The sequence below is a fragment of the Caballeronia temeraria genome (genome assembly GCF_001544795.2).
Lineage (GTDB): Bacteria > Pseudomonadota > Gammaproteobacteria > Burkholderiales > Burkholderiaceae > Caballeronia > Caballeronia temeraria.
The window spans coordinates 55459-113129 of the sequence record NZ_FCOI02000013.1; the positions used below are offsets into that span (position 1 = coordinate 55459).

Below are 57671 nucleotides of genomic sequence, written 5' to 3' on the forward strand. Positions count from 1 at the left end.
CCGGTTGCGAAGCCCGCCAGCGCCGATGGCTGGAGCACCTTCTGACGCCGTTTCAGGCGTTCACGTCGACGATCACGCGTCCCTTCACTTCGCCGCGCAGCAAACGCGCGGGGAGCTCGGGCGCATCGGCGAGCGGGATGGCCGTCGCGACGCTTTCGATGGTCGCGACCGGCACTTCATCGGCGATTGCCTGCCACGCCGCGATGCGCCGCTCGCGCGGCACGTAGACGCTGTCCACGCCCAGAAGGGCGATGCCGCGCAGGATGAACGGCGCGACCGTCGCCGGGAAATCCATGCCTTGCGCGAGGCCGCACGCGGCGACCGCGCCGCCGTAGCGCAGGCTCGCGCAGACGTTCGCGAGCGTGTGGCTGCCGACGCAATCGACCGCCGCCGCCCAGCGCTCTTTCTGCAACGGCTTGCCCGGCTCGGAGAGCGTCGCGCGCTCGACGATATCCGCCGCGCCCAGCTCGCGCAGCCGCGCGGCTTCCTCGGGCCGGCCGGTCGACGCAATCACGCGATAGCCGCGCTTCGCCAGAATCGCCACCGCGAAGCTGCCGACGCCGCCGTTCGCGCCCGTCACGAGGACGTCGCCGTCTTTCGGTCCGATGCCGTGCTTTTCCAGCGCCTGCGCGCAGAGCATCGCGGTGTAGCCCGCGGTGCCGACGGCCATCGCCTGGCGCGTCGTGATCTGCGCGGGCAGCGCGATCAGATGGTCGCCCGGCACGCGCGCTTTCTGCGCGAGCCCGCCCCAGTGCGTTTCGCCGGCGCCCCAGCCGTTCATCACGACCTTGTCGCCCGGCTTGAATTGCGGATGCGAACTCGTTTCGACGACGCCCGCGAAATCGATGCCCGGCACCATCGGCCAGGTGCGCACGACCGGCGCTTGGCCGGTGATCGCGAGCCCGTCCTTGTAATTGAGCGTGGAGAATTCGACGCGCACGAGCACGTCGCCGCCATCGGCGGAAGCAGTCAGGCGGGCTTCGTCGATCGACTGAATGGACGCAACCGTGCGGTCGTCCTGTTTGTCGAGCATGAGGGCTTTGAACATCGGCGGCTCCATCGGGAAATCGAGCGAGGCGGCGCGCGGCCGCCCCGGCTTGCCAGTCAGCGAATCAATGATGCTCGAACTGCGCGCGCGGAATCGGCGTGGCCTTCACCTTGTTGTACTGGAACTCGGGCAGCGCCTTGATCGCGTCCTTGGTCGCGCCCGCGAGCACGAACTTGCCGTCCTTCACGTCGAGTTGATCGATCGGAATCGCGACATCGTGATGCGCCACGCCGAGGAACTTGTTCGCCGCGATGATCGCGAACGACACGGACTTGTCCGGCGCGACGATGATGTCGTTGATCACGCCGACGCGCTGCCCCTGATCGTTCACGACGGGCTTGTTGAGCACGGATTTCTTGATGCTCCAGCCGTCGATGATGGCAGTCGAGACTTCGACCGATACGCCGAGCGGCTGCGTGCCCGCGACCTGGGCAAACGATGCCGTGGAAGTCAGCCCAAGCGCCGACGATGCAACGAGCAGTGCCACGATTTTTGATTTCATTGGTTCGATTCCTCAAAGGATTGGGGTCAACCGGTTCAATGGAAATGCGCGATTCAAGCTTCCAGCGCGGTAGAAGTTTGAACGTTAATCGTGAATTTTGCAGGAACGGTGTCGCCGCGTAGCGCACGCACTGCAATAGTGCGAACGTTCAGCGCGACAACCGCGTGAGCGCGGCGCCTTTGTGAACGGCGCGCTTGCCGCTTTTGTCGCTTTCCACTTCGAAATGCGGATCGTCCTGGGAGGCGTTGACCGTGTGGCCGTCGAGCGTCGTGCGCTCGGTGACGATGCGCACGATGCGACCGGTCGTCTCGCCTTGCGGCGTGTTCCAGCGGACGTGATCGTGCAGCTTGAAGGATTGGCTCATGGCGACGGCTCCCGGAGAAACGTGGACGTTTCCCGAAGCGCAACGGCCATGCCCGTCATTTCAGACGATCGAGCGTCGCGTCGTCGGGTTGGCCACCGAAATAGCGGCGCAGCGCTTCGCGGAAGACGTCCGGATCGTCGGCGGTTTGAGCGAAGAGTGTCATCGACGAATGAAATTTCATGTCGTCCGGATAGCCGAAAATCCGGTCGACGCCGCGTCCCTCGATGCCGTTGACGATGCGCGTCAGCTCGACGAGCCGCGCGCCCAGCACGGGATGCGCGAGATAGGCGCGGGCCCCGTCGCGCGATGAAATCGCGTAGTGCTGCGCCATGGCGCTGTGCCCGAGACCGGCGATCTGCGGAAAGACGAACCACATCCAGTGCGTGCGCTTGTGGCCGGCGCTGAGTTCGGCGCGCACATCGTCGATGACACTTTCCTGTGCATCGACAAAACGTTGCAGGTTGTAGGGATCGCTCATGTTGGCTCCTTACGCGAGGGCATCGGCGATGCGCTTTCTCATGGCCGCATCCGGATATGCGCCGATGCCCGCGTGCGCGTTGTCGATCATGTATTCGCGCCGTCCGGTGCCGGGAATCACGCATGTCACGGCCGGATGGCCCAGCACGAATTTGAGCAGGAGCTGTGCCCACGACGTGCAGCCGATATCCTGCGCGACATCCGGCAACGGGCGGTTGCGCAGACTCGCGAGCAGCGAGCCGCCGCCGAACGGCTGATTCACGATCACCGCGACGCCGCGCTCGGCGGCGAGCGGCAGAAGGCGCGCTTCGGCGTCGCGGTCGTTGGCGGCGTAGTTGATCTGCACGAAGTCGATGCGTTCCGAGCGCAGCACCGCCTCGACCTGCGGGAACGCGCTCGACGTGTAATGCGTCACGCCGATGTAGCGCACTTTTCCGGCGGCTTTCCACTCGCGCAGCGTGGCGAGATGCGTGCGCCAGTCGAGCAGATTGTGAATCTGCATCAGGTCGATGCGATCCGTTTGCCACAAGCGCAGCGATTGCTCCATCTGGGCGATGCCGGCCTCGCGTCCGTCGGTCCAGACTTTCGTCGCGATGAAAGCCTTGTCGCGCGTGTGCGATTGCGCGAGCAGCGCACCGGCGACGGCTTCGGACGAGCCGTACATCGGCGATGAATCGATCACGGACCCGCCCGCCGCGAACAGCACGCGCAGGACGTCGGCGAGCTCGCGGCGGCGGGCGGGATCGTCGCCCGCGTCGAAGGTGCGCCAGGTGCCGCAGCCGATGACGGGCAAGGGCTCTTTCGTCGAGGGGATGGGGCGGGTATGCATGGGCGGCGAGGCGGAATCGGCGGCGTGCGCGATGCGATCGCTTTGCGCGGCAAGTGCGGCCGCGGCGGAGAGCTGAAGGAAGGCGCGGCGCGTGGTCATCGGGAGAATGGATGTGAGCGGGAGGATTCTGCAATGATAGGAAACATGGGGGAATCCTTCTTGAGCCAACGGAATCCATTGCGTTATTGCGCACATGAGCCAGAGGCGAAGCTCGAAGTAAGGCCATATGCTGGAGTGGGATATTCAACCCCGAATAAAATCGCCACGAAAATCAGCGCTGATTGAACATCGATGAAAGACTTGCTTGTGCGTTTCCGCCAAGGATTATCGAGCCGAAATAGAAACGCGCCTGCTTTGCGGGAGAAAATGAAAAGGGAGTTCCAGTTTTGCTGAAACTCCCTGAAAGTCTCCGTTCACACGGAGGAACTCTGGAATCAGACGACTCTATCGAGTGTCTTAGTGGTCTATCTCCAACGGTTGGAGTAAAAGACTGCTATTAAGCACCGATTCCGCGCTCAAGTCGGCCCGCAACGCTAACACTCAATGACTCGCCAGAAAAGGTCAGCACTGTTTAGGACAATTTCCGATTTCGAAACCCACGATCGCACAAAGCCCTCTTCAATCCAGCGCTCCGCGCGTCTACCCTGAAGTTACTTTTTTTTGCGCTTGCGCTGCGTCGGGCTACTAACATACCGCTTCTCGCCTGCAGCCTTACGACAAACTACCAGCATGGCCGATATCAACGATTTGCGAGACATGGCGCCGCTCGATCTCATCCGCACCCTGCGCGTCGCCGGCCGCGCCGCCGAAGCCCGCGCGCTCGCCGCGCAGCTCGCCGATTCGCCGGCTCCCGGCTGCTGGCGGGTGCAGCTCGGCATCGATCTGAGTTATCTCGGCATGCACGCGCAAGCCGAAGGGTTTCTGAAGCTCGGTCTCAGGGATGAGCCGCTCACGCTGGCTGACCGGTACGCGGTGATGGAAGAGCTGTGCATCGTTCAGTTCGTGCTCGGCAAGTTCCACGAGGCGAACGAAAACTATCGTGCGATCCGCAGCAGCGCGTACGCCGACGCCTTCCGTGACCTCATTCTCGGCGGCCAGGCCGGCTGGCAAGGCATCGTGCCGGAAAAGCTTCTCGGCATGGACGAGTCCGTCGCGGGGCTGCGGATTTTCATCCCGGGGGAAGGCGGCTTCGGCGATTTCGTGCAGTTCTCGCGCTATATCGACGCATTGCTGCGCGACGGAGCGAAGTGCGTGGTCATCGAACGATATCCGGGATGGGACGAGATCGTCCGGCAGAGCGAGCGGGTAAGCCTGTCCATGGCGGTGATAGAAGAGCGCACGGCCGAACTCGAGCGCTGCGATCGCGTGACCTTCGGCTTCAGTCTCTACGCGCGCTACCAGCGCTCGCCGTATTTTCCGGCGGAGGATCCGTCGGCGCGCATCGCCATCGATCCGGCCAAGCGCTTGTCCGATGAAGCGAGCGCCTTGCTGGACGCCGAACCGAAGCGCCTGAAAATCGGCCTGATCTGGAGCAGCGCGAGCGGCGTGCGGCACGAGCCTTATCGTTCGATACCGCTCCAGCAGCTCGAATCCTTGCTCGCCGATCAGGCATGCCGCTTCTATTCGCTGCGCGTGGGTGAACTCAGCGAGGACGAGCGCGCGGTCATGAATCGCCACGGCGTCATCGACATCGCGCCGCATCTGTCGACCTTCGGCGACACGGCGCGCGTGCTCGAAACGCTCGATCTGCTCATCACCATCGACACGGGCACGGCGCATCTCGCCGGCGCGCTGAACCGGCCCGTCTGGGTGCTGCTGTCGCAGGCCTGCGATTGCCGCTGGCTCGACTGCCAGCGCTTCACGCCGTGGTATCCGTCGATGCGTCTCTATCGGCAGACGGAACTCGGCGACTGGACGCATCCGCTCGCCGAGATGGCCGCCGCACTCGCGGCTTTCAGTGCTTCTTCAACACCGGCGCCGTCCGCCGAAAGCCCCTGAAGCGTTCGCGCCGATGCTCCTCGTCGAAGTGCGCGCGCGCGGGCTTCACGAGATCGCTGCGCGACACGATGCCGACGAGTGTCATCGACTGCGGGTCCGCCACGACCGGCAGCCGTTCCAGTTCATGCACGGCGAGCCGCTGTGCGGCGGATCGGCACGGCTCGCCCGGCACCGCGAACACCGGCGCGCCGTGCTGCAGGCGCTGCAAGGCATCGCCGATGCTCACGTCCGCCTCATGCATCGGCGATGCGCCTGTCAACGTCCCGAGCGATGCCCGGTCCAGCATGCCGACGAGCACGCCTTCGTGCACAACCGGATACGCGCGATGCACCTGTTGCGGTCCGAAGTGCCGCGCGAGCACATCGGCGAGCGGCGCGGTGGCGTCGATCGTAAGCACGTCGCGCGTCATGACTTCATCGACGTGATGGCGCTCCAGCGGATCCACGCCGTATTCGCGATAGATGTGATAGCCGCGCCGCGCGATCTTCTCCGTCATGATCGAGCGCTTCATGACGACGGTCGCGAAACCGTGCGCGACGAGCGTCGCGGCGAGCAGCGGCAGGAGTGCGTTGGCATCGTGCGTGAGGCCGAAGGCGAAGACGATCGCGGTGAGCGGCGCGCCCAGCGTCGCGCCGAGCGTCGCGGCCATGCACACAAGCGGCCACAGCGCGGCGTCGTGGCCGGGCAGGACTGCGCCGAGCGCGGTGCCCAGACCAGCGCCCAGCATCAGGAGCGGCGCGAGCACGCCGCCCGACGTGCCCGAAGCAAGCGCGACGACCCAGATGATCGCCTTCACCGCGAGAATCGACAGCGCCACCTGAATCGCGATGTGCTGATGCAGCAGATCGCCGATCACGTCATAGCCGACGCCGAGCGCACGCGGCTCGATATACCCGCCGATGCCGACGACCACCGCGCCGAGCGCCGGCCACCACATCCAGTGGATCGGCAGCGTGTGGAACAGGTCTTCGAGCTTGTAGAGCGCCGCCGATAGCCCGGACGCCAGCGCGCCCGACAACAGCCCCGCCACGAGGCACGACAGCAGCGAAATCATCTGCGGCGGCTGGGTTTCGAGCGCAAAGAGCGCGCCCGTGCCGAACACCGCCGCGCGCGCGAAACCCGCGACCGCGCACGCGAGCGCGACCGGCAGGAAGCTGCGCGGCCGCCATTCGAACAGCAGCAATTCGACCGCGAGCAGGACGGCTGCGACCGGCGTGCCGAACACGGCCGTCATGCCCGCCGCCGCGCCCGCCACGAGCAGCGTCTTGCGCTCGGCGGCGGTCACGTCGATGCATTGCGCGATCAGCGAGCCGAGCGCGCCGCCCGTCATGATGATCGGGCCTTCCGCGCCGAACGGCCCGCCGCTGCCGATCACGATGCCCGACGACAGCGGCTTCAGGATCGCGACCTTGGGCGACATGCGGCTCTTGCCGAAGAGAATCGCCTCGATCGCTTCAGGAATGCCGTGGCCGCGAATCTTGTCGGAGCCGAAGCGCGCCATCAGGCCGACGATCAGCCCGCCGATCACAGGAATCGCGACGACCCACGGCCCGAGCGTGTTGCGCGCAGGCGAAGTGTCCTCGATGGAAAACGTGCCGAAGAAGAACAGGTTCGTGAAGAGATGAATGAGCCCGAGAAGCACGACGGCCGCGAGCGTGGCGATCCCGCCGATGACGGCCGCGAGCCCGCAGATCTTGAGCAACCGGTCGTTGACCGAAAAGTCGCGTTTGTGTTGGTCCATGACGGATGCTCCAGGAGTGTCAGAGATCGATTTGCGGCACGCGGAACGCGCCTTCGAGCGACTTGATTTCCGCGCGATGCAGCGCGGCGAGACGCGCGAGCACTTCTTCGCCGCGCGCTTCGAGATGCACGCGCACCTGACGACGATCCTCGATACTCGGCGCGCGGCGCACGAGCCCGGCCGCCTCGCAGCGCGTGACCAGCGCCACGACGCCGTGATGATGCGATTGCAGCCGCTCGGCGAGTTCGCCGACCGTCGCCCAGTCGCGGCCCGGATAGCCCTTGATGTGCAGCAGCAGCAAGTACTGCAGCGGCGTGATGCCTTCGTCCTGCGCGGCGCGCTCGGAAAAGCGCTCGAAGCGCCGCATCTGATAGCGGAACTCGGACAACTGTTCGAAGTCCGGTTTGGCGAGGGTGCGCGGTGGGTTCATCGGATTCCTCAGTCTGGGCGAGTGGATCAGGCGGTCTTGCGCTCGCCCGAGAGCGATTGCCAATAAAGGCCGGAGATCAGATCGGTTTCGGTGATCATGCCCGCAAGCTGATCGTGCGCGCCGACCACCGGAATGTGGTGATGCCCGAAGTGGGCGAACATCGGCACCAGCTCGGCGATGGCGGTGTTCGTCGTCACCGTGCAGACATCGGTCGTCATCAGCGAGGCAACGCGCCGCGGTGTCGTCGACGGGCCGCGCATCAGCCGCTCGATCGCCTGCTTCACGCTTTGCGCGATGCCGCCGCGCCGCACCGGCGCCAGGTCCGCGCGCGTGACGATGCCGCACACGCGGCGCGTCGCGTCGATCACCGGCAGCGCCTTCACGCGATGCCGGTCGATGAGCGCGAGCGCGGCCTGCGCGCTCGTGTCGGGCGTCACCGAGACGATCGCGCGCGACATGATGTCCGCGCACGTGAACTCCGTGAAACGCCGCGCATAAGCCTGCAATTGCGTCTCGCGCAGAAGCGCTTCGAGATCGTCCGGATCGACGTCGAGCATTTCGCTGCGTCGCGCCAGCACGGCCTGAAGATCGGCGCGCGTGAACGCGGCGGCATCGGGCGGCGCGGTCGCGGGCTTCGGCGCGGCATGACCGTGCGGATAACGGTGTCCGGTCAGCGCATGGAACACGATCGCTGATGCCAGCAGCGCCGCCGATTGGATCGCCACCGGCGCGATCACGAAGCCGTAGCCGAGCGCGTGCACCGGCGGCCCGCCGAGCACCGCCGTCAACGCGACCGCGCCCGAAGGCGGATGCACGCAGCGCAACGCGAACATCGCGCAGATGGCGAGACAGACAGCGAGCGCGGCGGCGTCGATGGGATCGTGCACGAGCAGCGCGCAAGTGACGCCGACCGCAGCCGACACGATATTCCCGCCGATGATCGACCACGGCTGCGCGAGCGGACTCGCGGGCACGGCGAAGAGCAGCACGGCGGAGGCGCCCATCGGCGCGATGAGAAGCGGAATCGCCGATGCATCGCCGATCAGCAGATGCGCGATGCCGCCCGTCAGCGCAATGCCGATGAGCGCACCGAGACCGGCGCGCAGGCGTTCGGTCCAGCGCAGCGCGACGGGAGCGGGGAGAAAGCCTTGCAGCCAGCGAAGCAATGCGATACGCGACACGTTTTTCAGCGTTCCGGGAAAAGTCAATGGAAGGTCACACTGGCTGGCCGGATCGAAGGGCGCGAACGCAAGCGTGCGACAGAAGCAAAATTATATCGCAATATGATACAAATTGTCGCGCGCCGCGATTCGCTGCGATTCGCCGCGCGCGGGACGTCCTCCTGTACGATGAGCTTTCCATCGCGCGGCGCGGATATCCCGACATGGCTCGTCGCTTCATTCTTCTGATGGCGTGCGTTTGCGCATGGCCGGGCGCGGCCACGGCGGCGGACGACGATCCGTCGACCATCGTCAGCGATACGCACGAGTTCGTCGTCGCGAGCGACGGCTCGCTGGCCGAAGACGACACCACCGAGTTGCGCGCGAACACGTCGGCGGGCATCGACGACATCGCGCAGCGCTACGTCTGGTACGACAAGAGCGTGTCGAAGGTGGATATCGTCGAGGCATATTCCGTCGATGCGAACGGCGCGCGTCACGACGTCTCGCCCGATCAGATTCGCGACATTCAGGAGCCGCGCTCGGCCGGCGCGCCGACGTTTCAGGACGCGAAACTGCGCGCGGTGATTTTTCCGGCGGTGGGCATCGGCTCGACGGTGCATCTGCGCTTTCGCAAGAGCCAGGCGGCGGCCGTCATTCCAGGGCAGTTCAACTATTACGTCGATCCGGGTCAGCGGCCCGTCCTGCAACAGACGCTCGTCTTCGATCTTCCCGCCGACAAACCGCTCTACGCCGATGCGCGCGGTTATGCCGCCGAGCCGCCCGTCACGGAAAACGGGCGCACGCGCTACGCGTTCACGTACCGGCACGATCGCTTCGCGCGCATCGAAAGCGGTTCGGTGGGCTATGCGCAGTACGGCGACCGCCTGATGGTCACGACTTTTCCCGATTACGCGAGCTTCGCGAAGAGTTATCGGGAAGCCGCCGCCGATCCGGGCACGACCGATCCCGCGATCCGCGCGCTGGCGCTATCGCTCACACAAAACGACGCCGACGACCGCGCGAAAGCCAAAACGCTCTACGACTGGGTGCGTCACGACATCCGCTACGTCGCGATGTTCATCGGGCAGAGCCCCGCCGTGCCGCATCGCGTGACGGACGTGCTCGCGAATCGCTACGGCGATTGCAAGGATCACGTCGCGCTGTACGGCGCGCTGCTCGATGCCGTCGGCATTCGCAACGAGCCCGCGCTGATCGGCCTCGGTTCCGTCTATACGCTGCCGGCGGTGCCGGGCTACGGATCGGGCGCGATCAACCACATCGTCACGTGGCTGCCGGACCTGAACGTGTATGCGGACAGCACGGCGGCGAGCGTCGAGTTCGGCTTTCTGCCGCTCGCCGACATGGACCGGCCCGCGCTGCTCGTGAACACCGGCGCGCTCGCCCGCACGCCCGCGACGCAGCCGCTCGCGCGCACGGCGCGTTTGCAGATCGAGGTCGCGGACCAGGGCGAGGCGAGCTTCGCTTACTGGGTCGAGGACGCCGGATGGAGCGCGGAAATCGAGCGGATCAATCTGCGGCTCGCGAATGCGCAGCGGCGCGACCAGATCGCGGCGGACCGGCTGCGCTTCACGAACCTGCGCGGCGCGGGCGCACTGACGACGAGCGATGTCGATGCAACCGGCGGCCCGTTCGCGACGACGTTGCGCGGCACGCTCGACGACATCGTGTGGCCGACGGGCACGACGGCGCTGCCTGCGCTGTCGAGCCTGTCGGGCGGCATCGCGACGACCACGCGCAACTGGCTCGCCGAGCGCACGCGGACGCAGCCGTATCTGTGCATCGGCGGAACGTTCGATGAAGTCTCGCACATCGCCTTCCCGAAAACGATGCGCGTGACCGAAGTGCCCGACGATCTCGACCTGACGAACGGCTTCTTTCGCTACCGCTCGCGCTATCTCTTCGATCCGTCGACGAACGTGATTCAGATATCGCGCAAGCTCGACGCGCGCTTCGGCAAACAGGTCTGCACGCCCGGCGATTTTCAGACGGCGCTTCCCGCGCTCAAGCAGATCGAGCGCGATACGCAGGCGCAGGTCATCGTGAAACCGGCGGGCGGCTGACGCTCACTCCATGTCCCGCGCGACGCGAAAGCCGTTCTGTGACTGCCGCACGCTCGAGCTGTATTTGAAGCGCGTCGCCGACTGCATGTAGCCCTCGCCTTCGCGCCACGAGCCGCCGCGAATCACGCGCACGCTGCACGAGGGATCGTCCCAGGCGCGGCCATCGACGGGCGCGTTCTTGTACGAGCTATGCCAGCAGTCGGCGACCCATTCCCAGACGCTGCCGTTCATGTCGTAGAGGCCATAGGGATTCGCCGCGAACGAGCCGACGGGCGTTGGCGCATCGGGCTTGTACGGATCGCCGCAGTCCTTGCAGTCGGCGGTGCCTTTTTTCATCTGATCGCCCCACCAGTACGTCGATTGCGTGCCGCCGCGCGCGGCATATTCCCATTCGGCTTCCGTCGGCAGACGATACGCCTTGCCGCCCACCTTGCTCAGCCATTTGACATAGACCTGCGCGTCGTCCCAGCTCACGTTGCGCATCGGCGCGTTGCCGGGCGGCGGCGCGGACTCGCCTTCGGGCGCGATGCGCGTGCACGCGCCCGCATCGGCGCAGGCGTTCCATTGCTCGACGGTGACTTCGTATTTGCCGATGGCGAACGCACGCCCCACCGACACGCGATGCGGCGGCTTCTCGGCGGGATCGTCGTTGTTGCTGCCCATCGTGAAGCTGCCGGCCGCGAGCGGAATCAGCGCGGGGCACGCGGGGCAATCCTTGATCTCGTTGCCGCTCGCGGTCTTGGCGGCGGGCTTGGTGGTGATGGCGGCGGCGGGCGGCGCGGCGGGCGCGACGGCAACCGGCGCGGGCGGCGGCGTGCTCGCACGCGGCTTTTCCGGCGCGGCGGCGGTCGCCGGCGCGGACGGTGCGGGCTTCGGCGCGGGCGCGGCGGGCGTGGCTGTTGCGGCAGGCGGCGCCGATGCCGCGGGCTTCGCAGCGCCGGCCGCGTGCAGACGTTCGATGCGCGCCTTGGCGAGCGCCGCGAATCGGCCGTTTGGATACGCCTTCAGATACGCTTCGTAATCGCTCGGATAGTTGCTGTCCTTGATCGATTCCCAGAAGGTCAGTTCGTACTGCTCGTTGCTGTCCTTCGGCAGAATGCCGCGCGTGCGGGTTGCGTTGGCGGAATCGGCAGGGTCGATGGCGTTTGCGTCCGCCCGAACCGCCGATGCATCCGCGAGCCGAATGCCCGCATCGAGTGTCGACGCGAGCCAGGGCCGTTGCGCGCCGCGCGATGCCTGCGCGACATCGGATGCGGCGGCGGCGAACGTCGCCGATGTGACCGGCGCGCGCGTGCCCAGCGCGCGCAGCAACGCTTCGGTATAGCGTCCGTTGCGCCCGCTCTCGATGGCGGCATCGCCCGGCGCGGCCGCATACGCGACGAGCGTGCGCGGCGGCAGCATCCAGGTGCGCGCGCCCGTTTTCTCGAAGGGTTCGTTCAGGCACATGTCCAGCACGACGATGTTCGCCGCGTCCGGCCGCCCGCGCGTCATGCGCCCGACGATCTCGCGCGCCGAAACCGTGTCGCGCACGAGCGTCGCGGGCCGTTGCGCGCGCGCGTCGAGCGGCATGAGCAACGCGTCGCCGCCCACCTGCAATCCGTGGCCGGCGAAGTAGACGAGCGCGGTATCGTGGGGACCGAGGCGCGCGACGAATGCATCGAGCGCTTGCCGCAGCGCGGCTTCATCGAGATTCGTGCGGCGCGTGACGTCGAAGCCGAGCGAGCCGAGCGCGGCGCTCATGTCGGCGGCATCGTGCGCCGCGCTCGCGAGCGGATGATCGATATAGTCTGCATTGCCGATCACGAGAGCGAAATGTCCGGGCGCGTGTGCGATCGATGTCGCGCTGGAAGTAGAGGGCGGCGCATCGACCGATGCCGCGCTCGCCGATGCATTGGCCAGACCGATCGTCAGAACCACGCCCGCGATGAGAAGAGTTCGCCACATATTCACACCCTGTCCGTCCGGCTTTGAGTGGAGGGCATCGCGTGTTCATTCGTGCACGATGCCGGGGCTTTTGGGCGAGGTCCGCGCCCGCTGTGTCCAGCACCAACAACGATAGCACGCAGTCACGGTAGCGCTTAATCCCCTGAAAGGAGGTATCCGTGATGAGGGCTGGAGGACCCTCGCGTGTACGTATCTTTTTTAAACGTTACGTCCTAATCTAAAAACCACAGAAGCTGCATCACGCTCCGAGCACGAGCGTTCGCGCGTGCAAGGATCGATTCCCTGGCCCATCCACGAGGCCTTTCAACGAGAGAGGCGTGCATAACATGCTGAGAAGAACCGTGCTTGGCGCGCTGGCTTCCCTGGCCGCACTGGCCGCCGATTCGTCGTTCTCCGCCGCGCGTGCCCGCACGCCCGCGCCGCCGAACGCCGAGGCGTACATCATCTGGCCGCCGGACGGCGCCGTGATTTCGGGCGGCAAGCTCTGGGTGCGCATGGGCCTGCGCAACATGGGCATCTGTCCGAAGGGCGTCGATCTGCCCAACGTGGGGCATCACCATCTGCTGGTCGATACGGACCTGCCGCCGCTCGATCAGGAGATACCGTCCGATCGCAATCATCTGCACTACGGCGCGGGCGAAACCGATGCACGCCTCGAACTGCCGCCGGGCAAGCACACCTTGCAGTTGCTGATGGGCGACTACAACCATATTCCGCACGACCCGCCGGTGTATTCGAAGAAGATCACGATCACGGTGAAATGAGCTGTGCACTTGCCGAGGGCACATGACATGAAAAAACGATCCGCTGATGCGCTCGCGCTGTCGCGTTCGCTCCTCGTCGCCGCCGCGCTGGCGACGGCGTTCGCCGCGCCTTGCGCCTTCGCCGGGACGACGCCCGCGCCCGCCAATGCCTATGCGTACATCGGCTATCCGAACGACGGCCAGACCTTGCCCGCAGGCAAGCCGTTCAAGGTCTGGTTCGGCCTGCGCTTCATGGGCGTCGCGCCACGCGGCGTGAAGTTTCCGAACACGGGGCATCATCATTTGCTGATCGATGTGGACTTGCCGCCGATGGATCAGGAGATTCCATCGGATCGCAATCATCTGCACTACGGCGCCGGCGAAACCGAAGCGATGATCGAGTTGCCGCCGGGCAAGCACACGCTTCAGCTTCTGATGGGCGATGACAAGCACATACCGCATAACCCGCCCGTCTATTCCAGAAAGATCACGATCTACGTCAAGTGAGCCCGGGCGCTGCATGAGAACTTGAGCGGCGCCTTTCCCGGTTTCTTTTATCGAATTGAAGTCCGCGCGTGCATCGCGGAGGGAAACGTTCGTCCCTGCGATTCGCGCGAGTGTCGCCGACAGACCGACAGTGACGATCCGATGTGTTGGGACGACAGCATCATGACGATGAGAAAGCCGATGCCGCACGATTCCGCAAAAGCCTTACGCAGCAAAGCATGCGGCGAAATCCGGCCGATGCACGACGCCATTGGCACAGCCTGTGCATTGAAGGGTGGCGAGCAGACAAGTTGCTCGAAGCCACCACCGAATGCGCGACGCGCACCCAAGGAGAGCGGAAATGAAGACGCTGATCATCAAGGACCTTCCCGTCACCGAAGACCTCGACAAGCGCGCGATGTCCGCTGTGCGCGGCGGCTATGCGGTCCTGTTCCCCGGCTACATTTCGATGAACGGCGCGACGCTTTCGATGCCGTTCAATCCGCAGCAGATCATCAATCAGACGCAGACCACGTTCAATCAGAACGGCAGCAACATCGCGTTCGCCGATGCGCTGAAGTCGCAGTCGACCGTCACGCCGACGCAGAACGCGAAGAACATCGCCAATGTGAACTTCGGCACGGCGGGCAATCTCGCGTGACGCGAATCATCGCAAGGAATGAACCGGATCTCGATGAGTCGAGCTCCAAGCAGTCAGCAGCAAAAGCGGGGCACGGGGAGCTTCGCTGTAACACCGCCCGCAGCATCGGGCGTAGCGGTTCGGGCGCGGGTCGCATCCGTCGCCGTACCGCGTCACGACACGCGCGACGTGCCACAGAGCACGCGCGCGCAACGTGATCGAACCCGTGACTTAACCCGTATGGAGTCCCGGCGCGCCGTGTGATTTACTTGAATGACCGGACGGCCGGCGCCGGGCTTCTCACCCTTCAAACTGACCGTCGGTGCGCGTTCACCGGGAGCGAGATCGTGCGAGCCTTGTTGCCATCGTTAGGGCTTATTGCAGCGGCGCTGCTCTCGGGCTGCATCGACGTGACGCCGCCGACCTATCAACGTCCCGACACGCCGGAGAAGACCTCCTTCACGAAGATCGACGCTGCGAAAGTCGCCGCGACCGACACGATCCAGCCCGACTGGTGGAAGCAGTTCCACGACCCGTATCTCGACTCGCTGGTGGAGAAGGCCATCAGCGGCAACTTCGACATCAAGGTGCTCGCCGCGCGCATCCAGGTGGCGGGCGCGCAGATCGGCGAGGCGCGCGCGGGCGCATTGCCGTCGATGGATCTCGGCGCGGGCGCGAGCTTCGAAAAGACGACCGGCCAGCAGTTCTCAAAGCAGTACAACCTCGCGACGCAGGTGAGCTGGGACATCGACATCTGGGGCACGGTCGAGAAGGGCGTGCAGGCGCAGAAGGCTGAATTCCGCGCGACCGAAGCCGACTGGCGCGCGGGCTATCTCGAACTCGTGTCACTCGTCTCGACGACCTACTTCCAGATTCTCCAGTTCGACGATCAGATCGAGCAGCAAAAGCAGACCATCGCGACGAACCAGCAGATTCTGACGATCTTCGACGGCATGCAGAAGAACGGTCTCGTGCCGAAGACGCAGGTGCTCACGCAGCGCGCGGAGCTGAACCGGCTGACGCGCGAACTGCTCGAATTGCGCCGCTCGCGCGATCTCGCGAACAACGCGCTCTCGACGGCGATCGGCGTGCCGGCCGGCGAGTTCAGGATGCCCGACGGCAAGCTGCAAAAGCGCGTGCAGATTCCGCCGGTGCCGGAAGGATTGCCGTCTCAGCTGCTCGCGCGCCGTCCCGATCTGATCGCGGCGGAGTATCGCGTGCTCGAAGCGTATGACCTCGTCGGCCAGGCGAAGCTCGCGCAACTGCCGACCATCAACCTGACGGGACGCGCGGGCACGGCGAGCTTCCAGCTGACCGATCTGCTGAAGATCTTCACGCTCAGTTTCGTGCCGAGCATCAATATTCCGATTCTCGATCCGTCCGTGCGTGCGCACGTGAAGACGACCGAAGCGCAGACGACGGTCGCCGAACAGCAATATCGCAGCACGGTAATGAACGCGTTCGAGGAAGTGGAGAACGCGCTCGTGAATCTCGATTCGCACACGAAGCAGCGCGTCGAGCTGAAGCAGGAAGTGGATCAGTTGACGGTCGTCGCCGCGCAGATCGACGCGCAACTGAAAGAGGGCGTGATCTCGCAACTCGAAGTGTTCGAGACGGAGCGCACGCTGCTCGCGGCGCAACTCGCGCTGCTCGCGAACCATCAGCAGATTCTGTCGGACACGGTGACACTCTATAAGGCGCTCGGCGGCGGCTGGCCGACGGTCGACGTACAAAGCGCAAGCAAGGACGGTTTGAAGTGAAGCACTCCATGAATAATGCATCGAAATTAATAATATGAATTGCTAACGATCGTTCAAAATCGCTGATAAATGGCGTGATGCACCCGTGCCGGCCGATTGACTACGACGATGCGTGACTTAAACTCTCAACAGCCGCCCATTGCGAATGACTGCAATGGCGGCGCGGTCCAACCTGTCCATGCGCCCGACGTTGCCGGGCATTCCTCTGGCGCGTCGGCGGCAGCGGCTGGACCTACCTCGTGACATGGACATGGCTCAAGGCATTTCCGTGGCGGAACAACCGCAGAGCGTGGGCGAGGCGTTCGACGTCATTCTGAAGCCCGCGCCGCACGCCGAGCTTGCCCGCGAACTGGCGGACAGGCTGACGGAAATCCGTATCGACGAGAACCTGTTCGCGATCGGACGCGCCGAAGCGCCGTTCGACGCCAGTCCGCCGGAAGCCGTGGCGCAGCTTTCGCGCCGCCATGCGCGCATCTTCATCGAGCACGGTTTCGTCTATATCGCCGATCTCGCGAGCAAGAACGGCACGGCCGTGAACGGCACGCCCGTGCGCGAAACGCCCGCGCGCGTGCGAAGCGGCGACATCATCTCGTTCGGCAGCAAGCTTTCGTACCGCGTGCAGTTCGCGCCGCGCGCGCGGCGTCTGAATGTGCCGAGGCCGATCGGCATCACGCTCACCCCGCAGCGCGACGATCTCGGTCTTCAGCCGATCGAACTCGCGCAGTTTCCCTTCCTCGTCAGCAAGACCGACGAGACGTTTTCGCGCTATCGCGAGCACTATCCACATCAGGTCAATTACGTGTCGCGGCGGCACGCGCATGTGTTCATCAAAGGCGGCGCGCCCTTCGTCGAGGATCTCGGCAGCACCAATGGCACGTTCGTGAACGGCGAGCGGCTCGGTGCGTCGGCGGTCGAGTTGAAGAAGGGCGACACCGTCGCGTTCGGCGGCACGCACTTCGCCTACGTGGTGCATCTGCACGGCGACGAAGGCGAATCGACACTCACGGAAATGGTCGCGCAAGTCGCGGCGCCCGCGCACGACGACGAGTTCGACAGCGACAAGACGACCTTCGTCGGCTCGGCGCACTCGTTTCTCGACATCTTCTGCGTCGATCAGGCTGCCGCGCGCGACGACGAAGTCAACGAAGAAGCGCAGCCGACGCCCGCCGAAGAAAAACGCAACGACGCGCGCGCGGCGAAGCGAAGCAAGTTCGCGCTTTTCGTGTCGGAGCTGCATCGTGTGCTCGCGAACGACGATCGGCGCGCCGTGCGCCGCACGCGCATCATCGTTGCGTGCGTGCTGGCCGTGATCGTCGCGATCGGCGCGGCGCTCTTCTATAGCGGCTCGCCCGAGCGTCAGGCGAAATCGCTGATGGCGCATGGCGAGTTCGGCGAGGCCGCGACCGTCACGAACGATTATCTGAAGACGCATCCGAAGGACGCGCAGTTCACGTCGATGAACACGGAGGCCGTGCTCAAGTCGAACGTGCCGCGCTGGCTCGTCGCATTGAAGAAGGGCGATTTCGCGAACGCGGATGCGATCATCGCGCAGATGCGGGCCGTGAGCGAGCACAACGCGGACGTGCATTCGCTCATCGACGAACTGGAATGGATCGGCAAGCTGGAAAGCTTCGTGATGCGCCGCGGCGGCGCCGACGCCCCGATCCGCATGTACGCCGACGAACCGCGCATCGGCGCGATCCTGAAGCACTGGGAAGCGGACGCGGCGGGGCATCAACGCGATCTGGACCGTATCGCGGGCTACGTGCCCGAGTTTCGTGATCCGTATGCGCTCGCGCTGAGTCATCTGCGCAAGCTGCAAAGCGATGACTCCGTGTATCTCGCGGCCATCGACAGACTCGATGCGAGTATCGTCAAGAGCCTCGGCCAGGACGATCCCGATGCGATCAACGCGACGCTGAAGGAATACGCGGACAAATATCCGCGACTCGCGGGGCTCGATCGCGTGCGCGCCGATCTCGATGCTTATACGAGCCTGCGCCGCAGCCTCAACGGTGCAAGTCTCGCGCCGCTCGCGGGCTCGGTGAGCAAGGCCAGTTTTTCGACGCCGCCGTTCCAGGAAAAATACAAGCAGATGAGCGCGGGCCAGTTGCCGCCGCCCGATGTGCTCGCGCAATACGCGAGCGTCGCCGATGCATGGAACCGCGGGCAGAGCGCGCAGGCGATCGACAGCCTGCAAAAGCTGCCGCAAGGCTCGTGGTCGCCTATGGTGCAGAAGGAACTGGCGCACAAGAAAGCGGTGGCCGCGCAATTCGCCGATCTGCAAAAGGCGCGCGGCACGAAGGGCTACGAGGATGCGCTGCTGTCGTTCTATGAAACGCTCGATCTCGACAGCGACACGTTTTATGCAAAGGCCGTTGCGCCCGATGTCGCCGCGCTGAAGGACAAGGCGACGGCCCGCGCGCAATCGCTGATGACGCAGGCGCAGACGTCGTGGCAGCAGTATCGGACGAACGGCGGCATCGGCGGATCGCAGCGGCTCGAATCGGGTGTATCGGATGTATTCAGGACGCAGGCTCGACTCTTGTCGGACGCGCAGGATGCGGCCACGCGCGGCATGCGCATCTTCAGGCAAGTGAAGGCGGACAGCGCGACGGCGAAGTGGACCGCGCTCGCGAATGAGATCGACACCGAAGCGGATTTGCAGCGGCGCTCGTTGCAGGACCTGCGCATGGTGCTCGAACCGGGACTTCTCAATACGAAGCTGAGTCTGATCGGCGGAGGTACGAGCAGTGAAGAGAGACGCACACCTTAAGCCGTTTTCGGAGGCGCTCGGCGAACACGGCGCCGAGGGCATCGCGATTCTCACGGCCGAGCCGGCGCGGCTCACGCAGGGACTCGTCTTCGCGATGGTCGCGCTCGTCGCGTCGGCGCTCGTGTGGTCGTTCGTCGGCCATGCGGACGTGATGGTGACCGCGCAGGGCACGCTCGCGCCGGAATCGGAAGTGCGGCGTTTCTATGCGCCGATCGACGGCGAACTCGCCGATCTCTATATCGCCGAAGGGCAGCCCGTGCGCAAGGACGATGTCGTCGCGCGTCTGAATGCACGCGGCGCGATCGAGGCGGCGACCAACGCGCTCGAAGCGCAATTGAAGCTCGACGACGCCGAGCGCGAATGGAAGCAGTTCCCGGAGAAGAAGCTGCTGATGGAGCGCAAGATCGCGGCGCTGAAGGATCAGATGGATGTGGAGGAGCATCAGCATCAGCAGCGCGTCTCCGAAGGCACCAGCAAGCTCGCGGAAGGCCAGAAGGCGCAGTTGCAGGAAGCGCGCAGCACGCTCGACAACGCGCGCCGCGCCCGCGATGCCGCGAAAGTGGAGCTCGATCGTTTTCAGCGTCTGCTCGCGCTGCCGGGCGGCGGCGGCGTGGCCGAAGCGCAGGTCGATGCGAAGCGCAATGCGTATCTCGAAGCGGACGGCGCGTATCGCGTGGAGCAATCGCGGCTCGCGGAACTCGACTTTCGTCTGAGTCATGATTTCACGCAAGCGAAGCGTCAACTGGAAACGAGCGGTCAGGAAGCGACGAGTCTGCGTTTGCAGTACGAAGCCGCGATGCGCGAAGTCGCGAGCACCGAAGACAAGTTGCGCTTGCAACTGCAAACGGCGCGTCTCGTCGCGGATGCGGCCGCGCGCATCAAGTTCGAGAACATCGACAAGGACAACTTTCTGCTGATTCTCGCGCCGGTGTCGGGCGTGGTCACCGACGTCACCTCGACGCAGCCCGGCGACAAGATTCAGGCGAACACGCCGCTCGGCGGCATCGCGCCCGCGAATGCCAAGCCGGTGCTGAAGATCGAGATCGCCGAGCACGATCGCGCGTTCCTGCGCGAAGGACAGCGCGTGAAGCTCAAGTTCAACGCGTTTCCTTATCAGCGCTACGGCGTGATCGAAGGCACGCTCGCGTTCATCTCGCCCGCGACCAAGCCGAGCCCGGCGACGAAGCAGCCCGTCTATGAAGGTCGCGTGACGCTCGATCGCGATTCGTACCAGATCGCTGACACGAAGTATCCGCTGCGTTACGGCATGACGGCGACCGCTGAAATTATCGTGCGCGAGCGGCGCCTGATCGATCTCGGGCTCGATCCGTTCCGCAATGTAGCGGGATAAAGACGGGGGGTTACCGAAGCGCCGAAACGCGAACATGATGCGCAATTCAACATGGAACCAACGGAGAACGATATGACGGCGATTGTGCGTATCGACGACGAAGTGGTCGACGTCGGCGAGTTCATCAGGTTATTGAAGTTGAATGGTCAGTTCGACAGTCTCATCGAGCAGCTCGTACGCGACAAGCTCACCGTGCGCGCGGCGAAGAAGTCGGGCGTTGCCGTGAGCGACGATGAAATCCAGAACCGCGCCGATCAGTTCCGCCGCATTCGCGGCCTGCATCGCGCGGCGGATATGAACAATTATCTCGATGCGCTGCACGTGAGTCTCGATGAATTCGAGGTCTTCATCACCGACACGCTCTATCAGGAAAAGATGCTCGACAAGGTGGGCACCGAGCGCGAGATCGAAGAGTATTTCCAGCTTAATTCGCCGAAGTTCGACAGCATCGAAGTGAGTCATATCCTGCTCGATACCGAAGGCAGCGCGAAGGAAATGATTTCCTATCTCAACGACGATCCCGACAGCTTTGCCGAGATGGCGCGCGAACATTCGCTCGCCGACACGCGCGACGCGGGCGGCGTGATCGGACGCGTGATGCGCGGACAGATGAAGCCGGATGTCGAGGCGAAGGTATTCAATGCGGAGGTCGGCGATCTGCTCGGGCCGTTCGTATCGGCGGATGGCGCGTCATATGAAATCTTCGCGGTGACGGCGAAGTATCCCGCGAAGCTCGACGAAGACGTGTCCGCCGAAATTCGCCGGCTGCTGCGCGAGGACTGGATGATGATGCGCGCGCAGGAGCATGTCATCGAAGCACGCTGACTGACGGGGAACGCGATACAACATGGACGCTCCATCGAGCCTTGATTCGCCCGCCGACTTTCTCTCGTCGGTCGAGATTCTTTCGCCGTTCACGCGCGAGGAAATCGAGCAACTGGCGGCGCAAACGGAGTCGCGCCGGTTCGGCTTCGGCGAGACCGTGTGCAATGCGGGCGAGGCGGCCGATGGACTCTATATCGTGAAAGCGGGGTCCGTGCGGATCTTCACCGAGGAGCACGGCAAGGAAATCAGCATGGGGGTGAAGAAGGAGCGCGAGACGTTCGCGGATATCGCGATGCTGCGCGACTATCGCCATGAGTCGTCCGTGCGTTCCTCCGGCAAGACCGAACTGCTCTTCATCCCGCGCTTAGCGATCGAGCCTGTCATCGCGAAGAATCCCGCCGCGCTCGCATTTATCACGAGCTATGTCGCGATCAGTTCGGCGGGTGGCTTCGTCGCGAAGCTCTTCGATCTGCGCGGCAAGCTCAACAAGGCCGAACTCGAAGAGTGCGTGCGCAGTGTCGGCGTGAAGCGTGTCGGCGAGGGCAAGGAGATTCTCAAGCAGGAGTCGCGCGACGACCGGCGTCTCTACGTCGTGCGGCAGGGCGAAGTGCGTATCGTGCGCGAAGAAGGCGGCGAGCGGCATGTGCTCGCGACGCTCGGCCCAGGCGAGATCTTCGGCGAGAAGGCCTGCGTGATGCGTCAGGAGCAGATGGCCTCGGCCATCGCGAGCACCGATACGCGTCTGCTCGTGATCCCCGAGAAGACGGTGCACTTCATCATCGAGCGCAACGTGAAGCTGCGCGAAGTGCTCGAAGAGCGCATCCGCTTCACCGAACGCGAATTGCAGCGGCAAAAGAAGATCACCGAGCGCCGCAAGCTGCCCGCGATGCTCGATCTGCACAGGAAGCCCGAATTGGGCGAGCGCGTCATCAAGCGCTTCGCGTGGATCGAGCAGGCGGAGGAGATGGATTGCGGCGCGGCCTGCCTAGCGATGATCTGCCGCCACTACGGCATCAACATGACGCTCGGCAAGCTGCGTGAACTCGCCAATGTGACGACCTCGGGCGCGACGCTCGATTCGCTCGCGCGCGCCGGCGAATCGCTCGGCTTCACGACGCGCGGCGTGCAGTGCACGTTCGAATCGCTGCGCGGGTTCGAGATGCCGTTCATCGCGCACTGGGAGGGATACCACTACATCATCATCTATGGTGTATCGAGCGAAAACGTGTGGGTCGCGGACCCGGCGATCGGCTTCAGGAAGATGACCGTCGGCGAGTTCGAGCGCGGCTGGAGCGGCACGTGTCTGCTTTTCACGCCGGGACAGGATCTCACGCAGAAGGCCGTGTCGCGCTCGCCGTGGCTGCGCTTCGTGGGCTATCTGAAGCCGTACAAGAAGATCCTGCTGCATCTCTTTCTTGCGACCTTCGTCATTCAGGTGCTGGGCGTGATACCGCCGCTCATCATTCAGAACATTCTCGACGGCGTGATCGTGCATCAGAACGTGAACCTGTTGCACGTGCTGATTGCGGGGCTGATCATCGCGAGTCTGTTCACGCAGCTCATGACCACCATACGCGCGTATCTCGCGAACTTCATGGTCCGCAACATGGACTTCGCGATGATGTCGCAGTTCTTCAAACACACCTTCTCGCTGCCCTTCGGCTTCTTCGCGAAGCGCAAGACCGGCGACGTGTTCGCGCGCTTTCAGGAGAATCACACGATCCGCGCGTTCCTCACGGAATCGACGGTGTCGACCGTGCTGAACCTGCTGATGATCTTCATCTACTTCACGATCATGTTCCTCTACAACGTGAAGCTCACGTTGTTGCTGATCGCATTCGTGATTCCGATGATGGTCCTCACCGTCGTCGCGACGCCGCGCATCAAGCAGAACGCGCGCGAAACCTTTTCTGCCGGCACGGATGCGCGTTCGTATCTGATGGAAGCATTGGGCGGCGTGGAGACGGTGAAGGGCATGGGCATCGAGCGCCCGGTGCGCCTGAAGTGGGAAAAGAAGTATGCGAAGTCGCTGGAAGTGCAGTACAAGTCGCAGCGATTCAATATCGTGGTGGGCTTGTGCAGCCAGTTGCTGAATGCGGCGACGACGATCGGCGTGCTATGGGTCGGCGCGAATCTCGTGCTCGCGCGCGAACTGACCATCGGGCAATTGATCGCGTTCAATGCCTACATGGGCAGCGTGCTTGCTCCGCTGATGGGACTGATCAACTTGTGGAGCCTGTTGAACGATGCGGGCGTCGCGATGGAGCGTCTGGGCGACGTGCTCGATATCGAGCCTGAACAGAAGCCCGAAGACATGCAGCAGCGCGTGATGCTGCCCGATCTTCAGGGCGATATCAGCTTCAACGGCGTGTACTTCCGCTACGGCGAAGGCGATGCGCCCTACGTGCTGGAGAACATCAGCTTCGACATCAAGCCGGGCGAACTGATTGCGATCGTCGGGCGCAGCGGCTCGGGCAAGACGACGCTCGCGAAACTGCTCGTCGGTTTCTATGCGCCGAGCGAAGGCAAGATGACCGTCGATGGCTACGATATCAACATCGTCGACAAGGGCTTCTTTCGCGCGCAGATCGGCTATGTGATGCAGAGCAATCTGCTGTTCTCGGGGACGATCGCGGAGAACATCGCGAGCGGCGACGAAGCGCCGGACAGACGACGCATCGAGGAAGTGGCGAAAATGGCCGACGCGCATGCGTTCATCGCCAAGATGCCGCTCGGTTATGAGCAAGTCGTGGGCGAGCGCGGCGTGGGGCTGTCGGGCGGGCAGATTCAACGGCTGTGCATCGCGCGGGCTCTGTATCACGATCCGCGTCTGCTCGTGTTCGATGAGGCGACGTCCGCGCTCGATACGCAGTCGGAAAGCAATATTCTCGGCAACATGCAGGAGATTCTGAAAGGGCGCACGGCGGTCATCATCGCGCACCGGCTTTCGACGATCATGCGCGCCGACAAGATTCTCGTCTTATACGAAGGCGGCATCGTCGAACAGGGCAAGCACGACGAACTCGTCGCGCGCAAGGGCATGTACTACCAACTCGTGCAAAAGCAACTGAGCGCAGCATGAAAATACTCGACCAACCGGAAAGCGAAGCCAGCACGCCCGCGTCATCGGCGATCTCATATGCGGGGCTCATCGAGAAGATCGAGATTCTGCGCTCGACGCTGCGATGGACCTCGCGCCTCGAACGGCCCGAAATCGAAAAGCTGTTGCGGCAGGCCAGCACCTTGCGCGACGAAGTCATGCAACTGTCGCACAAGGAGCGCTTCGTGCAGGCCGCCGCTGCCGAACCGAAGCGCGATCTTCCGCCTGGCGCGCGGCGACAGGCGCTGATCGAACGCAGCTTCGTGTTCGAAGGCACATTCGGCGATAACCCGAAATTGCTGGAAGCGCTGGAGATCGCCGAGAAGGCGGCGCCGACGGATTTGCCCGTGTTGATCGACGGCGAAAGCGGCACGGGCAAGGAGCTGATGGCGAAGGTCATTCACGCGAACGGCTCGCGCGCGGACAAGCCGTATATCTCGGTGAACTGCGGGGCGATTCCGGACAATCTACTGGAGTCCGAACTATTCGGGCATAGGAAAGGCGCGTTCACGGGCGCGAGCAATGATCGCAAAGGGAAGTTCGAAAGCGCGCATACGGGCACCATCTTTCTCGATGAGATTGGCGAGTTGCCTTTGTCGGGGCAAGTGAAGCTGCTGCGCGTGCTCGAGGCGCACGAGATTCAGCGCGTGGGTTCGGATGAACCGATTGCGGTGGACACGCGCATCGTCGCGGCGACCAATCGCAACTTGCGCAAGTTCTGCGACGAAGGACGTTTTCGCGAGGACCTGTTTTACCGGTTGAGCGTGATTCATCTGACGTTGCCCGCCTTGCGCGAACGGCGCGATGAAATATCGCTGCTGCTCGCCTATTTCGGCGACGAGGCGGCCGCGACTTTGAAGCGCAGGCCCGTGAAGCTGTCGCCGAGACTGCGCGATTTTCTGCGCAACTATGATTATCCAGGCAATATCCGCGAGTTGAGGAACGTGGTGTATCGGCTCGCGTGTCTGGCGGGCGATATGGCCGATATCGATCATCTGCCCGTCGATATACGGCCGAAGTCATCGCTCTCGCTGGCGATGGGCGGGCCGGCCGCGAGCGGCAACGGCATCGCGACGGCGAGTTCGCTCGCGGAAGCAAAACGCGTCGCAAGCGACGAAGCCGAGCGCGCGTTTCTCGAGCGCGGCTTGCAGGAAACCGGCGGCACCGTCGCGGAGCTTGCACGCCGGTACGAAATGAACCGCTCGCATTTGCAGATGCTTTTGAAAAAGCATGGGCTGCATTCGAAGGAGTTTCGCGCGGCGGCGCAGAAGAACAAGGAGGCGGGTTAGCGTTACAGTCCGCAGTCGACATAGCGGCCAGGCACGAAGCGCGAGCGCAGCCAGTCGCGCATCGTCGGATCGAGGCTGTCGCGAAAGACGAATTCCGGCGCGGCAAGTCTGAAATGCAGACGAAGATCGACGGGATAAGTCGCGTCGAGATATTGGCCGAACTCTTGCGCCGACTCGAACGGAGTGAAGTCCAGCGCGCACGTCGCGGCTTTTTGCGCCAGCACGCGTGTGCGGAAATCGGCGAATGTCTCTGGCGTCCGATAAGGCGCAATGCCCGGACTCACGACGATCTTGTCCGGAGGATAGTAGAGCGCGCCGACGCCTTCGATCGTCTCATTCACGCGCGGTTTCTCCAGACTCACGATGAGCGCGGCATCGCTCGGCGCAATCTTATAGTCATTCATGGCCGCGATGGCCGGCACAAGCGGAGCCTTCGGTATGCGCATGATGCGCAGCGCGAAGCCGGGGCCTTGCGCGAGCAGCGTGCAAATCACTCCATAGACGATAAGCGCGCGCGCCGTCACCGGCTTGTCGTCGATTCTCATCAGCAGTCCCGCAGCGGCTGAAAGCATGAATACATATCCATAGCCGAGCGTGCGGGCATCGAATGGGTCGAACTGCGTGCGCACGCGTAACGCGAATTGCAGCAGCAGTGCGCCCGCGCCCAACAGCAGAAGGAAAAGATGACAGCGCCCGCGTTCGCCTTCGATGCAGGTGCGCGTGAAAGAAGAGAAGCGCGCGCGCACAAGAACGAGGAATATCGCAGCGGTCGCGCAATACGTGAGAACGACGCGCACGGACGCATGAACGAAGGTGTAAAGCAACAGCACGATCGATTCGGGTGCCGGAATGCGCGGCATGCCGGTGCTGAAACCCGTGTGTTGCACATTGAACCTCTGGTAAGCCCAGAAGAACAAGGCGGCAACGGCGAAGGAGGGCAGCACTCGGATCGCTGTCTGTCGTCCCCATGCAAGCGCGACGCAGACGAACATCATCGCTGCAAAAGGACCGAATACATAGCGGGATGAACAGCCGATAACAAGCGATGCCGCGAGCAGCACGCCATACCAGCCCGATCGGCCGTTGCGATGAATCACCGCGATAGAAGCCAGCGATCCGGCACAAGCGAACAGAAAAAGATTCTCGGACCACGTGAACTGATAGATGCGCAACGAGACCGGATTGAGCACGACGAGCGCGGCGGTAACGGTGCGCAGCGGCGAGCGCGCAAGCAGGATGAAGGTGAAAAGAAGCAGCACAAGGTTCAATACTTTGCTGCTGATGAACAGGCTCGGGATATCGATGAACGGAGAGGCCATCGCTATCGCAAGTGGATAGCCGCACGGGAAAGTCGCGAAGTACGCGCCCTGTTCCGTGCAGCCGAGACCGCGTCTTATCGATTGCGCAAGAAACAGATAGTCCCAGGAATCGTTCGAAATGAATCCGAACACGCATGCCAGTGCCGCGCCGAATGCGAGAATCATCGCGACGATCAGAATATCGACGTGTCGCGGGAATGGTCGTCCGCCGGCTTCATCAAGCATCGTTGTTCCGGGTTGGGCAACGCAGTGGCTCGCAACGCAAACGGCTAGATCGACGGATTCACCTGCGTCTTGTCCGAAGCCATCAAATCCACCGCATGCGCAACGACGACCGAAATGTTATCGCGGCCACCGCGCGCCAGTGCGATCTCCAGCAGTCGTTGCGCCGCCGCATCGCAATTGCCGGGCGCGAGTTCGTTCAACATCTCCGCTTCGCTGACCTCGTTCGACAATCCATCGCTGCATAGCAGGAAGGTGTCGCCATCGTTCAGGGCGAGCGTGTTTTCATCGAGTTCGAGCACGTCGAGCGCGCCGACCGCGCGCGTAATCAGATGCTGCGCCGGATGATGCAGCGCTTCTTCCGCCGTCAGTTGCCCGCGCGCCTTCAATTCCTCGACATGACTGTGGTCGCGCGTGAGCTGCATGAGCCGGCCCTGGCGCAACAGATAGATGCGGCTGTCGCCCGCCCACACGTAGCCGCAGGCGCCGTCGCGGGCCGCGAGCACGACCACCGTACTCCCAATGCGTGACACCTGACGCCGCGCCGCTTCCACGCGCAGCTTGTCGTTCACGTCGAGCAGACGCGTGCGGGTTTCAGCGATGACGCCCGCGAGATCGTTCGACGCCGACACCTTCGCGAGGCTCTCGATCACCATGCGGCTCGCCAGATCGCCGACCGCGTGGCCGCCCATGCCGTCCGCGACGGCCCACAGGCCACGCTCGGGCGCGTCGAGCAGCGCGTCTTCGTTGATCTGCCGGACGCAGCCGGTATCGGTGCGGGCAGCTGAAGTCCATCGAAACTCGGTGCTGAAGGTCATGGCAACCTCCGGAATCCTGGGTGGCGCGGCGTCGGGCGGGCCTTGCGGACGATCCCGCTCATTGTGTACCAACGCGCGCCCGAAGCGAATCTTGATGTGCACCGTTCAACCCGCGCGATTCCCCGCCGTCGAGTTCGGGTTGACGGTGAGTGTCGCGCCGTTGCCCGTATTGCTGACCGCGACGTTCTGAAACTGATTGACCATCTGGCCGACGGTGATGTTGGTCACGTTGTTGGTGACTTCATAGACGTTGTTGGTGATATCGATCAGCGTCACCGCGCTGCCGGCGGCCGTGCCGCTCGACGAACGCTCCACGAACGGCGTGATCCAGCCGAACACCCACGGCGCACCGCCGCCGCCGCTGATGGCCGACATCGCCGCGTGATCCAGCTCGCGGTCGTATTCAAGGTCGCTGACGGTGAGGGCGCACATGTCGTTTCTCCGGGATGGCCTGTGAACAGGACGCAGCGATTAATGCAAGGCCCGTGCCGATGCGCGGTCGTCGCGACGCTTTTCTTCGCGCTGCTGATCGGGCGGCGGTTTCACGGTATCGGCGCGATTCCTCCGAAAGGGCCGCAAAACGCATCCGTTGGTTCGGCGCCAACACGGGGTGTTGGCCTCGCGGCGCCGGACCAACACCCGCCACACGCTCTTCATGTCCGGCGGCGGATGCCCGAAGGACGCGCATTCTGGCGCAATCGATCCAACAAACAGACCAGAAAACTGTTGGCCGATGAAAAACACTGAGCCTTCGAGAATCGCCTCTAAATTCCAATTAACGCATTTAAATCAATGGTTTAGATAAGCTGGCAAGGAAGATGCAAATGGCTAGGCAACCGGCGCCGAACAAACACCCGACGCCGAAGCGAAGAAAAATCGGAGCCAGCCATGTCAACCAACCAGCAAACCGGACTGATCGACCAGCAAGCCGCCGCGAGCGGTTTCTCGCTCGACGACGAACCGGCGCTCGGCACCGAACTCATCACCCGCCGCTCCGGCTACGAACACCACGGCATCTACGCGGGCAACGGCATGGTCATCCACTATGCCGGCTTCGCGAAGTCGCTGCATCGCGGTCCGGTCGAGGAAGTCACCATCGAGCAATTCGCCGCCGGCCATGAAGTCACGATCCGTCAGAACCCGGCCGCGAAGTTCGTCGGCATGGAAGCGGTGCGCCGCGCGCGCAGCCGCCTCGGCGAAGACCAGTATCGCCTCCTGACCAATAACTGCGAGCACTTCGTCACGTGGTGCCTCGACGGCCGCGCCCGCAGCCGTCAGGTGCAAGCGTGCTTTGTCCATCCGCATGCGGCCGTCAGAGCCGTGACGGGACTTTTCCGCGCCTATGTCGCCGCCGAGCGCCGCCGCCGCATGAACGCGGCGCTCGCCGCCTGAACCTCACGTCTAGCCGATCGATTCCGAGGAGACCATCATGCAAACCATCGAAAATTCGCTGCACTGGGCCGTCGACAAATGGCTCGCCCCGACACCCGCGCATCCGGCACGCGTCGTGCGTCTGTGCCGTTCGCATATCACCGGCGCGCGCTATGTCTGCATCGAGGCGCAACATCCGGGCGGCCCGCTCGCGATCATCTTCTTCCGTCACGACGACGGCACCTGGAACGTGTTTCCGCCGCAAGCGAAGCGCCCGTCGATGAGCGCGCAGCGTCTCGCCGCCTGAGCGGGCATCGAACGCGTACGATCGGCCGGGGCGCGTCGGGTCGCCACCGGCTTTGACACGGTCAACGTGCTGCCGCTACTCTAGCCGCAGATTGCGGCCATTCGATGAAGCCGCCGGGTCGCACGAGGACGGCAGGTCGTGGTAGTTTTGCGTCCGTGAACCAGATCGTACATTTTCGAGGTATTGCCGATGACCCAGCACGACTCCTCTTTCTCCGCCCGCGCGACGCCCGATCCGAACGCGGGCGACAATCCGCTCGGCATTGCGGGGCTTGAGTTCGTCGAGTTTTCCAGCCCCGATCCCGAAGGACTCGCCCGGCTATTCGCGACGCTCGGCTTCGTGCCCGTGGCGCAACACCTCAGCAAGGCGGTCACGCTCTTTCGCCAGGGCAGCATGAATTTCCTGCTGAACGCTGAACCGGATTCGTTCGCGTCGCGCTTCGCGCAATCGCATGGCGTGGGCATCGCCGCGATCGGCATTCGCGTGCTCGATGCGCAAGTCGCCCACGAGCGCGCGCTCGAATACGGCGCGTGGGATTTCGAAGGCGAGAAGATCGGCCCGAACGAGCTTGCTATTCCGGCGATTCAGGGCATCGGCGATTCGCATATCTATTTCGTCGATCACTGGCCGGGCAAGAATAGCGGCGAGACGTCGATCTATGACATCGACTTTCATCCGATCGCCGGAGCGGGCGCTGATCCCGTGAGCACGGGCCTGCTCGAAGTCGACCACTTCACGCAGACGGTCGGCGCGGGGCGCATTCAGGAATGGCTCGATTTCTATCGGGAAGTGCTGCACTTCTCGGAGATTCATCAAGTGCATCCGGACTGGCACGTGTCGCAGGATTCCGCCGTCACGCTCTCGCCGTGCGGATCGATCCGCATTCCGGTGTACGAGGAAGGCACGTATCGCACGGATCTGATGCAGCAGTATCTGCCCGATCACGAAGGCGAGGGCGTGCAGCATATCGCGCTGGCATCGGCGGATATTTTCGCTTCCGTCGACGCATTGATGGCGCGCGGCGTGCGCTTCCTGCAACCGCCGCCGCGCTATTACGACGAGATCGACGAGCGTTTGCCCGGCCACGGTCTGGACATCGGCAAACTGCGCACGCGCGGCATTCTCGTCGATGGCGAGATTCTCCCCGACGGCACGCCGCAGCTTTTCCTGCAGACCTTCGTCGAGCGCAAACCCGGCGACATGTTCTTCGAGATCGTCGAGCGGCGCGGCCATCACGGATTCGGCGAGGGCAATCTCGCCGCGATCGCGAAGGCGCGCGGCTGAACCGGACACCGCGCGCGCCGCGCCGGGCAACGCTCATTGCACGACCACCGTCCCCGTCATGTGCGGATGCAGCGAACAGAAGTACTTGTACGTGCCCGGCTTGTCGAACACATGCGAGAAGCTCTCGCCGCTGTCGAGCGGATCGGACTTGAAGGTCTTGCCTTCATCCGTGACGGTGTGCAGCATGTCGTCGTGATTCACCCATGTCACTTTGGCGCCTGCTGGCACGGTGATCGTCGCCTGACTGAACGCGAAGTTGTCGATGGAAATGGTCGGCGCGTTCGCCGCCGCGACCTGTTGCGCGGGCTCCTGCGCGCACGCCGATGGAATCGCCGCGCTGATCACGCCTTTCACGACGAGCGCGAATGCGGCCTTGCGCAGGAACTTGCCGGCGAGCGGACGGAGATTGGCGGGCGAAACGTAGTTCGCGATCGTCGATGCAATCATGACTGCACCCCCGCGAGCGACGTGTCGGTGACGGCAAGCTGCCCGCGTCCCGCGATATGCGTGACTTCGCGCAGGCCGAGCATCGTGCGCAACTGTTCCGCCGGCACCTTCATCGGGCCGGGGCCGGACGGCGCGCCCGGCGCGGGCTGCGGAAACGCGGTCGACATCGCCGAATAGAAACGCATCTCTCCCTCCACTTTCTGCGCCACCTGATGCACGTGGCCGTTCAACACCGTCACCGAGCCGAAGCGCTTGAGCAGCGCGAGCGCCTGCGCGCTGTCGTCGGTGCCCCAGCCCCATTGCGGATACAGCGCCCACAGCGGAATGTGCGCGAACACGACGATCGGCGTGCTGCTCGATTTGCCCTGCAGATCGGCTTTGAGCCACGCGAGCTGGGCATCGCCGAGAAAGCCGAGGCCGCCGCCCTTCAGATCGATCACGTTGGTCAGGCCGATGAAATGCACGCCGCCCTGATCGAAGCTGTACCAGTGGCGGGTGCTGCCCGTGCCGTATTGCCCGGAAAAGCGATCGAAGAACGCGTTGCCGTCTTCGACCAGCACGTCGTGCTCGCCCGGCACGTAGTGCACGTCCATGCCCGCGGCGCCGATGATCTGCGTGGCGGTGTCGAATTGCGCGGGCTTCGACATATGCGTGATGTCGCCCGTGTGGATCATGAACGCGGGGCGCTTGTCCATCGCGCTCACGCGTTTGATGGCTTCATCGAGCGTGCTGGTCGGCTCGGTGTTCGGATCCTTGTTGAAGCCGATGTGACTGTCGCTGATCTGCACGAAGCTGAACGAGCTGGTCTTTTCGGCCGCTTCCGCCGATGAAATCAGCCGCGAACTGGGCACGCCGCCGCTCACCGTCCAGATGACGCCCGCGCCGGCCCAGGCCATGCAGGACAGGGCGGTGCGGCGGCGTTTGCCGTGCTCGTCGAGTTCGTCGCGTTGTTGCGCGGGCGGCAGTGCGGTCGGATCGGGTTTCATGATGGTTCCTTTGATGATGACGGCCGCGTTTCTTGTCGTTCGTATCGGTAAAGTCGCGCCACGGCGGCTCGATGCGTGGACGCGAGGCCGGCGAGGTCTGCTGCCTGGTGCGAGATCGCGCTGGCATCCGTTCATCGAACCGCATGAGATGCCGGGATATTCCCGCTATATTTTTTTGAGTCGCTGCTGCAAACGGGAATAAACCGTCCGCGAGGGGAGTAACGGAGGGGAAGGCGCGAAAGAGCGATGCCGCCCGCGCCCGACGGAAGTTTTTCGAACGTGGTTGTCGAAAGGAGACCCGCGCGATGTGGCCAAGCAGGTCGAAAGAAGACACGTCCGGGCGACGCGGCCAGGCGGACGCCGAAGCGGCGCACGCGCGCTTCGAAGCGACGGTGATGCCGCACCTGGACGCCGCGTACAACCTCGCGCGCTGGCTGTCGGGCAGCGCGAACGACGCCGACGACGTCGTGCAGGAAGCCTATCTGCGCGCGTTCCGTTTTTTCGGCGGGTTCGAGGGCGGCGAGGAAGCGAACGCGCGGGCGTGGTTGCTCGCGATCGTGCGCAATACGTGGTTCACGGAATGGCGCCGGCGCGTGCAACTCGCGGACGCGACGCCCTACGACGAGGAACTGGGCGGCGACGAAGCGTTGCCGGGCTGGTCGGAGGAAGGCGCGGCCGATCCGGAGACGCTTGCCGTGCGCCGCGACGAGATCCATCTGGTGCATCGCGCGCTGGAGGCGCTGCCGATCGCTTTTCGCGAGGTGCTGGTGTTACGTGAGCTGGAAGACATGAGTTACAAGGAAGTCGCATCCGTGACGGGCGTGCCGATCGGCACGGTGATGTCGCGGCTCGCGCGCGGCCGCAAGATGCTGGCGGGGGCGGTGCGCGCGGCGCAGGGCGGGCAGGACAAGCCGAGCGTGCGTCTCGTGCGCCGCGCGGGACCGGGACATTCAGAGGAGTCGGGAAATGGAAAATAACGACACCGCCTCGCTCGATACGAGGCTCACCGATGGTTCGCTCTATCAGCGTGCGCCCGTGCATTTGCGTGCACAAGTGCTCTCGCGCGTGCGGGCGCAGGCCGAAGACGATGCGCGCAGGCGCGAGCCCATGCGCGCCGCGAAGCGTGCCTCGCGCAATCCGTTCGCGGCGCCGTGGCCGTTTTTCGGCGGCGCATTCGCGGGCGCGACGCTCTCCGCGCTTGTGCTTGGCATGATGCTGTGGTTCCAGGCGCTGCCGCTCGTCTCGTCCGTGTCGACGAGTTCGCCGCTCGCGCAGGAGATCGTGTCGAGCCATGTGCGCGCGCTGATGTCGGACCGTCCGATCGATGTGCTGTCGAGCGACAAGCACACGGTGAAGCCGTGGTTCAACGGCCGCATCGACTATGCGCCGCCGGTGATCGATCCGGCGGGCCCGGGCTTCGCGCTCGTCGGCGGACGGCTGGATTACATCGATCATCGGCCAGTTGCGGTCGTGGTGTATCGCTACCTGAAACATCCGATCGACGTGTACGTGTTTCCCGAGCGCAAGGGCGAAGCGAAGAACGATGCGAGCGGCAAGGACTTTTCGCCGGTCGTCACGCAATCCGACGATGGCTACGCGCTCGCGCGCTGGAACCATGACGGCATGACGTTCTGGGCCGTTACCGATGCTTCGGGTTCAGTGTTGCGTCAGTTCGCCCACGCGATCGAAACCGGCGCGCCGCGCTAAAACGGTGCACGACGCAAACGCAATCCGATAACTTCGAGGGTGCGCAAGGTTGCGCGCGGTGGTCCTGCGGGGACGCCGCGCGTTTTTTTGTTATCGGCATTACAGGTATACCCGCTGTCTGTTCGCTTTCCCGAAGCTATGAAAACGCTTTGGGCTGCTGTCTAAATCCGGCCTTCGCGATACGCGTTTTCGCCATTATTCCTTCCGCCGCGCGCTTACAAAGTGTCAGATGTGCGCTAACGCCCGTGCTCTTCGGGTATGTCCGAATATGGTCATATCCTTACATTTTTCTAAACTCGCTCAAAGCTCATGTAATCGATAACGCACGATTCACTTAAAAGCATTGCACTGTGTTTTTGTGCGTTGCATGGGACTTTCAAATAACGAATCAGGCGACGGAGACACACATGGGTATGAAGATGAAGCTCATCGCGAGCGCGCTCGCATTCGGCGTTTTCTCGTTGGCGCACGCGGCGGACCCGATCAAGATCGGCGTCGATGGCCCGTTCACGGGCGGTTCGTCTTCCATGGGTGTCAGCATGCGCGATGGCGTGCGTCTCGCCACTGCCGAGATCAACAAGTCGGGCGGCGTGCTCGGCCGTCAGATCGTGCTCGTCGAGCGCGATGACGAAGCGAAGAACGAGCGCGGCGTGCAGATCGCGCAGGAGCTTATCAACAAGGAAAAGGTCGTCGCGGTCGTCGGCTATATCAATACGGGTGTGGCGCTTGCATCGCAGCGCTTCTTCCAGGAAGCGAAGATTCCCGTGTTCAACAACGTCGCGACCGGCACGGTGGTGACGAAGCAATTCGACGATCAACCCGATAACTACGTGTTCCGCAACGCCGCCGCCGACCGCATCCAGGCGCCGATGATCGTCGAGGAAGCGGTGACGAAGCGTGGCTTCAAGAAGGTCGCGATCCTCGCGGATTCGACCAACTACGGCCAGCTTGGCCGTGAAGATCTGGAAAAGGCGCTCGCCGCGAAGGGCGTGAAGCCCGTCGCCGTTGAAAAATTCAACATCAAGGACGTCGACATGACGGCCCAGTTGCTGAAGGCGAAGGAAGCGGGTGCCGAAGCGGTGCTGACTTATGGCATTGGACCCGAACTCGCGCAGATCGCGAACGGCATGGCCAAGCTTGGATGGAAGGTGCCACTGATCGGCAGCTGGACGCTTTCGATGGCCAATTACATCGACAATGCCGGTGCGAATGGCGAGGGCGCGCGCATGCCGCAGACGTTCATTCAGGAGGCGAATACGCCGAAGCGCAAGGCTTTTATCGAGGCTTATCTGAAGGAATTCAAGCCGAAGAACGAGCGCATCGATTCGCCGGTTTCGGCGGCGCAAGGTTATGACTCGGTGTATTTGCTTGCAGCCGCGATCAAACAAGCGGGAACGACGGACGGTCCGAAGGTCAAGGAAGCGCTCGAGAACCTGAATACGAAAGTGGAAGGCGTCGTGATGGTCTACGACAAGCCCTTCGCGAAGGGCGATCACGAAGCTATTACGCCTAATGTGCCGGTTATCGGGGAGGTGAAGAGCGGGCGTGTGATTTATGCGTACGACGCGGATAAGAAGGGCGGCGGCACGTTGCGCACCAAGCAGACTACTACGGCTGCGAATTGATTTCTTTGGGCTTTGGGTTTTTGCCGGATCCCGTGTTCGTGTTGGTTTATTAGCACTGCCCCGCATAGGGGCAGTGCCAATAGACCGACACGAAATCAGGATTCCCTCGAAGCGCAGAAACTGCACAAGAAAAACCCGACCATGATCCTTCTGCAACTCGTCTACAGCGGCATAGCACTCGGCATGATCTACGCCGTGATCGCATTCGGCTATCAACTCACGTTCGCCACATCGGGCACGCTGAATTTCGGTCAAGGCGATGCCCTGATGCTCGGCGCACTCGTCGGTCTCACGCTCGTTTCGGCCGGCGTCAACTACTGGCTGATGATCCCGCTCGTGTGCCTCTTCGGCCTGGTCCAGGGCGCGTTCGTGGAGCGCATCGGCGTACGCCCCGCGATCAGAATCAAGTCCGAGTTCGGCTGGATCATGTCGACGATCGCGCTCGGCATCATCTTCAAGAACGTCGCGGAAAACGTCTGGGGCCGCGACGATCTGCGTTTTCCTTCGCCCTTGCCCGAGGCGCCGTTGAAAGTGTTCGGCGCGAACGTTCTGCCGATGGAACTGCTCGTCGTGGGCGGCGCACTCGTGATGATGCTCGCGGTCGAGTTCTTCAACCGCAAGACAATCTTCGGCAAGGCCGTGGTCGCGACCGCGAACGATCGCGACGCGGCCTCGCTGATGGGCATCAACACCGGACTCGTCATCACGTTCTCATATGCGCTTTCTTCGTTGACCGCTGCATTTGCAGGGGTTTTGATCGCGCCTCTGACACTGACCGGGGCGACGATGGGCGCGGTGCTCGGCCTCAAAGCGTTCGCCGTGGCGATCATCGGCGGCTTGTCGAGCGGCATGGGCATCATCGTCGGCGGGATGATTCTCGGCATCGCGGAGACGACGACCGGCTTCTACATTTCCACCGGCTACAAGGACGTGCCGGGGCTCGTGCTGCTCTTGATCGTGCTCGCGGTCAAGCCCGCAGGTCTCTTCGGCAAGACAGCAATCAAGAAGGTCTGAGGCGGCCACGATGAAAGCAAAGAACTGGATCGCGGCGCTTGCCGGGCTCGCCATACTCGCTATATTCCCGGTGGTGTCGGGCAACCCGTACTACATCCACCTCGTCGAAACCATCATGATTTACGCGATCCTGTTGTTCGGGCTCGATATCGTCGTGGGTTACACGGGGCAGGTTTCGCTCGGTCACGCAGGCTTGTTCGGCGTGGGCGCCTACACGGCGGGCGTGCTGTTCATCAAGCTCGGCATGCCGTTCTATGTGACCGCGCCGCTTTCGATACTGGTGACGGCGGGCTTCGGCGCGATCCTCGCGTTACCGGCGCTGCGCGTTTCCGGCCCGTATCTCGCGATGGTGACGCTCGCGTTCGGCACGATCATCCAGATCCTCATCAACGAGATGGATTTCCTGACGAACGGACCGATGGGCCTCAAGATCCCGAAGCCGATGTTCGCCGGACACAGGCTCGATGAGGTGCAGTATTACTGGCTCGTCGCGGCATTGCTGGTCGTGTCGTTGATCGTCGTGCATCGTGTGCTGAAGTCGCATCTCGGACGTGCATTCGAAGCATTGCGCGACAGCCCGATCGCATCGGATTGCATGGGCGTGTCGGTGTATCGCTACAAGGTCTATGCGTTCGTGATCAGCGCGGGATTCGCGGGCCTCGCAGGGTGTTTGTACTCGTACTCCGAGCAGTACATTTCGCCGAACACGTACAACTTCGAGCTGACCATCCTGTTCCTGCTCGCGATCATCATGGGCGGACGCAAGACGCGCACGGGCGCGGTCATCGGCTCGACGGTGATCGTGATGTTGCCCAAGCTGCTCGACGATATCTCCAACTTCCGCGTCGTCGCGACGGCGCTAGCGGCGATCGTCGTCGCGGGCGCCGTGCTCGCGCTCGCGAAGAAGACGACGACGCCCCAGCGCGTCGCGGTGCCGATCATCGGCACGGCGGGCCTCGCCGTGTTTTCGTTCTGGATCGATGCGCTGACCGACTGGCGTCTGACCATCTTCGGCCTGATGATCCTGCTCGTCGTGTATTACCTGCAGGACGGCATCGTCGGCTTCGTGCGCAAGACGCTGAACCTCGGCCGGGTGCGCGTGACGAAGGTCGATACCGATGAACTCGCGAGCCACACGCGCCAGGACGATGCGGTTGCCGCGGTCGAAGCGCAAGGTGCGGACACGATCCTCGACGTACGTGGCGTGCTGATGCAGTTCAGCGGTCTGAAGGCATTGAACGATGTGAACCTGACCGTCAGGCGCGGCACGATTCATGGGCTCATCGGACCTAACGGCTCGGGCAAGAGCACGATGATGAACGTGCTGACGGGTATCTACGTGCCGACGGCGGGCGCGATCGAATACGAAGGGCAATCGCTTGCGGGACGCACGTCGTCGAAGATCGCGTTGTCGGGCATCGCGCGGACGTTTCAGAACGTGCAGCTTTTCGGGGAGATGACGGCGCTGGAGAACGTGCTTGTCGGTTTGCATCACACGTTCAGGTCGAACTTTGCGGATGTCGGCGTGATGAGTCCGCGCTATCGGCGTGAGGAACGCGCGGCGCGCGAGCGTGCGTTCAATATGCTGCGTTTCGTCGGGCTGGAGAATGTGGCTTCGGAGGAAGCGCGCAATCTGCCTTATGGCAAGCAGCGTTTGCTCGAAATCGCGCGTGCTTTGGCGCTGGATCCGCAACTGCTTCTGCTCGATGAACCCGCGGCGGGGTTGACCGCGCCGGATATTCGCGAGCTCGTGGCGATCATTCGCAAGGTGCGGAATCACGGGATTACGCTCGTATTGATCGAGCATCACATGGATGTGGTCATGAGTGTGTGTGACACGGTTTCCGTGCTGGATTTCGGGCAGAAAATTGCTGAGGGGAAGCCTTCTGAGATTCAGGTCAATGAGAAGGTTATTGAGGCTTATTTGGGGGGGAAGGCCGAGCAAACCGCTTGAGGTTTTTTTCGCCGGGTCCCGTATTCGCGTCGGTCTATTAGCGCTGCCCCTGTGCGGGGCGGCAGTCACTTTCTTTGCTGCTGCAAAGAAAGTAACCAAAGAAAGCAGCTCGTTCAGGCCCGCGGTCACACGTAGTTTGGGTAGTTCTCTCGTTGAAAGTGGCACTCGCCTAAAGAGTGCCCTCGAAGGACTAACCGGGCTTGGCTCGCGCACGGTCTGAGTGGCTAGTCGTTTTAGGGCGCTGGTTCAGCACGAAAGAGTTCCGGCACAGCGCTACGCGCTGCCGCTGGGTATGCGAGGGAAACCATCGGTTTGCGGGCGTGGTCGCGGACCCCTCGGCCGCGAAGCGGGTCGGAGCTATTTGGTGCTGAACCAGTTTGTTATGCGGTGCGATGTGACAGACCGTGCGCGAGCCAAGCCGGGTGGGGCCTATGAGGGCACTCTTTAGGCGAGTGCCGCCTAGGACGAGAGGACTACCCAAATTGCGTGTGACCGCGGGCGTATCGAGCTGCTTTCTTTGGTTACTTTCTTTGCAGCAGCAAAGAAAGTGACTGCCGCCCCGCAGAGGGGCAGTGGTAATAGACCAACAACGCAACGGGATCCATCGGCGAAAAAAATGCTGACGATACAAAACCTCCACGCCGGCTACGGCAAAGTAAAAGTCCTCCACGGCATCTCGCTCAACGTGCCGAAGGCAAAAGTCGTGACACTGATCGGCTCGAACGGCGCAGGCAAGACCACGACCATGCGCGCCATCTCCGGCATGATCAAACCGACCGAAGGCGAAATCACGATGGGCGTCGGCAGCAACACAAAGCGCATCGACTCGCTGGACTCGCACAAGATCGCGCGGCTCGGACTCGCGCATTCTCCCGAGGGACGTCGCGTCTTCGCGACCATGTCCGTCACCGATAACCTGCTGCTCGGCGCCTTCCCGCGCCTCACGTGGTCACGCCCGAAAGGCGATGTCAACGCCGATCTCGAACGTGCGATCGAGTTGTTCCCACGTCTGAAGGAACGGCGAAATCAGCTCGCCGGCACCCTGTCGGGCGGCGAGCAGCAGATGCTCGCAATGGCGCGCGCAATCATGCTCAATCCCGATCTCGTCCTGCTCGACGAGCCATCGATGGGCCTCGCGCCTATCCTCGTCGATGAAGTCTTCCGCATCATCGAGCGCCTGAAATCCGATGGCGTCACGATGCTGCTCGTCGAGCAGTTCGCGGCCGCCGCGCTCAATGTCGCGGATTACGGCTACGTGCTGGAAAACGGCCGCGTCGCAACACACGGTCCAGCCGAACAACTGCGCAATGATCCATCGGTGAAGGCGGCCTATCTCGGCGCGAGTCATTGATTGCCGCACTGCGGCAGAAGCAATCCGCTCTATCATGATCAAGATGCCATCCGCGCGCGTCCGACATCCTGACAGGAGCAGCCATGATCAGCGGCAAAACCACTCTGATTGCCCACCTCGGCTACCCGACCGAAGCCTTCAAGGCGCCGATGATCTACAACCCCTGGTTCGACAAACAGGGCATCGACGCGGTCGTCGTGCCGATGGGCGTCAAACCCGAGCACTTCGTCGTATTCCTGCCGCATCTGTTCAAGCTCACGAACATCCGCGGCGCGCTCGTCACCATGCCGCACAAGATCACGACCGTCGGTCTCATGGACGAAGTGAGTCCGACCGCGCGCATCGCCGGCGCATGCAACGCCATCCTCAAGCGCGATGACGGCACGCTCGTCGGCGATCAGTTCGACGGCGCCGGCTTCGTGCGCGGCGTCGAGCGCAAAGGCCGCAAGCTCGCGGGCGCGCGCGTGCTCGTGCTCGGCAGCGGCGGCGTCGGCTCGCCGATCGCGGCATCGCTCGCGGCGGCAGGCGTCGCCGAACTCGCGATCTTCGATACCAACACAACTTCTGTCGAAGGCCTCGCGTCGCGTTTGCGCGAGCACTATCCCAAGCTCATCGTAAGAACCGACACGAGAGATCCTCAAGGCTTCGACGTGATCGTGAACGCGACGCCGCTCGGCATGAAGGACACGGACCCGTTGCCCTTCGATATCGATCGCATCTCGCCGGACACGTTCGTCGGCGAAGTGGTGATGAAGTCGGAGTACACGCCGCTTTTGCGCGCGGCGAAGGATAAGGGCTGCGCTGTGCAAGTCGGCACGGACATGCTTTTCGAAATGATTCCCGCGTATCTGGAGTTCTTCGGCTACGGCACCGCCACGGCCGACGATCTGCGCGCCGTCGCGCAGATCAAGTACGCGTAAGGAAGCTTGCGCGCACATAACGGCACTTCGTTTCTATACTTTTATCGACACAGCAAGGCAGACGCTCATCCTCTGACAAATAGGCCGCCATCAGGCGGCCCGGAAAAAGGCAGGGAGGAATCATGGGATCGACTGCACCCGGCTTGCCGGCCGATGACAAACACGTGCCGGAGCCGCACGGCCATCCGGCCTTGCTCGGGCTCTCGCTCGCGGCGCTCGGCGTCGTCTACGGCGATATCGGCACGAGTCCGCTCTATACGCTCAAGACCGTGTTCGATCCTTCAGGCGGCCTGCCTTTGCAGCCCGCGAACGTGATCGGCATCGTGTCGCTGATCTTCTGGTCGCTCACGATCATCGTGTCGCTCAAGTACGTGACGCTGATTCTGCGCGCCAACAATCACGGCGAAGGCGGCATCATGGCGCTGCTCGCGCTGGCGGCATCGTCGGTGGAATCGAAGAAGCGGCTCAAGCACGTGCTTCTGCTCGTCGGCGTGATGGGCGCGGCGCTCTTCTACGGCGACGGCGTCATCACGCCCGCGATTTCCGTGCTGAGCGCGGTGGAAGGTCTCGAAGTGGCAGCGCCCGGTCTTCAGCCTTATGTCGTGCCCGTGACGCTCCTCGCGCTGATCGCGCTCTTCGTCATGCAGAAGCACGGCACGTCGGGCATCGGCGCCGTGTTCGGGCCGGTGATGGTGCTGTGGTTCATCGTGCTGGCCGTGTCGGGTCTCATGAACATCAAGGAATCGCCGCATATTCTCGCGGCGCTCAATCCGCTCGCGGGGCTCGCGTTCTGCGTGCATCATCGCTGGCTCGCCTTCGTTGCGCTGGGCGCGGTCGTGCTGTCGCTGACAGGCGCCGAAGCGCTCTATGCCGACATGGGGCACTTCGGCTCGCGGCCGATCCGCCTCACATGGTTCGCGATCGTCTTTCCGGCGCTCGCGCTCAACTATCTCGGTCAGGGCGCGCTTCTGATCGCCGATCCCTCCGCATTGCAGAACCCGTTCTACCGGCTCTTTCCCTCGTGGATGCTCTATCCGATGGTCGTGCTCTCCACCATCGCGACGGTGATCGCATCGCAAGCCGTGATCTCCGGCACCTATTCGATGACCAAGCAGGCGATGCAGCTCGGCTTCCTGCCGCGCATGAGCGTCGTGTACACATCGGCGAGGGAAATCGGGCAGATCTATGTGCCGGGCATCAACTGGACGCTGCTGCTCGCGGTGGTCGCCGCCGTGCTCGGCTTCGGCTCGTCGACGGCGCTCGGCTCCGCATACGGCATCGCCGTCACCGGCACGATGCTCATCACCACGATGCTGACCTTCTTCGTGATCCGCTATGCGTGGCATTACAACTGGGTGTTGTGCGTCTTTTCGACGTTGTTCTTCTTCGTGATCGACGCGATGTTCTTCTCCGCGAATTGCCTGAAGATTGCCGACGGCGGCTGGTTTCCGGTCGCGATCGGCCTGCTGATGTTCACCATCATGGCGACATGGGGACGCGGCGCGCAGATGATGATCCAGGAAGCGCGCGTGCGCGCGGGCGCGATGCCGCTGAAACCTTTCCTCGCCAACCTGCTCGCGCGCGGGCCGGCGCGTGTGGAAGGCACGGCGATTTTCATGTCGAACGATCCGACCGGCGTGCCGCATTCGCTGCTCAACAACCTCATGCATAACCGCGTGCTGCACGAACACACGGTGTTTCTGACGGTCGCGACCGAACCCGTTCCGTGGGTCGATGAAGCGCGCCGCGTGTCGATCGAAACGCTCGGCAACGGCTGTTTTCAGGTGACGGTGAACTACGGTTTCAAGGACGAAGTCGATCTTCCCGCCGCGCTCGAAAAGTGCCGTGGCGCGGGCCTCAAGTTCGACCGCGCGACGATCTCCTACTTCATGTCGCGCGCGACCGTGGTGCCGACACCCGGCACCGGCATGGCGTTATGGCGCGAACGGCTCTTCGCGATCATGCTGCACAATGTGGGCAACGTCGCCGCTTATTTGCGATTACCGGCCGATCGCGTGATCGAACTGGGCGCGCGCGTCGAGATATGACGGCGCAAATAGGCTGATACGCGTGCATTCCACGCAAGCAGGCGGCAAAAAATCGAGCAAGACTCACGATAAGAAATGCGGCACACAGGAGAACCCATGACCGCCAGCAGCACGACGACCCGCCATCCGTTTCCATCGACTGCACGACTCGTCGAGCGCGGCAAGATCGTATCCGCGCGCGAGGCCGTGCGCCTGATCCGCTCGGGCGACACGATCGCGACGAGCGGTTTCGTCGGCATCGGCTTTGCAGAGGAAGTGGCGATCGCGCTGGAAGAACGCTTCGTGGAAGGCAGCGATCCCATCGCGGATCTCACGCTCGTCTATGCAGCAGGACAAGGCGATGGCCGTAGCAAGGGTCTTAACCATCTGGCGCGTGAAGGCCTCGTCAAACGCGTGATAGGCGGTCATTGGGGACTCGTGCCGGGCTTGCAGAAGATGGCGATCGAGAACCGCATCGAAGCCTATAACTTGCCGCAAGGCGTGATTTCGCAACTCTTTCGCGATATCGCCGCGCATCGGCCCGGACAGCTCTCGACGGTCGGACTCGGCACTTTCGTCGATCCACGAAACGGCGGCGGCAAGCTCAATGCGCGCACGACGGAAGATCTCGTGCGGCTCATGCCGATCGATGGCACAGATTATCTGTACTACAAAACGTTTCCGATCGATGTCGCGATCGTGCGCGGCACCACCGCCGATCTCAACGGCAATGTCACGATGGAAAAGGAAGCGCTGACGCTCGAAGCCTTGTCCATCGCGATGGCCGCGCGCAACTCGGGCGGCATCGTGATCGCGCAGGTCGAGCGGCTCGCGGAATCGAACACGCTCAATTCGCGTCAGGTAAAGATTCCCGGCGTGATGGTCGATTGCGTCGTGCTCGCGAAACCCGACAATCACTGGCAGACCTTCGGCGAGCAGTACAGCGCGGCATTTTCGAGCGAGCTGCGTGTGGCCGCGAGTTCTGTGGCGCCGATGTCGCTCACCGAACGCAAGATCATCGCGCGGCGCGCGGCCTTCGAACTGATGGCTAACAGCGTCGTGAATCTCGGCATCGGCATGCCGGAGGGCATTGCGAGCGTCGCGAACGAGGAGCAGGTGATCGACCTCTTCACGATGACGACGGAGCCGGGCGTGATCGGCGGCATTCCGGCGGGCGGGCTCAACTTCGGCGCGGCGACGAACACGCAGGCGATCATCGATCAGCCGTATCAGTTCGATTTCTACGATGGCGGCGGACTCGATATCGCCTTTCTCGGTCTCGCGCAGGCGGACCGCGAGGGCAATCTCAACGTGAGCAAGTTCGGGCCGAAGCTCGCGGGTGCGGGCGGCTTCATCAACATCAGTCAGGCGGCGAAGAAGGTCGTGTTCGTCGGCACGTTCAACGCGGGCAAGCTGGATGTTGCAATCGTCGAAGGCAAGCTTCAGATTCGCCGTGAAGGCGATTGCCGCAAGTTCGTCGATACAGTCGAGCATCGCACGTTCAGCGGACGTTATGCGGCCGAGCGCGGGCAGACCGTGGTCTATATCACCGAGCGCTGCGTGTTCGAACTCACCGATAGAGGACTCGCGCTGACGGAAGTGGCGCCGGGTATCGATATCGAACGGGACATCATCGCGCAGATGGGCTTCACTCCGATCATGGACACGCCGCCGCGTCTCATGGACGAACGCATCTTCCGCGACGCACCGATGGGTCTGCGCGACATCCTGCTGCGGCTCGATCTGTCGGAGCGCTTCAGCTACGACCCGGAAAAGAATCTCTTCTTCATCAACTTCGAAGGACACGAAGTGAAGAGCCTGAGCGATGTCGAAGCCATACGCCGCGAAGTCGAAAAGCAACTGTCGGGCGTGGAGACGAAGCCGCATGCGATCGTGAATTACGATAACTTTTCGATTCGCCCCGACATGCTCGACGCCTATTCGGAAATGGTCACGAAGCTCGTCAATGGCCATTACGATCGCGTGACGCGCTATACGACGAGCAGCTTCCTGCGTCTGAAACTCGGCGACGCATTGAAGCGTCGCGGCGTCGCGCCGTATATCTACGAGAGTCCGGAAGAAGCGCGCGAACACGAGGCGAAACGCGCGTCGGAATGAAGAAGGGGCCGCTTATAAAAGCGGCCTTTTGCTGTCATCCGCGCGCGGTGCTGCCCGGCGCGGTCTCGCGTTGATTGCGCAAGCGGCTATGACGAATGCCATAACCGAAGTAGATGACGATGCCGATCGCCATCCATACGATGAGCCGTATCCATGTATCGGCGGGTAGGCCCGACATCAGAAAGAGCGAGGACAGCGCCCCGAGCGGCGCGACGACATAGACCGCCGGCGTCTTGAATGCGCGTTCGAGATTCGGCTGCGTGATGCGCAGCACCAGCACGCCGATGCATACGACCATGAACGCGAACAAGGTGCCGATGCTCACGAGTTCGCCGACAAGCCCGATCGGCAGCAGTCCCGCAAGCACCATCACGATGAGACCGGTGATGACCGTCGTGATGTACGGCGTATGAAAGCGCGGATGAATCTTCGATGCGAACTGCGGCAAGAGTCCGTCTCTCGCCATCGAATAGAAGATGCGCGGTTGCGACAGCAACAACACGAGAATCACCGACGTCAGGCCGAAGATCGCGCCCAGCTTCACGATGGGCGAAAGCCAGCGCATGCCGATCGCATCGACGCCGACGGCGATCGGGTCCGACACGTTCAGCTTGTCGTACGACACGATGCCCGTCAGCACATAGGACACGAGCACATAGAGAATCGTGCAGATCGTGAGGGAACCTAACAGGCCGATCGGCATGTCGCGTCTCGGATTGCGCGTTTCCTGCGCGACGCACGATACCGAATCGAAACCGATATACGCGAAGAACACGACCGCCGCGCCGCGCAGCACGCCGCTCATGCCGAACACGCCCGACTCGCCGGTATTCGGCGGAATGAAGGCGCCCGACGGGTTCTGCGCGGTGACCCAGTGGCTCTTATCGACATAAGCGATGCCCGCCGCGATGAACGCCAGCACGATCATCACCTTGATGATGACGATGAAGCTGTTCACGCGCGCCGACTCGCGTATGCCGACGACGAGCAGCATCGTGATGAGCCCGACGATCACCATCGCGGGCACGTTGAGGATCGCGCCTGCGTGACTCCAGCCATGACCGGGATCGTAAGCGAAGGGCGCTTTGGCGAGCTGCTCGGGTATGTCGATGCCGAGCGAATGCAGAAAGCTCACGACATAGCCGGACCAGCCGATCGCGACCGTTGTCGCACCGACCGCGTATTCGAGTATCAGATCCCAGCCGATGAGCCATGCGATCAGTTCGCCCATCGTCGCATAGGCGTACGTGTAGGCGCTGCCCGAGACCGGCACGGTGGATGCCATTTCTGCATAGCACAAGCCCGCGAGCGCGCACACGATCGCGCCCAGCACGAAGGAAATGATGATCGCGGGACCGGCATTGGTTGCAGCCGCGTGGCCGGTCAGCACGAAAATCCCCGCGCCGATGATGCAGCCAATGCCGAGCATCACGACATCGAGCGCGGTGAGCGAACGTTTCAGCGAATGGCCGCCGTGTTCCTGAAGCACTTCCTCGCTTTCGGCCGCTTCGCTTTGCAGCGCAGCGACAGACTTTCTTTGCATGACGGTCACGATCGCCTCCTGTGCGGCAACAGCGTGGCCGTGCCCCGTGGCGCGGCGAAGTCTGTCGCCCGTTCAAATGCGGGATGATCCGCATGCCTGCCGCTTCACACCTGCACGTTCGTTCTGACGTATTGCCGTTTTGTGATAGCAGATTTTGCCGAGGAATTCGAGCGCCGCGCGATGCGCAACATGTCCAACAGATCGATTACGCATAAGCTTATTCGCGGCGTGCGGGTGAGCAGCAGGAAGCGTGCCGCGACCCGTCGCTACGACCTGTGGCTGCGGCGTTTCGCGGCGCGGCGCAAGACCACACGGCACCCAAGGACATACCCCAACCGCTCGAGGCACTGGTGCGCCGCGCACTATAATCGGATTCGCAGTTGCGACTTTTAACCCGGAATCCGTTCCTTGTGTCGGGACGTTCACCGGACTTTCCTCACGTGGAGATTTGATATGGCTATACGCATTGGTGATGAAGCCCCCGATTTCACGGCAGAGACGACCGAGGGCACGATTCGCTTTCACGAGTGGATCGGCGACAAGTGGGCGATCCTGTTTTCGCATCCGAAGGACTTCACGCCGGTCTGCACCACCGAGCTGGGTTATATGGCCAAGCTCAAGCCCGAGTTCGACAAGCGCGGCACGAAGGTGATCGGCCTCTCGATCGATCCGGTGACGAATCACGCGCAGTGGGCGAAGGACATCGAAGAGACGCAGGGTACGGCGGTCAACTACCCGATGATCGGCGACGCGGATCTCAACGTCGCGAAGCTCTACGACATGATCCACCCGAACGCGAGCGGCGCGAGCCCGCGCACGGCGGTCGACAACGCCACGATTCGCGCGGTGTTCATCGTCGGTCCGGACAAGAAGGTGAAGGCCACGTTCACGTATCCGATGAGCGCGGGCCGCAACTTCGACGAAGTGCTGCGTCTGCTCGACGCATTGCAACTGAACGCGAAGCACACGGTCGCTACGCCGGTGAACTGGAAACCGGGCGACGACGTGATCATCCCGACGTCCGTGTCCGATGACGACGCGAAGAAGAAGTACCCCGACGGCTTCAAGACGCTGAAGCCTTATCTGCGCACGGTGGCGCAGCCGAAGTAACCCGGACGCCGCCTGAGCCTGAACACGCCGGCCCGCGCCATGCGGACCGGCGTTTTTCATGTCCGCTCAGTTGTGACCCGTGCGGCGCTCCGGCGATGTTTCGACTTCGCCCGGCCTGCGCAGCATCTTGTCCACTTCGCCTGCGTGCAATTCCTCGACCTGGATCATCTGCCGCGCATACTCTTCCAGCGCAACCGAGCGGTCCTCCACGAGCGTCAGCAGCTCGCGATAATGATCGAGCGCGACGTTTTCCGCCTGTAGCGATTCGCGCAGGATCGTTGCGATGTCGAAGGTGTGATTGTCGAGCAGCGGGCCGATTTCCAGCGACGGATACGCGCCGAGCGTCGTGATCCATTCGCCGGCCTGATGCGCGTGCATGAGGGATTCATCGGCCTGTGCGCGCAGCCACGACACGATGGGAATGCGTCCGAAGCCGTAGACGAGAAACGAATAGTGCGTGTAACGCACGACGCCCGCCAGTTCGGATTCGAGAATCTTGTTCAGGACGCCGACGACCTTTTCCTTTTCGAGCTCTGCCATTCCTGCCTCCGTTTTTTCAACGTCAGGCGCGCTCCGCGAGACGGAGTGGCCATGACTCCACGCATGCACAGGCATCACTCATTGTAGTCACGCGATCGGCGCATGCGAGGCGAAAACTGCGGCGTCGGGGCGCGCAAGATGCGCTCCCGGATGAGCCGGGAAGGCAATGCGGGCGGCCTCACGGCCGCGGCACCGGAATGCAGCGAAAAGCCGATTTCAGGCGATTTCTTCGATCCAGAGCGACGCCGTGCGCGAAAGCACCTGCGACATGGCCATGCGCGCGCCGTCGCCGTCGGCGGTTTCGATCGCGCGCACGAGCCTGCCGTAATCGCCGAGCTGCGAATCGGGCACGCGCGGCAGCGCATGCGGCTGATTGCGTAAGGCCGCCTTCATGGTGCGGATGCCCACGCGCACGACGCTGCCCATCTGCCGCAGCACTTCGTCGCCGCTTGCATCGACGATAGCGGCCTGCAGCGCCTCTTCCGCGGCGGACTGCAAGGGTTCGGAAGGGCTCGCATGCAGAAGCCGCTGATAAGCCGCATTGATGGCGATGCGCTGATGCCGGTTCGCACGCGTCGCGGCAAGCGCGGCGGCGGGCGGATCGACGAGCGCACGAAACTCCATCAGCCTGCGGATGCAATCGGGATCGTGCAGTGCACGCATGCGCCATTCGGCCACTTCAGGGTCCATGATGAGCCATTCCTTCGCAGGCTTGATGCGCGTGCCCGTCTTGGGGCGCACGTCGAGCATGCGGCGCGAGATGAGAATGCTCAAAGCCTCGCGCATGATGGTCCGGCTCACCCCGTGCTTCTTCGAAAGAATGACCTGTGGCGGAAGCACGTTGTCCTGGTATTCGCCGCTCACGATGCCCGCGACGAGTTGATTCACCACGCGCTTGACGAGCGATGCTTCATATCCATGATTCATGTTGTTGTTCTCGTGATAACGCCCACGCTTGCGGCTTCCCGCTACTCGGTTTCGAGCAGCGAAGCCAGCGCTTGTCTAAGTTCACGACGCCTCGGTGCGCCGCACGGTCGACCACTCGCGCGAAGCGTTTCCCCCCGGCACGTCGTGTATTTGGTCCCCAGATTCATCTACGCGATGCGGCCTCGGCCGCACACCCCGCAGCGGTCGGCATTGTTTGGACAGCCTCGTCGATCCGCTGAAGAAAGGGTATTGTGCGTGGCCGGTTTTAACAATATGGTGCACCGCGAATTCGACTGACTATCGTGCGTCCGCCCACAAATTTTGGTGCGCCGGAGCAACGGGCGAAATGCTGCGAATTCCGCAAGCGTTTGCGCAACATCCTTGACGCGAAGGATCGTGCCCATCCGTGTGTTACCTTTTCGAGCCATAGCAAACACATCGCAACGAGGAGAAGCGAAACATGAAAGTCGCCGTCATGGGTGCGGGCGCCGTCGGTTGTTATTACGGCGGCATGCTCGCGCGCGCGGGTCACGAGGTCGTGCTGATCGCGCGGCCGCAGCATGTCGAGGCGATCGGGCGCGACGGCTTGCGGCTCGACACGCAGCATTTCGACGAGCATGTGCGCGTGGCCGCGAGCACCGATGCGAGCGCGGCCAAAGATGCGCAACTCGTGCTCTTCTGCGTGAAGTCCACCGACACCGACAGCGCGGCCAACGCACTCGCGCCCCATCTCGATCACGATGCGCTTTTGCTCTCGCTGCAAAACGGCGTCGAGAATGCGGAGCGCCTGCGCGAACTGTTGCCGCAGGAAGCGGCGGCTGCGGTCGTGTATGTCGCGGCGGAAATGGCCGGGCCGGGACACGTGAAGCACAACGGTCGCGGCGAACTCGTGATCGAGCCATCGACGAAGAGCGAAGAGGTCGCGCGCGAGTTCGTGGCGGCGGGCGTCCCGACCGAGATCTCCGGCAACGTGCGCGGCGCGCTATGGGCGAAGCTCGTGCTGAATTGCGCCTACAACGCGCTGTCCGCGATCACGCGACTGCCTTACGGGAAACTTGTGCAAGGCGAGGGCATCACGCGGACGATGCGCGATATCGTCGATGAATGCGTCGCTGTCGCGAAAGCCGACAAGGTGACCATTCCCGGCGATGTCGATGCCGCCGTGCGCCGCATCGCGGAGACGATGCCGAACCAATACTCGTCGACGGCGCAGGATCTCGCGCGCGGCAAAACGAGCGAGATCGATCACCTGAACGGGTTGATCGTGCGGCGTGGCGAAGCGCTCGGCGTGCCGACGCCGGCGAATCGCGTGCTGCACGCGCTCGTCAAGGCGATCGAGGGGAAGGCTTCGCAGGGCGCGATCAAGTGACGGACGAAGGTAAGGGCGGGCACGGGCGATGCTGAATTATGGAGCACACACAGAAAACACCGTGCGTAGCCCAACATACCGGAGGGATCACCATGAAATCGTTCGTCAAAGCCGTGGCCGTCGTCGCCGTAGTGGTGGCGCCGGCACTCTCGTTCGCGCAAGCCGATTCGTCGACCACGCGCGCCCAGGTGAAGCAGGATCTGCGTCAGGTCGAGGCCGCAGGCTACGATCCGTCGCGCTCGGATCAGACTTCCTATCCGTCGGATATCCAGGCCGCAGAGAGCCGCGCATCGCGTCAGGGCAATGCCTCTCACGCCGACATGAACTCGTACGGCGGGGCGAGTGCAGGCCGGTCGGCTTCAGGCATGCGCATGATGCCCCCGCTGGACAACGACGGCACGAAGCCTGTCTATTTCGGCCGTTGATGCCGTCCGGGCCGGGTTGAGCGTGATTGATGCAACGGCGTTACTATCGGCTCTTCCGTTCGCTTTAATGCGTTCTTTCGCAGGAAGAGACTCATGGATAAAGCCGTCAAGATGCCCGGCCCCGATCACCCGATCACGATCGAGCGCAGTCCGTTGCGCGTGATCGTGAAAGCGGGCGGGCGTATGATCGTGGATACGACCGCTGCGCTTTCATTGCGCGAAGCCTCGTATCCAGAGGTGCTATATGTGCCGCGCAAGGACGTGGACATGACGCAACTCGAACGCACCGCGCACACGACTTATTGCCCTTACAAAGGCGAATGCAGCTACTACAGCATTCCGTCAGGTGGACAAAAAGCGGCCAACGCCGTGTGGACCTATGAGGCGCCATATGAAGCCGTTGCGTCGATAAAGGACCATCTCGCGTTTTATCGCGATCGCGTGGATTCGTTCGAGACCAGCGACGCGTGATCTTTATCTTCAATCGACAAACGTTCTGGCGCGGTGCTTGAGCATCGCGCTGAAATCGTCGAGCCAGCCGAGCGAAAGACGCCAGCTTTGCCAGTAGAGATCGACGTCGAAGCGCGAACCTGGCGATACCTCCACGAGTTCGCCGCTTTCGAGTTGCTGCGCGACGAGCGGTTGCGGACACATTCCCCATGCAAGTCCGGACGTGCAGGCACGCAAGAAGCCTTCGCCATGCGGCACCACATGCGCGGGCGGCTCGAACTCGGTTCGGCTTACGCGCTTGATGAAGCGTTTCTGCAATTCATCTTTCTCGTTGAAATTGACGCAGGGCGCGCGGCGTAACGCGCCGCGGGTAAGGCCGTCGGCGAAATATCGCGCGAAGTAGGCAGGCGAGCACACCGCGCGATATCGCATGCGTCCGAGCTTCGTCGAGCGCCAGCCCGACACCGGCTCGGCTTGCGTGGTGATCGCGCCTTGCACGTCGCCTGCGCGAATGCGTTGCGCGGTGTGATCCTGATCGTCGACGACGAGATCGAGCAGCAGTTCACGTTCGATGCAGAATGCCGCCACGGCGTCGATGAACCATGTGCTCATGCTGTCGTCGTTCACGGCGATGCGCAGCTTCGCGCGCCGCTCCCCCTGCGTGCCCGGCAAGCTCGGCATGCGCCCGCCCAGTTCTGCCTCCAGCAGTTGCACACGTTCGGTGTGGCGGCACAGCAGCGCGCCCGATGCCGTGGCCTCGCAAGGCTGGCCGCGTTTGACGAGCAGGCTGCCCACGCGCTCTTCCAGAAGCTTCACGCGTTGCGAAACCGCCGATGGCGTGACGTTGAGTTCGCGCGCGGCACGCTCGAAAGAACCGGTGCGCACGACGGCGAGCAACGCGTCGAGCAGAGCATAGTCGAGCATTAGCGTTCCTTAATCGAAATTAGAAAGTTTAGCTGTTCGATTCTGCGTATGTAACGCAGACTAAGGCCTTCTCCGATCCCGATCAAGCGACGCCATGCAGCCGAATCCCTTCAAGCTCGAACGCTATTTCGCCAAGCACGAATTCACCGCGCGCCATCTGCTGTGCAGTTCCGATCCCGAGTCGATGTCGATCGGCGAATTGCTTGCGTACGAACCCAATGCGATGGATGGATTGCGCGAAACCTGGCTCGGTTACACCGAATATCCGGGCGCGCCCGCGCTGCGACGCGAACTGGCCACGCTGTACGAGACCATCGGCGCGGACGACATCATCGTGCATACGGGCGCGCAGGAAGCGATCTATTCGTTCGTGCACACGATGCTCGCGCCGGGCGATCACGCGATCGTGCATACGCCGGGCTATCAGTCGCATTACGCGGTGGCCGAAGCGATGGGTGTGAACGTGTCGCCGTGGAAAGCACGTGAGGAAGCGGGCTGGGCGCTCGATCCGGACGAACTCGAAACGCTCGTCACGCCGGAGACGCGCGCGCTCGTCATCTGCGCGCCGCACAACCCGACCGGTTATCTGCCGTCGCGTGACGTGTTCGATGCGATCGTCGCCTTCGCGCGCAGACACGGATTATGGCTGTTCAGCGACGAGGTGTATCGCGGTCTGGAGCACGATCCCGCCGATCGTCTGCCCGCTGCCTGCGATGTGTACGAACGCGCCGTTTCGCTGGGCGCGCTCTCGAAGACGCACGGACTCGCGGGCCTGCGCGTCGGCTGGATCGCCACGCAAAGCGCCGAAGTGCTCGAACGCATGAGCACGTTCAAAGACTATCTGACCATCAGCAACAGCGCGCCGAGCGAGTATCTGTCGACGATCGCGGTGCGCCACACCGATGCGCTCATCGAACGCAATGTCTCTATCGTGCGTGCGAATCTGCGCGTGCTGGACGCGTTCTTCGCGCGTCACGCGGATCGTTTCGAATGGCATCGTCCGCGCGCGGGCACAATCGGCTTCGTACGCCTGAAGCACGAAAGCGCCGAACAGTTCTGCGCCGAACTGCTCGAACGCACGGGCGTGCTGCTGCTGCCGTCGACGCTCATCGATCACGGCGATGCGCACGTCCGCCTCGGCTTCGGTCGTCGCAACATGCCCGATGTGCTCGCGATCCTCGATGCCTATTTGGACGCCACCGTCACGAGCACCGCATCCTGACGATACGCATCCGGAAACATCTGTTTGAGGTTCGCCACCTTGGGCAGATCGTTGATCGCGATATACGGACTTTCCGGATGCTCCGTCAGATAGTTCTGGTGATAGCCTTCGGCCGGATAGAAACCCTTGTAGTCCTCGATCTTCGTGACGATCTTGCCACGATACACATGCGCCTTGTCGAGCTGCGCGATATACGCATTGACGATATCGCGCTGCGCCGCGTTCGTCGGAAAGACGGCCGAGCGGTACTGCGTGCCGTGATCGGGGCCTTGATAGTTCAACTCGGTCGGATCATGCGCGACCGAGAAGAATATCTGCAGCAGCCTGCCGTACGAGACCTGCGCCGGGTCATACGTGATGCGCACCGATTCCGCGTGACCCGTGTCGCCTTCGCTTACGCGGTCGTACTGCGCGGTGTTCGCCGCGCCGCCCGTATAACCCGACATCACTTCCTTCACGCCGCGCACGTGCTGAAACACGCCTTGCACGCCCCAGAAGCAGCCGCCTGAAAACACGGCTGTTTCCGTATGCACGGCGCCTGCGGTTTCGTCGTGCGCGGGCGGCGGAATCTTCACGGCGGCCTCGCTCGAATGCGCGACGCGCTGCAAAGCGAACGCGCCGGCGAACAGAATGGCCACGCTCGCGGCCTTGAATGTCATGCTGGTGGTCTTGAACATCTCTGCTCCTCAAGAAGTCTCGTTCAACCGAACGTGAATGCGTACGCTTCGACGCCAGGGTCGAGAAATTCGATCGTGAATGTGCGATCCGCGACGGGGCCCGTTTGCCGCACGAGCTGATAGAGGCGCTGCTCGGTCACGGTACCACTTCCGTCCGCCTGAATGTCGCTGCCATGCGATGCGCCCGGCGCCGCACCATCGATGCTCACGCGAAAGCGCACCGGCTTGCCGTCCTTCGTCGGCCCGAGCACGAGATGCAGATCGCGCGCATGAAAGCGATACACGATGCGGCCGGTCGTGCCTTCGAGCGTCGCGTGCTCCGCGCCGACTTTCCACGCGCCCGCGAGCGCCCAGTCGTTGACGTCGAGTGCGTTGGGCGCGGCATAGTCGTGAATGCGATCAGGCGTTTCGCCGCCCGGCGACATGAACTGCTCCGCGCGCTCATAGCCGATATAGGTTTCGGGCGAGCGCATGTCCGCGTTATCGGCTTGCATCATCGCGCCCTGGCCGATGTCGTCGTCACTCCTCTTCGCGCTCATCGCTACATCAGGCGCCGTGCCATGACCGGCTTCGGCGAGCAGTTCCTGAATCACGTGCTCGGAGTGCGCATAATCGCCTTCGCCGAAATGGTGATAGCGGATATTGCCTTTTGCATCGATGAAATAATGCGCCGGCCAGTACTGGTTATTCAGCGCGCGCCAGATCGCGAAGTTATTGTCGATCGCGACGGGATAGTCGATGCCGAGATCGTGTACAGCCTTCTTCACGTTGTCGACGTTGCGCTCGAAAGCGAACTCAGGCGCATGCACGCCGATCACGACAAGCCCCTGATCGCGATACTTCTGCGCCCAGGTCTTCACATACGGCAGCGTGCGCAAGCAATTGATGCACGAGTAAGTCCATACATCGACGAGTACGACCTTGCCACGCAACGCTTCCTTCGTGAGCGGCGGCGAGTTGATCCATTGCACGGCGCCATCGAGCGGCGGCAACGTGCCTTCCACCGGCAGCGGCGCAGGATTCGACGACTTCGGCGGCTCGGTGCTCGTGCGCATCATCGTGGGTCCGCTGTTGCTGGTGTTCGCGGACATCATCATCGCGCCATTGCTCTTGTTCGAGAGCTTGTCGACGAGTTGCTGCTCGAAGCCCGACGTCGCGACCGTCGATACTCGGGCGAGCACGCCGGTATCGAGCCCGAGTGCGACCGCGACGACGCCGAGCAGCATCGCCGCGCCGATGCCGCGCCGCACCCATTCGCCCGCGCCGAGCGAGCGCTTCATCGCGGCGAACACGCGTCCGCCGATCAGCAACGCAACCGCGAGCGACGTCGCCGCGCCGGCCGCATAGGCGAGCAACAATAGCGTGGTACCGGCGCTTGCGCCGTTGAGTGCTGCGCCCGTCAACACGAGTCCGAGGATGGGGCCTGCACAAGGCGCCCACAGCAGTCCCGTCGCAATGCCCAGCACGAACGATCCGCCGAACGTCGGCTTGCCATCGCCGCGTTGCGCAAACGCGGTGAGACGATTGCCCGCGCTCACGAGCGGATGCATCATGCGCTCGGCGAAACCCGGCAAAAGCAACGTAAGGCCGAATATCGCGAGCAGGACGATGGCCGCCCATCGGCCGTATTGATTGGCCTGCGTGACCCAGCCACCGCCGATAGCCGCGAGCGACGCGACCGCGGCGAAGGTCAGACCCATGCCCGCCAGCAAGGGCAGGCCGCTCTTGACGAACGGCTGGTCCGCGCGCGAGAACACGAAAGGGAGCACCGGAAGGATGCACGGACTGAGAATCGTCAGCGCGCCGCCGAGATAGGCAAGTACGATGAGCAGCATGATGATGTCGGGTCGAGGTTGATCAAAAGGTGCGCGCGATTCACGCAGCGCCCGGCGTGAAATTCATCGCAACGCCGTTCATGCAGTAGCGCAGTCCGGTGGGTTTCGGACCATCGTCGAAGACGTGGCCCAGATGTCCGCCGCAACGCCGGCAATGCACTTCCGTGCGCTCGATGCCGAACGAACCGTCGATGCGCGTCGAGACCGCGTGATCGAGCGGCGCCCAGAAGCTCGGCCAGCCCGTGTGGCTATCGAACTTGGTGCGCGATGAGAACAACGCCAGCTTGCAGCCCGCGCAACTAAACGTGCCCATGCGATGCTCGTCGTTGAGCGGGCTCGTATAAGGGCGTTCGGTGCCTTCGCGGCGCAGCACGTCGTATTGGACCGGATTGAGCAGGCGACGCCATTCATCGTCGCTATGCACGATTTCGAAGCGTTCCTGCGATGACGATTGCGGCTCCGTACCCGCCGCGAGCGCGCGCAGGCGCCCGCCCAGGGCGAACGCGGCGGCGGCTGCGGCGGTGCCCGTCAGAAGAAAGCGGCGGCGGGTTTGCATGATGCGTTCCTCGTTTTCGAGTGGTGTAGCGGCATCGTATTCGCGCGCGCATCCCCGAGTCCTCACCGAAAGTTAAATTAAATGTGATACTTGGCCGCGCGCTTTTCTGCACAATGGCACAGGCGCCCGTGCTTTCTTCTGCGGATTGGGCGCGCATGTTTTTCTTTGTGCCGATGACATTCATGGATCATCCGAAACGCATTCTGATCGTCGAAGACGACATGCATATCGCCGATGTGCTGAGTCTCAATCTGCGCGACGAGCGCTACGAAGTCGTGCACAGCGCCGACGGCGCCGAAGGGTTGCGCCTGCTGGAGCAGGGCGGCTGGGATGCGCTGATACTCGATCTGATGCTGCCCGGCGTCGATGGCCTCGAGATCTGCCGCCGCGCGCGCGCCATGACGCGCTATACGCCGATCATCATCACGAGTGCGCGTTCCAGCGAGGTGCACCGCATACTCGGGCTTGAACTGGGCGCGGACGACTATCTCGCGAAGCCCTTTTCCGTGCTCGAACTCGTCGCGCGCGTAAAGGCGCTGCTGCGCCGCGTCGATGCAGTCGCGAAGGACTCGCGGATCGACGCGGGGCGCATCGAAGTGGCGGGCATCGCGATCGATCCGCTCGCGCGCGAAGCATGGGTCGATGGCGCGCGCATCGAACTCACGCCGCGCGAATTCGATCTGCTGTATCACTTCGCGCGTCATCCGGGCAAAGTGTTCTCGCGCATGGATCTGCTCAATGCCGTGTGGGGTTATCGGCATGAAGGTTATGAGCACACCGTCAACACGCATATCAACCGGCTGCGCGCGAAAGTAGAGAAGGATGCCGCCGATCCGAAGCGCGTTCTTACCGTATGGGGTCACGGCTATAAGCTCGCGCTGCAATCGCCGGAAGGCAAGGATGGCGCGCCGTGAAGCTCACCTTGTCACAACGGCTCTTCGCGGTGTTCTGCGTGCTGCTGCTCGCATGCTGCGGTGCATCGGCATGGCTGCAGATCCGCGCAAGCGACCTGCGCGAGAAGGAGGTCATACAAAGCCTCTCGCGCGGGCTCGCGGCGCATATCGCGCGTGATGGCG

At 63.0% G+C, this 57671-nt stretch carries 52 protein-coding genes (2 of these 52 only partly in view); 31 read left to right on the forward strand and 21 right to left on the reverse strand.

All coding sequences use genetic code 11. The annotated features are described in order from the left end of the window. A protein-coding gene (locus tag AWB76_RS19450; protein WP_061161776.1) for a methyl-accepting chemotaxis protein crosses the window boundary here: on the forward strand, positions 1-45 show its 3' portion. It extends 1641 nt beyond the left edge of the window; 45 of the gene's 1686 nt are visible here — the last part of the coding sequence; its start codon lies beyond the left edge, outside the window; it ends in the stop codon at positions 43-45. 7 nt (positions 46-52) lie between these two features. Here the strand turns inward: AWB76_RS19450 and acuI are convergent, their stop codons facing one another. The 5 genes from acuI to AWB76_RS19475 form a co-directional block, all read right to left on the reverse strand. Next, complete coding sequence (gene acuI, locus AWB76_RS19455; RefSeq protein ID WP_061161931.1) at positions 53-1048, reverse strand: acrylyl-CoA reductase (NADPH); 996 nt, start codon at positions 1046-1048, stop codon at positions 53-55. A 64-nt stretch (positions 1049-1112) separates the two neighbouring features. After that, positions 1113-1550, reverse strand: coding sequence for a PRC-barrel domain containing protein (locus AWB76_RS19460; RefSeq protein ID WP_061161777.1), 438 nt, complete (start codon positions 1548-1550; stop codon positions 1113-1115). A gap of 148 nt (positions 1551-1698) precedes the next feature. After that, complete coding sequence (locus AWB76_RS19465; protein WP_061161778.1) at positions 1699-1914, reverse strand: hypervirulence associated TUDOR domain-containing protein; 216 nt, start codon at positions 1912-1914, stop codon at positions 1699-1701. A 55-nt stretch (positions 1915-1969) separates the two neighbouring features. Then, positions 1970-2392, reverse strand: coding sequence for a DUF1810 domain-containing protein (locus AWB76_RS19470; RefSeq protein ID WP_061161779.1), 423 nt, complete (start codon positions 2390-2392; stop codon positions 1970-1972). Between the two features lie 9 nt (positions 2393-2401). Then, a complete protein-coding gene (locus AWB76_RS19475; RefSeq protein ID WP_061161780.1) occupies positions 2402-3319 on the reverse strand; it encodes an aldo/keto reductase in 918 nt (305 codons plus the stop codon). Positions 3320-3949: 630 nt separating this feature from the next. On the opposite strand from AWB76_RS19475, the gene AWB76_RS19480 reads away from it, so the two are divergent. Further along, positions 3950-5218, forward strand: a complete 1269-nt coding sequence (locus AWB76_RS19480) for a glycosyltransferase family 9 protein (protein WP_063936364.1) — start codon at positions 3950-3952, stop codon at positions 5216-5218. Here the strand turns inward: AWB76_RS19480 and AWB76_RS19485 are convergent. From AWB76_RS19485 to AWB76_RS19495, 3 genes are read right to left on the reverse strand one after another with little or no spacing between them, the layout of a single operon-like run. Continuing rightward, positions 5175-6959, reverse strand: a complete 1785-nt coding sequence (locus AWB76_RS19485) for a chloride channel protein (RefSeq protein ID WP_061161782.1) — start codon at positions 6957-6959, stop codon at positions 5175-5177. The two genes, AWB76_RS19480 and AWB76_RS19485, sit on opposite strands and share 44 nt — an antisense overlap. A 19-nt stretch (positions 6960-6978) precedes the next feature. Beyond that, positions 6979-7389, reverse strand: a complete 411-nt coding sequence (locus AWB76_RS19490) for a MarR family winged helix-turn-helix transcriptional regulator (protein WP_061161783.1) — start codon at positions 7387-7389, stop codon at positions 6979-6981. Positions 7390-7415: 26 nt separating this feature from the next. Next, positions 7416-8570 (reverse strand): HPP family protein, encoded by a 1155-nt coding sequence (locus AWB76_RS19495; protein WP_061161932.1) that lies wholly within the window; start codon positions 8568-8570, stop codon positions 7416-7418. 203 nt (positions 8571-8773) lie between these two features. Between AWB76_RS19495 and AWB76_RS19500 the strand changes: the two genes are divergently transcribed. Further along, positions 8774-10633: a DUF3857 domain-containing transglutaminase family protein gene (locus AWB76_RS19500; RefSeq protein WP_244173405.1), complete on the forward strand. Its 1860-nt coding sequence runs from the start codon at positions 8774-8776 to the stop codon at positions 10631-10633. Positions 10634-10636: 3 nt separating this feature from the next. On the opposite strand, the gene AWB76_RS19505 is transcribed toward AWB76_RS19500, so the two are convergent. Beyond that, positions 10637-12577 (reverse strand): SUMF1/EgtB/PvdO family nonheme iron enzyme, encoded by a 1941-nt coding sequence (locus AWB76_RS19505; RefSeq protein ID WP_061161785.1) that lies wholly within the window; start codon positions 12575-12577, stop codon positions 10637-10639. Between the two features lie 326 nt (positions 12578-12903). Between AWB76_RS19505 and AWB76_RS19510 the strand changes: the two genes are divergently transcribed. The 9 genes from AWB76_RS19510 to AWB76_RS19555 all read left to right on the forward strand — a co-directional run bounded on the left by AWB76_RS19510 (position 12904) and on the right by AWB76_RS19555 (position 25547). Beyond that, on the forward strand, positions 12904-13341 hold the full coding sequence (locus tag AWB76_RS19510) for a DUF4399 domain-containing protein (protein WP_061161786.1): 438 nt from the start codon (positions 12904-12906) through the stop codon (positions 13339-13341). A 27-nt stretch (positions 13342-13368) separates the two neighbouring features. Further along, positions 13369-13827: a DUF4399 domain-containing protein gene (locus AWB76_RS19515; RefSeq protein ID WP_244173406.1), complete on the forward strand. Its 459-nt coding sequence runs from the start codon at positions 13369-13371 to the stop codon at positions 13825-13827. A gap of 340 nt (positions 13828-14167) precedes the next feature. Then, the gene (locus AWB76_RS19525; protein ID WP_061161788.1) at positions 14168-14467 is read left to right on the forward strand and encodes a hypothetical protein; all 300 of its coding nucleotides are present in this window, start codon (positions 14168-14170) and stop codon (positions 14465-14467) included. Positions 14468-14793: 326 nt separating this feature from the next. Further along, on the forward strand, positions 14794-16206 hold the full coding sequence (locus AWB76_RS19530; protein WP_244173407.1) for an efflux transporter outer membrane subunit: 1413 nt from the start codon (positions 14794-14796) through the stop codon (positions 16204-16206). Positions 16207-16456: 250 nt separating this feature from the next. Next, complete coding sequence (locus AWB76_RS19535) at positions 16457-18982, forward strand: FHA domain-containing protein (protein ID WP_061161935.1); 2526 nt, start codon at positions 16457-16459, stop codon at positions 18980-18982. Further along, the gene (locus AWB76_RS19540; RefSeq protein WP_061161789.1) at positions 18960-20333 is read left to right on the forward strand and encodes a beta-barrel domain-containing protein; all 1374 of its coding nucleotides are present in this window, start codon (positions 18960-18962) and stop codon (positions 20331-20333) included. Before AWB76_RS19535 ends, AWB76_RS19540 begins: the two co-directional genes overlap by 23 nt. A gap of 72 nt (positions 20334-20405) precedes the next feature. Continuing rightward, positions 20406-21158, forward strand: coding sequence for a peptidylprolyl isomerase (locus tag AWB76_RS19545; RefSeq protein ID WP_061161936.1), 753 nt, complete (start codon positions 20406-20408; stop codon positions 21156-21158). Between the two features lie 22 nt (positions 21159-21180). Further along, complete coding sequence (locus AWB76_RS19550) at positions 21181-24240, forward strand: peptidase domain-containing ABC transporter (RefSeq protein ID WP_061161790.1); 3060 nt, start codon at positions 21181-21183, stop codon at positions 24238-24240. Beyond that, positions 24237-25547 (forward strand): sigma-54 interaction domain-containing protein, encoded by a 1311-nt coding sequence (locus AWB76_RS19555; RefSeq protein ID WP_061161791.1) that lies wholly within the window; start codon positions 24237-24239, stop codon positions 25545-25547. Before AWB76_RS19550 ends, AWB76_RS19555 begins: the two co-directional genes overlap by 4 nt. Positions 25548-25549: 2 nt before the next feature. Here the strand turns inward: AWB76_RS19555 and AWB76_RS19560 are convergent, their stop codons facing one another. From AWB76_RS19560 to AWB76_RS19570, 3 genes are all read right to left on the reverse strand, one after another. Further along, positions 25550-27091 (reverse strand): hypothetical protein, encoded by a 1542-nt coding sequence (locus AWB76_RS19560; protein ID WP_061161792.1) that lies wholly within the window; start codon positions 27089-27091, stop codon positions 25550-25552. 44 nt (positions 27092-27135) lie between these two features. Further along, the gene (locus tag AWB76_RS19565) at positions 27136-27906 is read right to left on the reverse strand and encodes a PP2C family protein-serine/threonine phosphatase (RefSeq protein WP_061161793.1); all 771 of its coding nucleotides are present in this window, start codon (positions 27904-27906) and stop codon (positions 27136-27138) included. 105 nt (positions 27907-28011) lie between these two features. Further along, the gene (locus tag AWB76_RS19570) at positions 28012-28338 is read right to left on the reverse strand and encodes a hypothetical protein (RefSeq protein ID WP_061161794.1); all 327 of its coding nucleotides are present in this window, start codon (positions 28336-28338) and stop codon (positions 28012-28014) included. A 456-nt stretch (positions 28339-28794) separates the two neighbouring features. On the opposite strand from AWB76_RS19570, the gene AWB76_RS19575 reads away from it, so the two are divergent. From AWB76_RS19575 to AWB76_RS19585, 3 genes are all read left to right on the forward strand, one after another. Next, entirely contained in the window at positions 28795-29298 is a 504-nt protein-coding gene (locus AWB76_RS19575) for a lecithin retinol acyltransferase family protein (protein WP_061161795.1), read from the forward strand. A 37-nt stretch (positions 29299-29335) separates the two neighbouring features. Beyond that, a complete protein-coding gene (locus AWB76_RS19580; protein WP_061161796.1) occupies positions 29336-29584 on the forward strand; it encodes a hypothetical protein in 249 nt (82 codons plus the stop codon). 189 nt (positions 29585-29773) lie between these two features. Continuing rightward, positions 29774-30868: a 4-hydroxyphenylpyruvate dioxygenase family protein gene (locus AWB76_RS19585; protein WP_061161797.1), complete on the forward strand. Its 1095-nt coding sequence runs from the start codon at positions 29774-29776 to the stop codon at positions 30866-30868. Between the two features lie 33 nt (positions 30869-30901). Here the strand turns inward: AWB76_RS19585 and AWB76_RS19590 are convergent, their stop codons facing one another. Together AWB76_RS19590 and AWB76_RS19595 are read right to left on the reverse strand one after the other, a co-directional pair. Next, on the reverse strand, positions 30902-31315 hold the full coding sequence (locus AWB76_RS19590) for a cupredoxin domain-containing protein (protein WP_061161798.1): 414 nt from the start codon (positions 31313-31315) through the stop codon (positions 30902-30904). Continuing rightward, complete coding sequence (locus tag AWB76_RS19595) at positions 31312-32301, reverse strand: metallophosphoesterase family protein (protein WP_061161799.1); 990 nt, start codon at positions 32299-32301, stop codon at positions 31312-31314. The genes AWB76_RS19590 and AWB76_RS19595 overlap by 4 nt, the downstream gene beginning before the upstream one ends. A gap of 305 nt (positions 32302-32606) precedes the next feature. Between AWB76_RS19595 and AWB76_RS19600 the strand changes: the two genes are divergently transcribed. The 9 genes from AWB76_RS19600 (at position 32607) to AWB76_RS19640 (ending at position 45017) form a co-directional block, all read left to right on the forward strand. Further along, a complete protein-coding gene (locus AWB76_RS19600; RefSeq protein WP_061161800.1) occupies positions 32607-33278 on the forward strand; it encodes an RNA polymerase sigma factor in 672 nt (223 codons plus the stop codon). Continuing rightward, positions 33268-34008 carry an anti-sigma factor family protein gene (locus tag AWB76_RS19605; protein ID WP_061161801.1) on the forward strand — a complete coding sequence of 247 codons (741 nt, stop codon included), beginning with the start codon at positions 33268-33270 and terminating at the stop codon, positions 34006-34008. The genes AWB76_RS19600 and AWB76_RS19605 overlap by 11 nt, the downstream gene beginning before the upstream one ends. Positions 34009-34421: 413 nt before the next feature. Continuing rightward, on the forward strand, positions 34422-35633 hold the full coding sequence (locus AWB76_RS19610; protein WP_374729937.1) for an ABC transporter substrate-binding protein: 1212 nt from the start codon (positions 34422-34424) through the stop codon (positions 35631-35633). 141 nt (positions 35634-35774) lie between these two features. After that, positions 35775-36647 carry a branched-chain amino acid ABC transporter permease gene (locus AWB76_RS19615; protein ID WP_061161803.1) on the forward strand — a complete coding sequence of 291 codons (873 nt, stop codon included), beginning with the start codon at positions 35775-35777 and terminating at the stop codon, positions 36645-36647. Between the two features lie 10 nt (positions 36648-36657). Next, positions 36658-38601 carry a branched-chain amino acid ABC transporter ATP-binding protein/permease gene (locus tag AWB76_RS19620; protein ID WP_061161804.1) on the forward strand — a complete coding sequence of 648 codons (1944 nt, stop codon included), beginning with the start codon at positions 36658-36660 and terminating at the stop codon, positions 38599-38601. A gap of 616 nt (positions 38602-39217) precedes the next feature. After that, positions 39218-39952 (forward strand): ABC transporter ATP-binding protein, encoded by a 735-nt coding sequence (locus AWB76_RS19625; RefSeq protein WP_061161805.1) that lies wholly within the window; start codon positions 39218-39220, stop codon positions 39950-39952. An 83-nt stretch (positions 39953-40035) separates the two neighbouring features. Next, positions 40036-40872: a shikimate dehydrogenase family protein gene (locus tag AWB76_RS19630; RefSeq protein WP_061161806.1), complete on the forward strand. Its 837-nt coding sequence runs from the start codon at positions 40036-40038 to the stop codon at positions 40870-40872. A 122-nt stretch (positions 40873-40994) separates the two neighbouring features. Continuing rightward, the gene (locus AWB76_RS19635) at positions 40995-42920 is read left to right on the forward strand and encodes a potassium transporter Kup (protein WP_061161807.1); all 1926 of its coding nucleotides are present in this window, start codon (positions 40995-40997) and stop codon (positions 42918-42920) included. 96 nt (positions 42921-43016) lie between these two features. Beyond that, on the forward strand, positions 43017-45017 hold the full coding sequence (locus AWB76_RS19640) for an acyl CoA:acetate/3-ketoacid CoA transferase (protein WP_061161808.1): 2001 nt from the start codon (positions 43017-43019) through the stop codon (positions 45015-45017). Between the two features lie 34 nt (positions 45018-45051). Here AWB76_RS19640 and AWB76_RS19645 read toward each other — a convergent pair whose 3' ends face one another. Next, positions 45052-46560 carry an amino acid permease gene (locus AWB76_RS19645; RefSeq protein ID WP_061161809.1) on the reverse strand — a complete coding sequence of 503 codons (1509 nt, stop codon included), beginning with the start codon at positions 46558-46560 and terminating at the stop codon, positions 45052-45054. A gap of 453 nt (positions 46561-47013) precedes the next feature. On the opposite strand from AWB76_RS19645, the gene AWB76_RS19650 reads away from it, so the two are divergent. After that, positions 47014-47670: a peroxiredoxin gene (locus tag AWB76_RS19650; protein WP_061161810.1), complete on the forward strand. Its 657-nt coding sequence runs from the start codon at positions 47014-47016 to the stop codon at positions 47668-47670. Positions 47671-47736: 66 nt separating this feature from the next. On the opposite strand, the gene AWB76_RS19655 is transcribed toward AWB76_RS19650, so the two are convergent. Both AWB76_RS19655 and AWB76_RS19660 read right to left on the reverse strand, forming a co-directional pair. Continuing rightward, entirely contained in the window at positions 47737-48210 is a 474-nt protein-coding gene (locus tag AWB76_RS19655; protein WP_061161811.1) for a ferritin-like domain-containing protein, read from the reverse strand. A 216-nt stretch (positions 48211-48426) separates the two neighbouring features. Then, on the reverse strand, positions 48427-49137 hold the full coding sequence (locus tag AWB76_RS19660) for a FadR/GntR family transcriptional regulator (protein WP_061161812.1): 711 nt from the start codon (positions 49135-49137) through the stop codon (positions 48427-48429). Positions 49138-49597: 460 nt separating this feature from the next. Between AWB76_RS19660 and AWB76_RS19665 the strand changes: the two genes are divergently transcribed. The 3 genes from AWB76_RS19665 to AWB76_RS19675 all read left to right on the forward strand — a co-directional run bounded on the left by AWB76_RS19665 (position 49598) and on the right by AWB76_RS19675 (position 51402). Beyond that, positions 49598-50506 carry a ketopantoate reductase family protein gene (locus tag AWB76_RS19665; RefSeq protein WP_061161813.1) on the forward strand — a complete coding sequence of 303 codons (909 nt, stop codon included), beginning with the start codon at positions 49598-49600 and terminating at the stop codon, positions 50504-50506. 92 nt (positions 50507-50598) lie between these two features. Further along, positions 50599-50931 carry a DUF4148 domain-containing protein gene (locus AWB76_RS19670; RefSeq protein ID WP_061161814.1) on the forward strand — a complete coding sequence of 111 codons (333 nt, stop codon included), beginning with the start codon at positions 50599-50601 and terminating at the stop codon, positions 50929-50931. Between the two features lie 93 nt (positions 50932-51024). After that, positions 51025-51402: a DUF427 domain-containing protein gene (locus tag AWB76_RS19675; RefSeq protein ID WP_061161815.1), complete on the forward strand. Its 378-nt coding sequence runs from the start codon at positions 51025-51027 to the stop codon at positions 51400-51402. A 9-nt stretch (positions 51403-51411) separates the two neighbouring features. Here the strand turns inward: AWB76_RS19675 and AWB76_RS19680 are convergent, their stop codons facing one another. Beyond that, entirely contained in the window at positions 51412-52305 is an 894-nt protein-coding gene (locus AWB76_RS19680; protein ID WP_061161816.1) for a LysR family transcriptional regulator ArgP, read from the reverse strand. A 94-nt stretch (positions 52306-52399) separates the two neighbouring features. Here AWB76_RS19680 and AWB76_RS19685 point away from each other — a divergent pair, with 94 nt between their 5' ends. Continuing rightward, positions 52400-53527, forward strand: coding sequence for an aminotransferase class I/II-fold pyridoxal phosphate-dependent enzyme (locus tag AWB76_RS19685; protein WP_061161817.1), 1128 nt, complete (start codon positions 52400-52402; stop codon positions 53525-53527). Here AWB76_RS19685 and msrA read toward each other — a convergent pair. The 3 genes from msrA to msrB are packed head-to-tail and all read right to left on the reverse strand — an operon-like array spanning position 53491 to position 56595. After that, the gene (msrA, locus tag AWB76_RS19690; protein ID WP_061161818.1) at positions 53491-54204 is read right to left on the reverse strand and encodes a peptide-methionine (S)-S-oxide reductase MsrA; all 714 of its coding nucleotides are present in this window, start codon (positions 54202-54204) and stop codon (positions 53491-53493) included. The genes AWB76_RS19685 and msrA overlap by 37 nt on opposite strands. Positions 54205-54227: 23 nt before the next feature. Beyond that, positions 54228-56039 (reverse strand): cytochrome c biogenesis protein DipZ, encoded by a 1812-nt coding sequence (locus AWB76_RS19695; RefSeq protein WP_061161819.1) that lies wholly within the window; start codon positions 56037-56039, stop codon positions 54228-54230. Positions 56040-56079: 40 nt separating this feature from the next. Beyond that, positions 56080-56595 (reverse strand): peptide-methionine (R)-S-oxide reductase MsrB, encoded by a 516-nt coding sequence (gene msrB, locus AWB76_RS19700; protein ID WP_061161820.1) that lies wholly within the window; start codon positions 56593-56595, stop codon positions 56080-56082. 182 nt (positions 56596-56777) lie between these two features. Here msrB and AWB76_RS19705 point away from each other — a divergent pair, with 182 nt between their 5' ends. Both AWB76_RS19705 and AWB76_RS19710 read left to right on the forward strand, forming a co-directional pair. Next, the gene (locus AWB76_RS19705; protein WP_061161937.1) at positions 56778-57509 is read left to right on the forward strand and encodes a response regulator transcription factor; all 732 of its coding nucleotides are present in this window, start codon (positions 56778-56780) and stop codon (positions 57507-57509) included. Next, on the forward strand, positions 57506-57671 hold the 5' portion of the coding sequence (locus tag AWB76_RS19710; protein WP_061161821.1) for a sensor histidine kinase. 1364 nt of this gene lie beyond the right edge of the window; 166 of the gene's 1530 nt are visible here — the first part of the coding sequence; the start codon lies at positions 57506-57508; its stop codon lies beyond the right edge, outside the window. The genes AWB76_RS19705 and AWB76_RS19710 overlap by 4 nt, the downstream gene beginning before the upstream one ends.

Coding starts and splice junctions, on each gene's coding strand:
- AWB76_RS19590 (WP_061161798.1), bottom strand. CDS start 31,315: ATGATTGCATCGACGATCGCGAACTACGTTTCGCCCGCCAATCTCCGT.
- AWB76_RS19685 (WP_061161817.1), top strand. CDS start 52,400: ATGCAGCCGAATCCCTTCAAGCTCGAACGCTATTTCGCCAAGCACGAA.
- AWB76_RS19500 (WP_244173405.1), top strand. CDS start 8,774: ATGGCTCGTCGCTTCATTCTTCTGATGGCGTGCGTTTGCGCATGGCCG.
- AWB76_RS19475 (WP_061161780.1), bottom strand. CDS start 3,319: ATGACCACGCGCCGCGCCTTCCTTCAGCTCTCCGCCGCGGCCGCACTT.
- AWB76_RS19465 (WP_061161778.1), bottom strand. CDS start 1,914: ATGAGCCAATCCTTCAAGCTGCACGATCACGTCCGCTGGAACACGCCG.
- AWB76_RS19645 (WP_061161809.1), bottom strand. CDS start 46,560: ATGCAAAGAAAGTCTGTCGCTGCGCTGCAAAGCGAAGCGGCCGAAAGC.
- AWB76_RS19680 (WP_061161816.1), bottom strand. CDS start 52,305: ATGCTCGACTATGCTCTGCTCGACGCGTTGCTCGCCGTCGTGCGCACC.
- AWB76_RS19525 (WP_061161788.1), top strand. CDS start 14,168: ATGAAGACGCTGATCATCAAGGACCTTCCCGTCACCGAAGACCTCGAC.
- AWB76_RS19625 (WP_061161805.1), top strand. CDS start 39,218: ATGCTGACGATACAAAACCTCCACGCCGGCTACGGCAAAGTAAAAGTC.
- AWB76_RS19605 (WP_061161801.1), top strand. CDS start 33,268: ATGGAAAATAACGACACCGCCTCGCTCGATACGAGGCTCACCGATGGT.
- AWB76_RS19635 (WP_061161807.1), top strand. CDS start 40,995: ATGGGATCGACTGCACCCGGCTTGCCGGCCGATGACAAACACGTGCCG.
- AWB76_RS19480 (WP_063936364.1), top strand. CDS start 3,950: ATGGCCGATATCAACGATTTGCGAGACATGGCGCCGCTCGATCTCATC.
- AWB76_RS19660 (WP_061161812.1), bottom strand. CDS start 49,137: ATGAATCATGGATATGAAGCATCGCTCGTCAAGCGCGTGGTGAATCAA.
- AWB76_RS19550 (WP_061161790.1), top strand. CDS start 21,181: ATGGACGCTCCATCGAGCCTTGATTCGCCCGCCGACTTTCTCTCGTCG.
- AWB76_RS19675 (WP_061161815.1), top strand. CDS start 51,025: ATGGATAAAGCCGTCAAGATGCCCGGCCCCGATCACCCGATCACGATC.
- AWB76_RS19630 (WP_061161806.1), top strand. CDS start 40,036: ATGATCAGCGGCAAAACCACTCTGATTGCCCACCTCGGCTACCCGACC.
- AWB76_RS19595 (WP_061161799.1), bottom strand. CDS start 32,301: ATGAAACCCGATCCGACCGCACTGCCGCCCGCGCAACAACGCGACGAA.
- AWB76_RS19585 (WP_061161797.1), top strand. CDS start 29,774: ATGACCCAGCACGACTCCTCTTTCTCCGCCCGCGCGACGCCCGATCCG.
- AWB76_RS19670 (WP_061161814.1), top strand. CDS start 50,599: ATGAAATCGTTCGTCAAAGCCGTGGCCGTCGTCGCCGTAGTGGTGGCG.
- AWB76_RS19620 (WP_061161804.1), top strand. CDS start 36,658: ATGAAAGCAAAGAACTGGATCGCGGCGCTTGCCGGGCTCGCCATACTC.
- AWB76_RS19490 (WP_061161783.1), bottom strand. CDS start 7,389: ATGAACCCACCGCGCACCCTCGCCAAACCGGACTTCGAACAGTTGTCC.
- AWB76_RS19580 (WP_061161796.1), top strand. CDS start 29,336: ATGCAAACCATCGAAAATTCGCTGCACTGGGCCGTCGACAAATGGCTC.
- AWB76_RS19485 (WP_061161782.1), bottom strand. CDS start 6,959: ATGGACCAACACAAACGCGACTTTTCGGTCAACGACCGGTTGCTCAAG.
- AWB76_RS19600 (WP_061161800.1), top strand. CDS start 32,607: ATGTGGCCAAGCAGGTCGAAAGAAGACACGTCCGGGCGACGCGGCCAG.
- AWB76_RS19695 (WP_061161819.1), bottom strand. CDS start 56,039: ATGCTGCTCATCGTACTTGCCTATCTCGGCGGCGCGCTGACGATTCTC.
- AWB76_RS19705 (WP_061161937.1), top strand. CDS start 56,778: ATGGATCATCCGAAACGCATTCTGATCGTCGAAGACGACATGCATATC.
- AWB76_RS19535 (WP_061161935.1), top strand. CDS start 16,457: ATGGCTCAAGGCATTTCCGTGGCGGAACAACCGCAGAGCGTGGGCGAG.
- AWB76_RS19665 (WP_061161813.1), top strand. CDS start 49,598: ATGAAAGTCGCCGTCATGGGTGCGGGCGCCGTCGGTTGTTATTACGGC.
- AWB76_RS19640 (WP_061161808.1), top strand. CDS start 43,017: ATGACCGCCAGCAGCACGACGACCCGCCATCCGTTTCCATCGACTGCA.
- AWB76_RS19575 (WP_061161795.1), top strand. CDS start 28,795: ATGTCAACCAACCAGCAAACCGGACTGATCGACCAGCAAGCCGCCGCG.
- msrA (WP_061161818.1), bottom strand. CDS start 54,204: ATGTTCAAGACCACCAGCATGACATTCAAGGCCGCGAGCGTGGCCATT.
- AWB76_RS19610 (WP_374729937.1), top strand. CDS start 34,422: ATGAAGATGAAGCTCATCGCGAGCGCGCTCGCATTCGGCGTTTTCTCG.
- AWB76_RS19560 (WP_061161792.1), bottom strand. CDS start 27,091: ATGCTTGATGAAGCCGGCGGACGACCATTCCCGCGACACGTCGATATT.
- AWB76_RS19510 (WP_061161786.1), top strand. CDS start 12,904: ATGCTGAGAAGAACCGTGCTTGGCGCGCTGGCTTCCCTGGCCGCACTG.
- AWB76_RS19565 (WP_061161793.1), bottom strand. CDS start 27,906: ATGACCTTCAGCACCGAGTTTCGATGGACTTCAGCTGCCCGCACCGAT.
- AWB76_RS19655 (WP_061161811.1), bottom strand. CDS start 48,210: ATGGCAGAGCTCGAAAAGGAAAAGGTCGTCGGCGTCCTGAACAAGATT.
- AWB76_RS19515 (WP_244173406.1), top strand. CDS start 13,369: ATGAAAAAACGATCCGCTGATGCGCTCGCGCTGTCGCGTTCGCTCCTC.
- AWB76_RS19650 (WP_061161810.1), top strand. CDS start 47,014: ATGGCTATACGCATTGGTGATGAAGCCCCCGATTTCACGGCAGAGACG.
- AWB76_RS19470 (WP_061161779.1), bottom strand. CDS start 2,392: ATGAGCGATCCCTACAACCTGCAACGTTTTGTCGATGCACAGGAAAGT.
- AWB76_RS19460 (WP_061161777.1), bottom strand. CDS start 1,550: ATGAAATCAAAAATCGTGGCACTGCTCGTTGCATCGTCGGCGCTTGGG.
- AWB76_RS19570 (WP_061161794.1), bottom strand. CDS start 28,338: ATGTGCGCCCTCACCGTCAGCGACCTTGAATACGACCGCGAGCTGGAT.
- AWB76_RS19505 (WP_061161785.1), bottom strand. CDS start 12,577: ATGTGGCGAACTCTTCTCATCGCGGGCGTGGTTCTGACGATCGGTCTG.
- acuI (WP_061161931.1), bottom strand. CDS start 1,048: ATGTTCAAAGCCCTCATGCTCGACAAACAGGACGACCGCACGGTTGCG.
- AWB76_RS19545 (WP_061161936.1), top strand. CDS start 20,406: ATGACGGCGATTGTGCGTATCGACGACGAAGTGGTCGACGTCGGCGAG.
- msrB (WP_061161820.1), bottom strand. CDS start 56,595: ATGCAAACCCGCCGCCGCTTTCTTCTGACGGGCACCGCCGCAGCCGCC.
- AWB76_RS19555 (WP_061161791.1), top strand. CDS start 24,237: ATGAAAATACTCGACCAACCGGAAAGCGAAGCCAGCACGCCCGCGTCA.
- AWB76_RS19615 (WP_061161803.1), top strand. CDS start 35,775: ATGATCCTTCTGCAACTCGTCTACAGCGGCATAGCACTCGGCATGATC.